This is a genomic window from Cobetia sp. PDI-12MA, assembly GCF_059507695.1.
Genome location: NZ_CM183351.1, coordinates 3,562,086 through 3,619,756 on the forward strand (window position 1 = coordinate 3,562,086; position 57,671 = coordinate 3,619,756).

Consider the following 57,671-nt stretch of genomic DNA (forward strand, 5'->3'; position numbering starts at 1 on the left):
ATGCCCAGATACGGCACCTTGTTCTCACGCGCGAAGCGCGCGGTGGCGATCTTGCCTTCCACACCACGCTCGCCGAAGCCGCCCGGCACCAGCACCGCGTCCTTGCCGATCAGGCGGTCGGTGCCGTTGCGCTCGATTTCCTCGGAGTCGATGAAGTCGACGTTGACCTTCACACGCCCCTGGATACCGGCGTGGGTCAGCGCCTCGTTCAGCGACTTGTAGGCGTCGAGCAGCTCCATGTACTTGCCGACCATCGCGATGTTGATGGTCTTGAGCGGGTTGAGCTTGGCGTCGAGCACCGCGACCCATTCGGACATGTCGGCCTCTTTGGCCTCCAGGCGGAACTTGTCGCAGACGATCTCATCGAGGCCGGCTTCGTGGAGCATCAACGGAATGCGATAGATGGTGTCAGCATCCTGCAGTGAGACGACGGCACGCTCTTCGACGTTGGTGAACAGCGAGATCTTGCGACGCTCGCTTTCCTCGATCTCGACTTCGCTGCGGCAGATCAGGATATCCGGCTGGATACCGATGGAGCGCAGCTCCTTGACGCTGTGCTGGGTCGGCTTGGTCTTGGTCTCGCCGGCCGTCTTGATGTACGGCACCAGCGTCAGGTGCATGAAGAGCGCACGCTCGCCACCCAGCTGCGCACGCAGCTGACGGATGGACTCCAGAAACGGCAGCGACTCGATGTCACCCACGGTACCACCGATCTCGACCAGTGCGACGTCATAGCCTTCACCACCGGCGATCACGCGGCGCTTGATCTCGTCGGTGATGTGCGGGATGACCTGCACCGTTCCACCGAGGTAGTCACCGCGGCGCTCCTTGCGCAGCACGTGCTCGTAGACTCGGCCGGTGGTGAAGTTGTTGCCCTGGGTCATGCGCGAGCGGATGAAACGCTCGTAGTGACCGAGGTCGAGGTCGGTTTCCGCGCCATCTTCGGTGACAAAGACTTCGCCGTGCTGGAACGGGCTCATGGTGCCCGGATCGACGTTGATGTACGGATCCAGCTTGAGGATGGTGACCTTGAGGCCACGGGCCTCGAGAATAGCCGCCAGCGAAGCGGATGCGATGCCCTTGCCAAGCGAGGACACAACGCCGCCCGTCACGAAGATAAATCGTGTCATGGAAACCTGCCGAAAACGTGAGCTGTAGGAGAGATCCGGGGGGAACGGATCAGGATGGGTCGCCAGTCTAGCGGAAAGGCTGCTCCGGCTCAATTTGAATGCCACCATCTGCCCTTCTCGCGCCACCATCCGATGCACCGTCATAACGCATCAGGCCCGCCATGGCGGGCCTGATACGTGACGTCAGTTCACCTTTACACTTCCAGGAAATCAAGAATCCCTTCAGCGGCACGGCGCCCTTCATCGATGGCGGTCACCACCAGGTCGGAGCCGCGCACCATGTCACCGCCAGCGAACACCTTGGCGTTGGTGGTCTGGAAGGCATGACGCTCGGCGCTGGTCGCGATGCGGCCACGCTCATCGACGGCGATGTCGAAGTCGGCGAACCACGGTGCAGGGCTTGCCTGGAAGCCGAAGGCCACGACCACGGCATCCGCCGGCAGAATCTCTTCAGATCCCGGCACCACTTCCGGACGCTGACGGCCATTGGCATCCGGCTCACCCAGACGGGTGCGCACGACCTTGACGCCTTCGACCTTGCCATCGCCGACCACTGCCACCGGCTGACGGTTGAAGAGGAAATCGACGCCCTCTTCGCGAGCATTGGTCACCTCACGGCGTGAGCCCGGCATGTTGGCCTCGTCACGACGGTAGGCACAGGTCACGCTTTCCGCGCCCTGACGGATGGAGGTGCGGTTGCAGTCCATCGCGGTATCACCACCGCCGAGCACCACGACCTTCTTGCCTTCCATGGAGACGTAATCCGCCGGGTCCTTCTCGAAGCCCAGGCAGTGATTGACGTTGGCGATCAGGAAGTCGAGCGCCTTGTGCACGCCCGGCAGATCCTCGCCCGGGAAGCCGCCACTCATGGCGTTGTAGGTACCCATGCCCAGGAAGACGGCATCGTATTCCTCGAGCAGCGCATCGAAGGTCACATCACGCCCGACCTCGACATTGAGACGGAACTCCATGCCCATCTCTTCGAAAATCTCGCGGCGACGCGTCATCACGCCCTTCTCGAGCTTGAACTCCGGGATGCCGAAGGTCAGCAGACCGCCGATTTCCGGATGGCGATCATAGATCACCGGACGCACGCCATTGCGCACCAGAATATCGGCGGCACCGAGACCCGCCGGGCCTGCACCGATGATGGCGACGCGCTTGTCGGTCCAGCTGACCTTGGACATGTCGGGACGCCAGCCCATCGCGAAGGCGGTGTCGGTGATGTACTTCTCCACCGAGCCGATGGTGACGGCACCGAAGCCGTCATTCAGGGTGCAGTCGCCCTCACAGAGACGGTCCTGCGGGCAGACGCGACCACAGACTTCCGGCAGCGAGTTGGTCTGGTGAGAGAGCTCGGCAGCTTCGAGGATGTTGCCCTCGGAGACCAGCTTCAGCCAGTTGGGAATGTAGTTGTGTACCGGGCACTTCCACTCACAGTAGGGGTTGCCACAGCCCAGGCAGCGATGTGCCTGGCTGGCGGCTTCTACCGGCTTGAACTCGGCATAGATCTCGTTGAACTCACGTGCGCGCACGCGAGCATCTTTCTTCTGCGGGTCCTGACGACCCACATCGATGAACTGGAAGTCGTTGGCGAGCTGATTGGCCATGATGAATCCTCTCTCAAAATCCGGGCACCGTCGCGGTGCGGGCCCTCACCCGAGGCATGCTTGGGTGAGGGATGCGATCACTCCGGTTGACGCCGTGACTGGTCCAGCAGGCCGTTGAGGCTTGCCGCCTTCGGCTTGACCAACCAGAAGTGACGCACGAAGTCAGGGAAATCGCGCAGGATGTCGCGCCCGCGCTCGGAGCCGGTCTCGGCCACATATTCCTCGATGACTTCGCGCAGATGGCGACGATAGGCCTCCATGGCTTCGGTATTGATGCGGTGGATTTCCACCAGCTCGTGGTTGTACTTGTCGACGAAGTCGCGATTCTCGTCCAGCACGTAGGCGAAGCCGCCCGTCATGCCCGCGCCGAAGTTGACGCCTGTCTCGCCCAATACGCACACCAGACCGCCGGTCATGTACTCACAGCAGTGGTCGCCCGCGCCTTCGATCACGGCGTGCGCACCGGAGTTGCGCACCCCGAAGCGCTCGCCGGCGGTGCCCGCGGCGTACAGCCGTCCGCCGGTCGCGCCGTACAGGCAGGTGTTGCCGATGATGGCGGTCTTGTGGCTCTCGAAGCGCGAACCACGCGGCGGCACGATGGTCAGCTTGCCGCCGTTCATGCCCTTGCCGACATAGTCATTGGCGTCGCCTTCCAGATGCATCTCGAGTCCGTGCGCGTTCCAGACACCGAAGCTCTGGCCTGCTACACCGGTCAGACTGACCTTGAGCGGCGATCCTGCCAGCCCGGCCTCGCCATAGCGCTTGGCGATTTCACCCGAGACACGCGCACCCACCGAGCGGTCACAGTTGGTGACATGGAAGCTGAACTCGCCACCGCTGCGGCTGTCGATCGCCGATTCCATCGCGGCCAGCATCTCAAGATTCTTGGCACCGGGATCATGCGGCTCGTTGCGGCTGACCTGGCAGAACTGCGGCGCATCCTTGGGCACGAAGTCATTGCCCAGCAACGGCGTGAGGTCGAGACGACGCTGCGCGTTGGTCTCGCCTTCCAGCACTTCGAGCAGATCGGTACGACCGATCAGGTCGGTGATCTGACGCACGCCCAGCAGCGCCATCAGCTCGCGCACTTCCTCGGCGATGAAGCGGAAGTAGTGCTTGACCATCTCGACGGTGCCGCGGAAATGCTCGTCACGCAGCGCCTGGTGCTGGGTCGCGACACCGGTGGCACAGTTGTTCAGGTGACAGATACGCAGGTACTTGCAGCCCAGCGCGACCATCGGCGCGGTGCCGAAGCCGAAGCTCTCGGCGCCCAGGATCGCGGCCTTGACCACGTCCAGACCGGTCTTGAGGCCGCCATCCGTCTGCAGACGGATCTTGTGGCGCAGCTGGTTGATGCGCAGCGCCTGATGCACCTCGGGCAGCCCCAGCTCCCACGGGGAACCGGCGTGCTTGATCGAGGTGATCGGGCTGGCCGCGGTGCCACCGTCATAGCCGGAGACGGTGATCAGGTCGGCGTACGCCTTGGCGACACCGGTGGCGATGGTGCCGATCCCCGGCTCGGAGACCAGCTTGACCGAGACCTGCGCCGACGGATTGACCTGCTTGAGATCGAAGATCAGCTGCGCCAGATCCTCGATGGAATAGATATCGTGATGCGGCGGCGGCGAGATCAGTGTCACCCCCGGCACGGCGTAGCGCAGACGTGCGATCAGGTCGTTGACCTTGCCCCCCGGCAGCTGACCGCCTTCACCGGGCTTGGCGCCCTGTGCGACCTTGATCTGCAGTACCTCGGCATTGACCAGGTACGCCGGTGTAACACCGAAGCGACCGGAGGCGATCTGCTTGATCTTGGAGGAGCGCACGGTGCCGTAACGCGCCGGGTCTTCGCCACCCTCACCGGAGTTGGAGCGCCCACCGGCCTCGTTCATGGCCTGAGCCAGCGCTTCATGTGCCTCGGGAGACAGCGCGCCAAGCGACATGCCGGCGCTGTCGAAGCGCGGCAGCAGGGACTCGACGAACTCGACTTCCTCGATCGGCAGCGGCTCGGCGACCGGCTTGAGAGTCAGCAGGTCACGAATGGTCGCCACCGGACGCTCGTTGACCAGGCGCGCGAATTCCTTCCAGTTGCCGTAGTCACCCTGCTGCACGGCCTGCTGCAGCTTCACCACCACATCCGGGTTGTAGGCGTGGTATTCACCGCCATGCACGTACTTGACCAGCCCGCCCTGCTTGATGCGCTTGCGCGGCAGCCAGGCTTCACGGGCCAGCAGCTCCTGCTGGAACTGCAGCTCTGCAAAGCCGGCGCCTTCGATGCGCGAGGCCATGCCGGTAAAGCACATGTCCATGACTTCACTGTTGAGGCCGACCGCCTCGAACAGCTGCGAGCCTCGGTAGGAGCCGATGTGCGAGATGCCCATCTTGGACAGGATCTTGTAGAGGCCCTTCTGCATGCCCTTGCGATAGTTCTCGCGGGCATCTGCCGGGTTGCCGGACAGCTCGCCAGTGCGATGCATGTCAGCCATCACCTGATAGGCAAGGTACGGGTAGACCGCCGTGGCGCCGACCCCGAACAGCACTGCCATCTGGTGCGCGTCACGCGCATAGCCGGTCTCGATCACCAGGTTGACGCGCGGGCGCAGGGCCAGCGCACCGAGGTGATGATGGATGGCGCCAGTCGCCAGTGCGGCATGGATCGGCAGCTGCCCCTTCTTCAAGCCACAGTCGCTGAGTACCAGGATCACCTTGCCATTGCGCGCCGCTTCCTCGGCCTGCTGACAGAGGCCCTTGAGCGCCTGCTTGAGGGAGTCCTGCGCCGGATCGTAGTGCAGCTTGAGCGTCTGCGAGGTGAAGGCCGGATCTTCGTGATTGACCAGCGCATTGAACTTGCGCGGTGACAACACCGGCGTGGTCAGGATCAGGCGATGCGCGTGTTCCGGCGTCGCGTCGAAGATGTTGAGCTCGGCACCACAGCAGGTCTCCAGCGACATCACGATCGCTTCGCGCAGCGGATCGATCGGCGGATTGGTGACCTGGGCGAACTTCTGACGGAAGTAGTCAGTCAGAACGCGATTCTGGCGCGACAGCACGGCCATCGGCGTGTCATCGCCCATCGAGCCGACCGCCTCCTGACCGCTCTCGGCCAGCGGGCGCAGCAACTGATCGCGCTCCTCGAAGCTGACCTGGAACATCTTCTGGTAGACGTCCAGCTGATCGGCATCCATCGGCTGGAAGCGCGCCAGCTCGGTCAGCGCTGACTCGAGATAGTTGGCGTTCTCACGCAGCCAGCGCTTGTAGGGATGTGCGCCCTTGAGGCGCTCACTGACCTGATCGGTGTGCAGCACTTCACCGGTCTCGGTATCGACGCCCAACACCTGACCCGGCCCGACGCGCCCCTTGGCGACGACATCTTCCGGCTTGTAATCGTAGGTGCCGATTTCGGAGGCCAGGGTGATGAAACCATTGCGCGTGATGACCCAACGCGCCGGACGCAGACCGTTGCGGTCCAGCATGCACACGGCATGGCGACCGTCGGTGAGCACGATGCCCGCCGGGCCGTCCCAGGCCTCCATGTGCATGGAGTTGTATTCGTAGAAGGCACGCAGATCGGAGTCCATCTGCTCGACGTTCTGCCATGCCGGCGGCACCATCATGCGAATGGCGCGATAGATATCCATGCCCCCGGTCAGCAGGACTTCCAGCATGTTGTCCATGCTGGAGGAGTCGGAGCCGACGGTGTTGACGATCTCGTCCAGCTCGGCGATCTCGGGCAGCTGCTCGGAGACGAAGTTCTCCTTGCGCGCATTGGCCCAGCCGCGGTTGGCCTCGATGGTGTTGATCTCGCCATTGTGGGCGAGGAAGCGGAACGGCTGGGCCAGCGGCCAGCGTGGCGCGGTGTTGGTCGAGAAGCGCTGGTGGAAGACACAGATCGCGGTCTCGAGACGCGGGTCGCCCAGATCCTTGTAGAAGCGCGGAAGATCTTCCGGCATCACCAGGCCCTTGAAGGAGATGACCTTGCTGGAGAGCGAGCAGACGTAGAAGTCCTCTTCGCTCTTCAGCGCCTGCTCGGCATAGCGACGCGCCATGAACAGATCGACATTGAAGGCGATGTCAGTACGCTCATCGGCGGCGCCGACGAAGACCTGACGGATGCGCGGCAGGCAGTCGCGGGCCATCGGGCCGCACACGCTGTCATCTACCGGCATTTCGCGCCAGCCCAGCACCTCGAGGTTGCGCGCGCTCAGCGCCGACTCGAAAGCATCACGCGCGGATTGTTCACGCGCGTCATCATCAGGCAGGAAAAGCGTGCCGACGGCATAGCGAGCGCCCAGTTCCAGCCCGAGGGATTCTCGAGCGATCTGGCGCATGAAGCCGTCCGGCATCTTGAGCAGCAGGCCACAGCCATCGCCGGTCTTGCCATCAGCGGCAATTCCGCCACGGTGAGTCATGCAGGTCAGGGATTCAATGGCGGTCTGCAGCAGTTCGTGGCTCGCCTGCCCTTCCATATGGGCGATCAGACCGAAGCCGCAGTTGTCGCGGAACTCTCCCGGATGGTGGAGACCTTTGTTCATGGGGCGTGCCTCACGGAGAAATCATGTGTCCAGATGCTTTTTTTCAAGCATTTTCCCGGTTATAGTTATCGGTTATCTTTATTTTTATACCTGCCGATAGTGGCGCCATCAGTGTCGCTACACGACGCCAGATTTCCCTCGAGCATATCCCCCAGCTTCCCGCCTGCGCAATTCTCCACAGGTCGCCCATCGACCAAAAAAACCTGACAAAACCGAAGGTTAGAAGAACCCCCAACCAAAAAACCCTGTAGGCTCAAGCGCTTAGCGGGTAGACATGCCTCATGAATTTCGCCTTGCAACTTTAGTATTGGTTGAATAAAAAACAGCGTTTTTATTCGATCTGCCCCATACCGATTACGCATACGGCATACCAATTCAGGAATCACGCTCCACCAATGACTCCGCCACGGCGCGCTGATACTTGCCAAAAGACAAGTCGCCAAAAGAAAAGCTGCCAAAAGAAAAGCTGCCAAAAGAAAAGCCGCCACCCAGAGGGTGACGGCTTGCGTGATCGTGCAGCGCCCATGAACCAGCCAATGGCTGGCCGAGATGTCAGCGAGAGCTGCGTGGCCAGTGCTCCAGCATGTCGGCCAGCACGCCGGCTGGCGCCTCTTCGGTGATCACCGCGCGGCCGATGCGCTCAAGAAGGATCAGGCGCAGGCGGCCATCGACATTCTTCTTGTCCAGCTGCATGTGCTTCAGGAAGTCCTCGACGCCCATGTCTTCCGGAGCCGCCAGCGGCAAGCCCGCCTTGGCGATGATGTGCGAGACACGCTCCACATCCGCACTCGACAGCCAGCCCATGCGCGCCGAAAGCTCAGCCGCCATCAGCATGCCGGTGCCGACGGCTTCGCCGTGAAGCCAGACGCCATAGCCCTGATCCGTCTCGATGGCATGCCCGAAGGTGTGACCCAGATTGAGCAGCGCACGCACGCCCTGCTCGGTCTCATCCTGCGCCACGACATCCGCCTTGATGGCACAGCTGCGGCGAATGGCGTCACCGAGCAGGGTCTCGTCCAGCGCCATCAAGGCCGTCATGTTGTCTTCCAGCCAGCTCAGGAAGCTTTCATCCCACAGCAGACCATACTTGATGACCTCGGCCATGCCCGCTGACAGCTCACGCTGCGGCAATGTCTTGAGGCTCGCGGTATCGATCAGCACCAGACGCGGCTGCCAGAAGGCGCCCAGCATGTTCTTGCCGCGCGGATGATTGACGCCGGTCTTGCCGCCCACCGAGGAATCCACCTGCGACAGCAGCGTGGTCGGCACCTGGATGAAGGCCGCACCCCGCTGATAGCAGGCCGCCGCGAAGCCGGTCATGTCACCGATCACACCGCCACCGAGGGCGATCAAGGTGCAGCGGCGATTGAAGCCGGCCTCGAGCAGGGCATCCCAGATCAGGCCGATGCTGGCCATGTGCTTGGTCTGCTCACCGTCGTCGAGGATGACCTCGCGGATATCGAGCCCCTCGCCCAACGAGGCCTTCAGTGCGTCCAGATACAGCGGTGCCACTACGGTGTTGGTGACGATCATCACCTGACGCCCCGCAAGGTGCTCACGAATCAGATCACCACGTGCGGTCAGGCCCGGCCCGATATGAATGGGATAACTGCGCTCGCCGAGCGCGACATCAAGACGATGAGCAGGTGCCAGGGACATCAGAATTCTCCTTGGGCGAAACAGGTGACAGCGACTGATGCCCGCCAGGGCCACCAGCCGCTGATGAGACTAGCCAGGGGCGTGCAACGGGTTCGCCAGCGCCTTGATACGGCGCCGAATCTCGTTGGTGACCGCCCGAGGACTACGACGATCGGTACGCACGATGATATCGGCCGTCTCGCGGTAGAGCGGGTCACGCAACTCGAACAGCCGCTTGAGCACCCTCCCGGGGTCATCCTGCTGCAACAGCGGACGATTGCGATCACGGCCGGCTCGCTTGAGCTGCTGCTCGACAGGCGCGTAGAGATACACGACAGTGCCGCGTTCGCGCAGTACGCGCCGATTGGCCTCCGCCATGATCGCGCCACCACCGGTGGCCATCACGACTTCCCTGAGCGAGGTCAGCTCATCGATGACAGCCTGCTCACGCTCACGAAAGCCGGACTCGCCCTCGACGTCGAAAATCCACGGAATGCTGGCTCCGCAGCGGTCTTCAATCACATGGTCGCTATCGCAAAATTCACGATGCAAGTCGGCCGCCAGCAGGCGGCCGATAGTGCTCTTGCCGGCCCCCATGGGGCCGACAAGGAATACGTTGGGAATCACATGCATCAGCGCACCGCCAGGCCGTCCTCGATGATCTTCGGGGTAATGAATACCAGCAATTCTACCTTCTCGTTGGACTCTTCGGTATAGCGGAACAGATTCCCGATCACCGGCAGGTCTCCTAGGAAGGGTGTCTTGAAGACGCTGCGAATCTGCTCGGAGGTCAGAATGCCACCCAGCACCACGGTTTCGCCATCATTGACCAGCACCTGCGTCTCGATTTCATTGGTATCGATGGCCGGTTCGCCATTGAAGCTGTCATCGGAGACATCATCATTGTTGATCAACAGGTCCATGATGATGCGGTTGTCAGGCGTGATCTGTGGCGTCACTTCCAATGCCAGCACCGCTTCCTTGAACTCGATGTTGGTCGCGCCGCTGGAGGTCGCCTCCTCGTAGGGAATCTCCTGACCCTGCTTGATGACGGCCTTCTTCTGGTTGGCGGTGATGATCTTGGGCTGGGAGATGGTCTGGCTCTTGCCTTCGCTTTCCAGCGCCGAGAGTTCCAGGTCCAGCAGAATATCGCCGGACAGGTAACCGAAGCTGAAGGTGCTTCCCGGACTGCTATCATCCCCCAGATCTACGCTTAGACCACCGTTGCTGGTCGTACCGGTAGACGCGCCTTCCAGGCCGAACTTGCCGTTGCTGCTGTTGGAAAGCCCCCAATTGACACCGATCTCGCTGGAGACGCTACTGCGCGCAATGACGATGCGCGCTTCGATCTGCACCTGACGCACCGGGATGTCGAGGTATTCCAGCGTGCCACGAATGGACTCGAGCGTATCGCGGGTGTCCTGGATCAGCATGGTATTGGTGCGCTCATCGACCATCACGCGGCCCCGCTCGGACAGCAGACCGATACCGCCTTCACCGCGCAGCAACGCCGCCAGGTCCGCCGCCTTGGCATAACGCACCTGGATGTATTCGGTGGTCATCGGCGCCAGTTCCTTGACCTGCTGATTCGCCTCGAGCTCCTTGCGCTCGAGTGCCGCCAGCTCTTCGGCCGGTGCGACCATCAGCACGTTGCCCATGCGACGACTGGCCAGACCGTTGGACTTGAGCACCAGATCCAGCGCCTGATCCCAGGGCACTTCCTTCAGGTTCAGGGTCACGTTGCCTGTGACATTGTCACTGGCGACCAGATTGAGCCCCGTGAAGTCAGCGATGATCTGCAGCACGGAGCGCACTTCGATGTTCTGGAAGTTGAGCGAGATCTTCTTGCCGGTGTAGGGGAACTTGTCCTTGATGCGCTCCGCCTGCTCTTCACGCGTCAGCGGCTTGACCTCAAGCACCAGCTCGTTGCCTGCCTGGGTGGCCAGCTGGGTGTAGTAGCCACTGGCATCCACCACCATACGCACACCATCACGGGTACGCTGCGGATCGATACGGGTCACCGGCGTGGCGAAATCGCCGACATCCAGCACCTGATTCATCTCCGGCGGCAGCTTCACGCCCTTGATGTCGACATAGATCTTGCGCCCGCGCTCGGTGACACGTGACTCGACATTGGAGCGATTGAAGTTGATCACGACGCGGCCTTCACCATCCGTGCCACGACGGAAATCGATACCACTGACGGCCGGCTCGCTTGCCACTTCCAGGGCACGGTTGTCCGGCGGTACGCTGGCGGCGTTCGCCTGGGAGGCAGCCACAGGCTGAGCGCCCGGCGCACCGCCCTGCTCGCCGACGATGACGTAGAGGCTGTTGCCCTCGGTGCGCGTGACGTACGGCTTGGACTGGTTGAGTTTCATGACCAGACGCGTGCGCGAGCCGGCTTCCAGCGCCACCAGCTCGTCCACGCCGCTGAGCCCCAGATCGAAGCGACGCTTGTCGAGCTGACTGCTGGTGTCCAGGAGGTCGATGGTGATGCGCGGCGGCGTCTCGATACGGTAGCCCTTGACCTCCGGCACTCCGCCGACGAAGTCGAGCTTGAGCTCCATACGGTCGCCCCCGAGGGCGGTGAAGTTGAGGTCCTGCAGCGATGACGCGGCCATCGCTACATTTGCCATCAGGCTTCCGACTGCCGCCAGCCCCAGCAGACTCATTCGTTGCAATCGCGTCATGTTCCCTAGTCCCCTGTCTCGCCGTGGCTCCGTTCAACCGTCGGGCTGATCGCGCCTTATTCTTATCGAAGCGTTATGGTGTCGGTCGCCATCTATTGATGGGGCGACCGTTCGTCTTCCGTGACAATATGGCTACTGCCAACGCCAGTGATCTCAACCACCTGTCGACACGGGCTCTTTCAGCGCCATGGCGCGAGACCGCTCTATCCAACCGCCCTGACCATTGGGCACGATTTCCACCATATCGATCTGCGTATCACCGATACGGGTGATCCTGCCGAAGTTGCTACCCATATGGTTGCCGACCCGCACACGCTGGACTTCCTGCTCCGGCGTCAGAATCAATGCCGAGCGCGCGCCATCGACATCCAGGGTCCCGACCATGCTGAGCTGTTCCAACGGCCAGGCTTCCAGTGGCTCACGAGGGCGATCGAGGTCCGGTCGCACACCATTGTCGACGGCTGTCAGCTCCTCTTCGGGCTCCGGCAGGCGTGACTGGAAAGGACTGCGCGCATCCGCCATGTCATAGGTGACGGGATGATACTCGGGTTGCGGCGGCAACTCCTGCACCTTGCCGGAAGGACGCCCCCTCAAGGACTCGAGTTCCCCTTCCAGCGCGCCCAGCTGCGGATCTCCACAGCCCGCAAGCAGAGTGGCCAGCAACACAGTACCCATCACGGCATTTCGACGTGTCATCAGGCTCATTGCTTGCCTCCTGATGTTGCCGGGGTCTGACGATAATTGTAGGTCTTGGCCAGCAGGGAGAGCTCAAGATCATCGCTGTTGGCGACCGGCGTCAGCACGAAATCATGCAGCGTCACGATGCGTGAAAGCCCCGCGACACCGGAAATGAAGGCGGCGATACGATGATAGTCGCCGCGCACCTTGATATCGAAAGGTTGTTCGACATAGAAGTTGCGATTCTCCGCCGGCTTCAGACGAATGTACTCGACCGCCAGCTGGTTGTTGATAGCCGTCTCGCTGATATCATCCAGCAGCGCCGGGACTTCCGCGTCGGTGGGCAGCATTTCCAGCAGCTGCCCCATGCGAGACTCCAGCTCCACCATCTGCTCGCGCATGGCCGGCAGGTTGGCGGCCTTGAACGCCTTGCTTTCGAACTGCTGGAGCAGCTGACTTTCCTGGGCACGCAGACGTTCGAGGTCTTCTGCCTTGGGCGCCGCAAGGAACCAGTGGGACGCCCAGAACAGGGCGCCCAGCACGATGAGCGCCAGCACGGCCTGCAGCGTGACCGGCCAGATGCCGGCTTCCTTCAGGTCAAGATCACGAAAATCCGTCGACTTGAGGCGGCGGATCTCAGCATCGATGAAACTCATCGCCGACCTCCTTTCTTGTCATTTACCGCATCGGCAGCGTTCAGCGCAGACCCCGCCGGGCGCTCCGGAATCGTGATATTGAAGCTGCGCTGATCGTCGTCATTGCTCTGCACATCGGAGAGCGTCGGAGTGCCGAAGGAATCCGACAGGGCAATGGCGCGCATCAGGCCGGAAACCTGACGCGTGCTTTCCGCCGTGCCATTCGCCTTGAGCTGGCGCCCGCTGCGACTGATGCTCTGATACCAGGCACCGTCCACCAGAGACGTCACCAGCTGATTGAAGACCCGCACCGTTTCCGGACGCGAGAACTGCAGACTGCGGATCAGCTCTATCTGGTCGAGCATCTGGGTGCGTCGTGCCTCGATGTCCTCGACTTCCTTGATATCACGATTGAGGCGGGCCATTTCCTTCTCGATGAAGGCATGGCGCTGCTGCTGCGCCTCGAGCTGACTCTGGTAATACTCACTCATGCCATAGCCGCCACCGATGCCGACGACAGCCGCCAGCGCCAGTATGCCCATGAAGCGCTTGCTGCGCTTCTCACGCCGGTCTTCACGCCAGGAAAGCAGGTTGATCTCGATGGTCATGAGCGCTTCCTCATCGCAAGACCGCAGGCCGTGAGCATCGCCGGGGCATCGCCCGCAAGCGCCTGGATATCGACGCGCGGATTGACGCTCATGTGCGTGAAGGGGTTGGCCATGATCACTTCAAGCCCGGTGTGCTCCGCCAGGCCCTCACGCAGCCCGGCGATGGCGGCCGTACCGCCCCCGAGCAGAATGCGCTGCACCTCACGACGCTTGCCGGCGGTGTAATAGAGCTGCAGAGAGCGCGCGATCTGCTGGATGAGCGTCTCGCGGAACGGACCCAGCACTTCGCTGTCATAGGTATCCGGCAGGCCGCCACGCTTCTTGGCCAGGCCCGCTTCATCATTGGAGAGATCGAAGCGATTCATTATCTCGTCCGTCAGCTGACGTCCCCCGAAGACAGCGTCGCGACTGTAGACGATGCGACCGTTCTGGATGACGTGGAAGGCGGTCATCGTCGCACCGATATCGACGACGGCAACGCACTCTTCATTGTCGTAGGTCGGCGGCAACTGATGACGCAGCTCGCCGAAGGCGCGCTCGAGGGAGAAGGTCTCGACATCGACGGCAGCCGGCTCGAGGCCGGCCTGGGAGAGTGCCGAAGTCAGCTGATCGACATCCAGGCTGCGACACGCCACCAGCAGAAGATCCTGCTGATCGGGATTGCGCGGATTGACGCCCAGATGCTGGAAGTCGAACGCGACATCGTTCAGCGGAAAGGGAAAGTGCTTTTCGGACTCGAGCGCGATGCGCTGCTCGATCTCGTCATCGGCGAGATTGGCCGGGAAGCTCAGTGTCTTGGTGATGGCAGCGCTCGCGGGAACCGCGACCACGGCGCGCTTCGAGCGCGGCTGCGCCTGCTCGACCGCGCGCTTGATGGCCAGCACGACTTCGTCCATGTCCCGTATCCGTCGCTCGACGACTGCGCCTTCCTTGAGTGGACGCACCGCATAGCTATCGATCTGGTATCGATTTCCTTGCCTGGACAGCTCCAGGAGCTTCACCGTGGCCGACGTGATATCGACCCCGATGAGTCCCTTGCCGGCGGATTTGAGTCCCAGCAATTGGCGTTCCCCTGCTCTGATGACGATCTTGCCAGACTGGCTGGCCGCCGGTTCCCTGACGACGTTGCCGCGACACCCTCTATCACTCCAGGATGTTACATTATGTTTCCCAGAATAACACAACAGACGCGCAAGTCAGGGTTCAACGCTGGCCGCATCTGAACCCGCTACTTATAATGCCCCAGCAATGGAATTGCCAATCCCCGCGCAGCCACTCGCTTTTCTTACCCACGGACCCTGTCTTGCCCATGAAGCTATTGAGACGACTATTCTCGCCAGTGTTCTGGCTGCTGCTATCACTATGTGCCGCGGGACTTCTGGCCATCGTTGGCGCTTCGCTGTACTTCTCGCCGGGCCTGCCCGACGTCCATCAGCTTCAGGATACCAAGCTGCAGACGCCGCTGCGCATCTATACCCGCGATGGCAAGCTGATCGGCGAATACGGTGACCAGCGTCGCATCCCGGTCACCTACGACGAGATCCCCGAGACCTTCATCGACGCCCTCCTCGCCGCCGAAGACAGCAACTTCTTCTCCCACCCGGGCATCGACCCCAAGGGGCTGGCGCGCGCGGCCGTGCAGCTGGCCTCCAGCGGCAGCATCCAGTCAGGTGGCAGCACCATCACCATGCAGGTGGCGCGCAACTATCTGCTGACGCTGGACCAGACCTTCACGCGCAAGATTCGCGAGATTCTGCTGTCGCTGCAGATGGAAGAGATTCTCTCCAAGCAGGAGATCATGGAGCTCTACGTCAACAAGATCTTCCTGGGCCATCGCGCCTACGGGATCGCCGCCGCTGCGCGCACCTATTACGACAAGTCCCTGGATGAACTGACCCTGGCCGAGCAAGCCATGCTGGCCGGTCTGCCCAAGGCGCCGTCGAGCTTCAACCCGCTGACCAATCCGCAGCGCGCACTGATCCGTCGCAACTGGATCCTGCTGCGCATGAAGGAGCTGGGCTACATCGAGTCGCAGGCCTATGACGAAGCCGTCAAGGCGCCGATCACCGCGGCACGCCATTACTCCCGACCGGAAGTGCAGGCACCCTACGTCGCGGAAATGGCGCGCAGCTTCGCCGTCGACCGCTTCGGCGACAAGGCCTACACCGACAACGTCCGCATCACTACGACGCTGGACAGCTCGCTGCAGCCAATGGCACGTGATGCGCTGATCAAGGGGCTGATCGCCTACGATACCCGCCACGGTTGGCGCGGAGTCGAGGAATCCGACATCGCCGCCTCCCTGGCGGAAGCCCAGGACCAGACCGATCAGGCCGGCCTCGAGGAAGAACTCTCCAAGTCGCCGGAAGTGCTGGAAACCGCCAGGCAGGCGGCCCAGAAGAGCGAGAAGCGCATCGCCGGCATCGACCGTGATGTCTCGAACTGGCTGAAAGTGCTCGACCGTACCCCGGATTACGGCCCGCTGAAGGCTGCCATCGTGGTGGAAAGCACCGGCAAGCAGATGAAGGTGCTGCTGGCCGACGCCACAGCCGTGACCCTCGACTGGAACGGCCTGAAGTGGGCGCGTGAGTACAAGAGCGCCAAATGGCGTGGCGGCGTGCCGGGCTCGGCCGCCGAGATCGCCAATGCCGGTGATCTGGTACGCGTGATCAAGCAGGACGACGGCTACCGCCTGGGCCAGCTGCCGGACGCGCAATCCGCCATCGTCTCACTGGATCCGGAAAGTGGCGCCATCCTCGCCCTGCAAGGTGGCTTCAGCTATTCCGCCAGCAAGTTCAACCGCGCCATCCAGGCACGCCGCCAGGCAGGCTCGATCTTCAAGCCGTTCGTCTATCTGTCCGGGCTCGAGCAGGCCGGCATGTCACCGGCGACCATCATCAACAACGCCCCTGTCGTGCTTCAGGATGGCGGCAAGGTGTGGCGCCCGGAAAATGCCGGCGGCAAGTTCACCGGCCCGACCCGCATCCGCGTTGGCCTGTATCGTTCGCTGAACCTGGTCTCCGTGCGTCTGCTGCAGACGGTCGGCCTCGACAAGACCCTCGACTTCCTGGTCAAGCTGGGCTTCCAGCGTGACGAGTTGCCCAATGGCCTGTCACTGGCCCTGGGCAGCGCCTCACTGACCCCGCTGGAGATGGCACGCGGCTACGCCGTGCTCTCCAATGGCGGCTTCCGTGTCGAGCCCTGGTACATCGATACCATCACGCGTGGCGATGACGAGACCGACTATGAAGCGCATCCAGCGGTTGCCTGTGCCAACTGTGCGCCGGGCATGGTCACCGTCAATCGTGACGGTCGCCAGTACCCGCTGGCCGAGCGTGTCGCCTCCCCCGAAGCCATGTATCTGATCCGTGACATGATGCAGGATGTCATCAAGCGCGGCACTGGCCGTGGCGCTCTGGCGCTGGGTCGTGATGACCTGGCCGGCAAGACCGGCACCACCAACGACCAGCGTGATGCCTGGTTCTCCGGCTTCAACAGCAAGCTGGTGGCCACGGTCTGGGTCGGCAAGGACTCCAACGACACCCTGGCCGAGTATGGCGCCCAGGCTGCCCTGCCCATCTGGGTCGACTACATGCGCGGTGCCCTCAAGGGCATGCCGTCCTCCACCATGGAGCGTCCGAACAACATCGTGACGGCGACCATCGACCCGGACACCGGAAAGCGCCTGCGCAGTGGTCAGTCCGGCGGCATCAGCGAACTGTTCCGCAAGGATAATCTGCCGCCCTATCAGGAACGCACCATTCGCAAGGAGCTGGAGCAGGAAAGCGGTTCGGAAGGTACCGGAACTTTCGAGGCCATCTTCTGATCTGATCTCCAGACCTCGCCTGCCAGCCTCATCGGCAGGGGGAGAGCCCAAGGAAGAGCGGCCGCTGGTCGCTCTTCTGCCATCTGAGCATTCGCAAGGCTCCCCCGTATCGCGATCCACTGGTAGCGTCCGGATGACGCGCCAGGCCGCCCCGCTCAGCCAGCGTCATCTCGCAAGTCACATACCCGATGATGATGTCATGCCTCAAACATGCCGGAGTTCGCATGCTTCACCCATTGCCCACACTGCGCAGGACCGCGTTTCTGTGCCTGGCCCTGCTTCCCCTCGACACGGCTGTCGCAGACGACCTCTTCTATGCACCGCCCCCCGCCAGCGAGGACTCTGAGCCCTTCAGCGGCCAGGCCGAGCTGGGGTTCACCAAGCTGTCGGGCAACTCGAACAGCGAGACCCTGCTGGGCAAGACCAGCCTGTCCTGGCACCTCAAGCCCTGGACCCACACCTTCCGGGTGGAGGCCAAGCATGTCTCCAGCAGTGGCGAGACCACGACCGACAAGTACCTGGTCGGCCAGCGCGAGCGCTATGACCTCAGCGATGACCACTACGCCTTCGGGCTGCTGCGCTGGGAGAAGGAACGCTTCTCCGGCTACAACCACCAGGTCACCTCCATCGTCGGTGAAGGCGTCACGGTACTGGATGGCCCCGAGCACAACCTATCCCTCGAGGCCGGGCCGGGGTATCGGTTCGATGACATCACGGCGGGGGATCACGAGAACTACCTGCTGGGCTATGGCGCGATGGACTACCGCTGGCAGCTGTCCGATACCTCCAAGTTCGAGCAGCAGTTCTCGGCAGAGGCCACGCGCGAGAACGTGATCAGTCGCAGCTATACCGCGCTGACGGTCGCCATCAATGCAAGCCTTGCCCTGAAGCTCTCGCATGAGATCGAGAACAACACCAATCCGCCCGACGAGTCGGATGCCAAGACCGACACCACCACGGCGGCCTCCATCCTCTACAGCTTCTGAGCAAAGGCCTGGCGCCTGCCCGCACGGGTGCCAGTCGCGGGTGGTTCGTGGCTGAAAGCATCCACCAACAAAAAGCCCTCGCCGGAATCTCCGACGAGGGCTTTTTCATTTCCTGCGTCGCTCAAGCGACGCCGCCAACCGGCCATTCGACCGCTGACGCTTAACCGTAGACCTGATCCGTGCTGGTCAGCGGGTAGTGCGCCGGGTACGGCTTGCGCGCGACACCGGAATCGATGGCCGCCTGGGCCACGGCTGCAGGCAGACGCTCGAGCAGACGCGAGTCCATCGGCGTCGGGATGATGTAACCCGGGCCGAATTCAAGGCTGTCGATCTCGTAGGCATCCAGCACATCCTGGCTGACCGGCTCACGCGCCAGATCTTTCAGAGCGTGAACGGCGGCAAGCTTCATCTCTTCATTGATGCGCGTCGCACGCACATCCAGCGCGCCACGGAAGATGAACGGGAAGCCCAGCACGTTGTTGACCTGGTTCGGGTAGTCAGAGCGACCTGTCGCCATGATGACATCCGGGCGTGCTTCGCGAGCGGTATCCGGGTGAATCTCCGGGTCCGGGTTGGAGCAGGCGAAGACGATCGGATTGGCGGACATCTTCTTGAGCTGCTCTGCCTTGAGCAGGTTCGGGCCGGACAGACCGACGAAGACATCGGCGCCATCGATGGCGTCGTCCAGCGTGCGCAGCTCGGTCTCGGTGGCGAACATCGCCTTGTACTGGTTCAGGTCGTCACGGCCACTGTGGATCACGCCCTTGCGGTCGAGCATGAAGATGTTCTCGACCTTGGCACCACTGGCGACCAGCAGCTTCATGCAGGCGATGGCGGCAGCGCCGGCACCCAGGCAGACGATGCGCGCGTCTTCCAGCTTCTTGCCGGCGATATCCAGGGCGTTGAGCATGCCGGCCGCGGTGACGATGGCGGTACCGTGCTGGTCGTCATGGAAGACCGGGATGTTGCACTGCTCGATCAGCGCCTGCTCGACCTCGAAGCACTCCGGTGCCTTGATGTCTTCCAGGTTGATGCCACCGTAGGTGGTGTGGATGCGACGCACGGTGTCGATGAAGGCCTGCGGGCTTTCCGCATCCACTTCGACATCGACGGAGTTGATGCCAGCGAAGCGCTTGAACAGCACGCCCTTGCCTTCCATGACCGGCTTGGAAGCCAGCGGGCCCAGGTTGCCCAGGCCAAGGATGGCAGTCCCGTCAGAGATGACCGCGACCAGGTTGCCCTTGCCGGTGTACAGGTAGGCGTTTTCCGGGTCGGCGGCGATTTCGCGGCACGGCTCGGCAACGCCCGGGCTGTAGGCCAGCGCCAGGTGCTTGGCGGTCTCGGTCGGCTTGGTCAGCTCGATGGAGAGCTTCCCGGGAATCGGTTCGGCGTGATATTGCAGTGCTGCTTTCTTCATGGCATCAGACATGCGTGTCATCCGGTATTTTGGCGGGGGGTTGGCTGCTCCAGAATATAGAAAAAGACACCTCTGAACAACCGACGCAACTTGCTGTTATGCATGACTTTAAAACGACTGTTTAAAAAATGTTTTAGCCATTCGTCTAACGTTATGGATGCCCTGTCCAGCCATAAACCTTTCCTTATCACTGACAGGATTTCGTGTCGATTTCGACCCTTGTTGACGCCACGATTCGCGCAAGATCCTCGATTTTCGACCGCTCACCGACGCAACCCACCATTCCGGCGCGCTTGATGCAGAGGCAGAGCAGAAAAAGTGCCAGATCGGAAACAATCTTTCCCTTCAGCAAGCGCAGCGCAGGGGTGACATCTTCGCAAGGGCATCTCGAATCAGCTGTCGTGGTCGCGGCCCTCTTCAGAGCGGCCTGAACGACAGGCACAAAAAAACCCGCTCGTGAGCGGGTTTTTCGTCCATGACGCTGCAAGATGCGCAGCGCCATGAAAGCGACAAGCAGCTGAAGGTATCAGCGCTTGATGGCAGCACCGAAACGCTTGTTGAAGCGCTCGACACGACCACCGGTGGTAGCCTGCTTCTGCTTGCCGGTGTAGAACGGGTGGCACTCGGAGCACACGTCAAGCGCGAAAGTCTGCTTGGAAGTGGTACCGATTTCGTGCTGCGCGCCGCAGGAGCAAGTTGCGGTCTGGCGCTGGTAGTCCGGATGGATACCCTGTTTCATGATGTGTAACCTCAGGTCGCTGTGCACCGCCACCTGATCACTTGCCAGGCACCGTACACGGGTTTTGGATTGAACCGGTCATTCCGCCGTTTCCGACGGAAGGCCGCGCATTTTACCAGTCATCTGCCGCAAGACCAAACTTTGTGCCGTTTATCGCGGGCAACACCTTGTAGACTGCGTGCCACGGCATATCCCCGTTTTACTGAACGCCTCATATCACCTCATATCCGGATACCTTGCGTGCCTGACACTACCGACAAGACTGCGACTCACCTGCCGGGACGTGTGCTGGGCATCGCGATTCCCGGCCCGCTGCGCGATCTGTTCGACTACCTGCCATCCCGCCAGCCGCCCCGCCACGGCTGGCAGGTGGGCCTGCGCGTGCGCGTCGAATTCGGGCGTCGCCAGCTGGTCGGGGTGATCGCCGAGCTGCGCAGCGACTCAAGTTTCCCCATCGACAAGCTCAAGCCTGTCAGCGAAGTCATCGATGACGAACCGCTGCCGGCCGACTGGTTGTGGATATGTCAGTTTACCGCGCGCTATTACCAGCACTCGCTCGGCGACACCTTCGCCCAGGCGATGCCCTCGCTGCTGCGTCAGGGGCGCGCCCTGGAGGCGCGTACCCGTGAGCGCTGGACGCTGACCGACAAGGGCCGCGCCACCGAGCCGGCAAGCCTGGGGCGAGCCACCCGCCAGATCGCGTTGCTGGAGCTGCTCGCTCAGCATCGTCATGGCCTGGTGCACAGCGCCATCACCGCCCAGGGATTCACCCGCCAGCAGCTGGAAACCCTGCGCGGTCGCGGCTACATCGAATCCCGCGAGGAGCCGGTGACCGGCGCCACGCCGGAGCAGGCCAGCAAGGGCGTGCTCGCCGAACCCAACCTTGTCCTCAATGATGAACAGGGCCGCGCCCTCTCGCGTCTGCACGACGGTCTGAGTCAATTCTCACCCACACTGCTGGAGGGCGTGACCGGCTCCGGCAAGACCGAGGTCTACCTGCAGCTGATCGAGGCGGTGCTGGACCGCGGCGGCCAGGCGCTGGTGCTGGTGCCCGAGATCGGCCTGACACCCCAGACGCTGGAGCGCTTCCGCAGACGCTTCCGTGTGCCGCAGGTGATGCTGCACTCCGGCGTCAGCGATGGCGAACGCCTCGATGGCTTCGAAGCCGCCCGCAGCGGCCGGGCGCGAATCGTGATCGGTACCCGCTCCGCCATCTTCACGCCGATGGCCAGACTCGGCGTGATCATCGTCGATGAGGAGCACGACGGCTCCTTCAAGCAACAGGACGGCCTGCGCTATCACGCCCGCGATCTGGCGCTGGTGCGCGGCAAGCAGGAAGGCATACCAGTGGTGCTCGGCAGCGCCACGCCGTCTCTTGAGAGCCTGCGCCATGCACGCGAGGGGCGCTTCACGCATCTGCATCTGCTCAAGCGCGCCGGACGCAGTCAGCCGGCCCGCCTGCACCCCGTCGACCTGCGCGGCCGCATGACGCTGGGCGGTCTCTCGACCCAGAGTCTGGAAGCGATCGAGAAGCGCCTCGCCCAAGGCGATCAGGTGCTGGTATTCATCAATCGACGCGGCTTCGCGCCGACCCTGACCTGCCATGCCTGCGGCTGGATTGCCGAATGCGACAACTGCGATGCCTGCATGACTCTGCATCGTCATCCGCCCCAGCTGACCTGCCACCACTGCGAGCGCACCCGCCCGCTGCCGGACGCCTGCCCGGCCTGTGGCAGTGGCGACGTTCGCCCGCAGGGGACGGGCACCGAGCGTACCGAAGAGCTGCTCGGCGAGAAATTCCCCGACGTGCCGGTGCTGCGCATCGACCGCGACAGCACCCAGCGCAAGGACGCCATGAGCGAGGCGCTGGCGGTGATCCGGCGTGGTGAACCCTGCCTGCTGGTCGGCACCCAGATGCTGGCCAAGGGCCACCACTTCCCCCACGTCACCCTGGTGGTGGTGGTCAACGCCGACAGCGGCCTCTATGCCGCCGACTTCCGCGCACTTGAGCAGTCCGCACAGCTGCTGGTGCAGGTCGCGGGGCGTGCCGGACGCGCCGAGCGCCCCGGTGAGGTATTGATCCAGACGCGCCACCCGGAAGACCCCAACCTGCTGACGCTGATTCAGGCAGGCTACCCGCAGCTGGCGGGGGAGTTGCTCGAGGAGCGCCGCATCGCCCAGCTACCGCCGTTCAGCCATCTGGCGCTGCTGCGCGCCGAGGCCAGCGACCAGCAGCAGGTCGAGCAGTGGCTGTTGAAGGTGGGTGGCGCCCTGCGCCAGCACCTCGAGGCTGCCAACCTCAAGGTGGATTGCCTCGGTCCGGTGCCCGCGCCGATGGAGCGTCGCCAGAATCGCTATCACGCCCAATTGCTGTTGCGTTGTGCGAAACGCGGCCCATTGCATGAAGCGGCGGCCTGGCTGGTGACACTCTGCGAGCAGGACCGCGACGCGCGCCGCCTGCGCTGGTCGCTGGATGTCGATCCCATCGGCATGGCGTGAGTTCATCGTCAGCGGCGTGACAGCCCCGCACGCCGCTTGCGATGAACTGACCACTATCCCTGCAGGGCGCGGAATACGGCGCGATTGATCACGACGGTTTATGCAAGCCCCAGGATCGGTGATAATGCCCGCCATCGTGCAGCGACATCCGCACTCCCCCATTGCCCGCAGGCCTGATGCCTGCAACCGCCTGCTGTATGGCACGCGGTGCGACCCGAGCCGTGAAGAGACCGATATTCCATGAAAGAGACGATCATCGAACTGCTGGGCCAGGCCCTGGAAACCCTCAAGGCCGACGGCACCCTGCCCGCCGACGCCAGCCCGCAGATCAAGGTCGACCCGACCAAGGACAAGAGCCACGGCGACTACGCCAGCAATCTGGCGATGATGACGTCCAAGGCCGCCGGCATGAAGCCGCGCGATCTGGCCGAGAAGCTGATCGCGGCGCTGCCGGCCTCCGATGCCGTCTCCAAGGTCGAGATCGCCGGCCCCGGCTTCCTGAACTTCTTCGCTGACACTGGTGCGGTAGCCGACATCGTGCGTCGCATCTTCAGCGAAAGCGACAGCTTCGGTCACAGCGACGTGGGTGCCGGCGAGAAGGTGCAGGTCGAGTTCGTCTCCGCCAACCCGACCGGTCCGCTGCACGTCGGTCACGGCCGCGGTGCCGCAGTCGGCGACGTACTGTGCCGCCTGCTGGCCGCCACCGGCCACGATGTCACCCGCGAGTTCTACTACAACGACGCCGGCGCCCAGATCAACAATCTGGCACTCTCCGTCCAGGCACGCGCCAAGGGCCTGGGCCCGGATGACGCCAGCTGGCCGGCCGATGGCTATCGCGGTGACTACATCAGCGAACTGGCCGCCTCCTACATGGCCGGCGACACCGTCGAAGCCGATGGCAAGCAGGTGACCGGCGCCGCGGACCCCGATGACCTGGAGGCCATCCGCGTCTTCGCCGTCGCCTATCTGCGCCATGAACAGGATCTCGATCTCAAGGCCTTCGGCGTCGAATTCGATGTCTACTTCCTCGAGTCCTCGCTATACCGTGACGGCAAGGTCGAAGAGACCGTCAAGCGCCTGGTCGACAACGGCTACACCTATGAAGACGATGGTGCCCTGTGGCTGCGCACCACCGACTTCGGTGATGACAAGGACCGCGTGATGCGCAAGCGTGACGGCGATTACACCTACTTCCTGCCCGACGTCGCCTACCACCTCGACAAGTGGCAGCGTGGCTTCACCCAGGTCATCAACGAGCAGGGTGCCGATCACCACTCCACCGTGACCCGCGTGCGTGCCGGACTGCAGGCCCTGCAGGCGGACATCCCCAAGGGCTGGCCGGACTACGTGCTTCACCAGATGGTCACCGTGATGCGCTCCGGCGAGGAAGTGAAGCTGTCCAAGCGTGCCGGCAGCTACGTGACCCTGCGCGACCTGATCGAGGAAGTCGGCCGCGACGCGACCCGCTACTTCCTGGCAGCACGTCGCGCCGACTCCCAGCTGACCTTCGACATCGACCTGGCGCGCTCCCAGTCCAACGACAACCCGGTCTACTACATCCAGTACGCTCACGCCCGCGTGCACAGCGTGCTGCGCAAGGCCAGCCGCGAAGAGAAGCCCTTCGACGAAGCCCTGGCCATGGCGCAGCTCACCCTGCTGACCAGCGACCAGGAAAAGGCCGTGATGAATCGCATGGCGCAGTTCCCGGACGTCGTCGCCCACGCCGCCAAGGTGCGCGAGCCGCAGCAGGTCGCCCAGTACCTGCAGGACCTCTCCTCCGACTTCCACACCTGCTACAACGCGGTGAAGGTGATGGTCGAGGACGACGCGACCCGCAATGCGCGCATGGCGCTGGGTCTGGCGACCGCACAGGTCATCCGCAACGGCCTGGCCCTGCTGGGTGTCAGCGCTCCCGAGGAGATGTAAGCCATGGCTGCTCGCCGCCCCGCCAACAAGAAGCCCGCCTCCCGTCAGGGGGCGAGCCCCCGTCGGCAACCCGCTGCCAGCCAGAGCCGTGGACTGCCCGGCTGGCTGTGGGGCATCATCGGTCTGATCGCCGGCTTCGCTCTCGCGCAGTACTTCGAGAAACAGGCTCCGCGTCTGCCGGTCGCGGCCATCGTTCCCAAGGCCAACACTCAGCAGAGCGGGCAGCAGAACGGACAACAGAGCGGGCAGCAGACCGCCAGACAGGGCAACCAGCAGCAGAAGGAAGCCCCCGAAGAGTCCGCCGGCAACATGCCGACCTTCGAGTTCTACACCCTGCTGCCGGAAACCGAGGTGATCGCGCCCAAGGTGGATGAGTACAAGTCCACGCCGCGTCCGGGCAGCGCCGAGAGCACCAAGAAGTCCGAGGCCTCGCTGACCAACTACATGTTGCAGGCGGCGTCCTTCCGCGAGATGAGCGATGCCAGGAAGCTGGCCGGCAAGCTCAAGGACCTTGGCCTGCTGGCCAAGGTCAGTGACGTCAATGCCTCCGGCGGCACTGTCTGGCACCGGGTGCAGGTCGGCCCCTACAAGGACACCCGCGAGCTCAATCGCGCCCAGGACCTGATGAACACCCAGGGCATCGAGCCCTTGTTGATCAAGCTGCAGTAAGCCAGGCGTGAGCCTTGCGACAGACGGGCCCGCTCATTTTTGAGCGGGCCCGTTGCATGAGGGCGCAGACCAGGGCCGGTCGCAGTCAACGCTGAGTCGCCGATGACTTGAAACCCGTATCGGCGCCCCCATCTACAGCATTCCGGTGAGATATCAGGCCCGCGTGCCGCCCGTCAGGCGGCGCAGGATCGCGGCAAGCAGTGGCAAGCGCCAGGCTGACGATCACCACCCGTTTTACGCGACGAGGCCACGGCCTCGTCTGCCCAGAAATGCCATGCCCGGCCCCGTTCACCTTATTCCAATCGCCGGCATGCTCTCTCAGGAGTTATCCATGACCACGATCGTCTCCGTGCGTCGCAACGGCCAGGTCGCCCTGGCTGGTGACGGCCAGGTATCCCTTGGCAACACTGTCATGAAAGGCAACGCCGCCAAGGTGCGTCGTCTGTATCGCAATCAGGTACTGGCCGGTTTCGCCGGTGGTACCGCCGATGCCTTCACGCTGTTCGAACGCTTCGAAGCGCAGCTCGAGAAGTATCAGGGCCAGCTGGTGAAGTCCGCCGTGGAGCTTGCCAAGGAGTGGCGCTCAGACCGCGCCCTGCGCAAGCTTGAGGCCATGCTGGTGGTCGCCGACAAGCATGCCTCCCTGATCATCACCGGCAATGGTGACGTGGTCGAGCCCGAGCACGGCGTGCTGGCCATCGGCTCCGGCGGCAACTACGCCGAGGCCGCTGCCCGCGCCCTGATCGAGAATACCGAGCTTTCCGCCCGCGAGATCACCGAGAAGTCCATCTCCATCGCGGCCGATATCTGCGTCTTCACCAACCACAATGCCATCATCGAGGAGCTGTCCTGAGATGTCCCAGATGACCCCGAAGGAAATCGTCAACGCCCTCGACCAGCACATCGTCGGCCAGCCTGAAGCCAAGCGCGCCGTGGCAGTTGCCATGCGCAACCGCTGGCGCCGCATGCAGCTCGATGACGATCTGCGTCCGGAAGTCACGCCGAAGAACATCCTGATGATCGGCCCGACCGGTGTCGGCAAGACCGAGATCGCCCGTCGTCTGGCCAAGCTGGCCGGCGCGCCCTTCCTCAAGATCGAGGCGACCAAGTTCACCGAGGTCGGCTACGTCGGCCGTGACGTGGAATCCATCATCCGCGACCTGGTCGAGGTCGCGATGAAGCTGGTGCGCGAAGACGCCATGAAGGAAGTGCGCGACAAGGCCGAAGATGCCGCCGAAGAGCGCATCCTCGACGCCCTGCTGCCGCGTGTGCGTGGCGAAGAGTACGACGCTGCCGCCAACAACAGCAGCACGCGCCAGATGTTCCGCAAGAAGCTGCGCGAAGGTCAGCTGGATGACAAGGAAATCGATATCGAGCTGAGCCCGGCCAGCCAGACTCTCGATTTCGCCACCCCGCCGGGGATGGAAGAGATGACCAGCCAGCTGCAGTCCATGTTCTCCAACATGGGCAAGCAGCAGAAAGAGAGCCGTCGCATCACCGTCAAGGAAGCGCTCAAGCTGGTTCACGAGGAAGAAGCGGCCAGAATGGTCAGCGATGAAGACCTCAAGAGCCGTGCCATCGAGGCCGTCGAACAGAACGGCATCGTCTTCCTCGACGAGATCGACAAGGTCGCCAAGCGTGGCGAATCCGGCAGTGGTGGCGATGTGTCCCGTGAAGGCGTGCAGCGCGATCTGCTGCCGCTGATCGAAGGCTCCACCGTCTCCACCAAGCACGGCATGGTCAAGACCGACCACATCCTGTTCATCGCCTCCGGTGCCTTCCACCTGTCCAAGCCGTCGGACATGATTCCGGAGCTGCAGGGCCGTCTGCCGATCCGTGTCGAGCTCAACGCCCTGACGCCGGAAGACTTCAAGCGCATCCTGACCGAGCCGTCCGCCGCCCTGATCCGTCAATACAAGGCCTTGCTGGCGACCGAAGGCGTCGAGCTGAGCTTCGCGGACGATGCCATCGAGCGCATCGCCCAGATCGCCTACCAGGTCAACGAAGGCACCGAGAACATCGGCGCCCGCCGTCTGCACACCGTGATGGAGCGTCTGCTGGAAGAGATCTCCTACGAGGGTGGCGATCAGCCCGGTGAACTCAAGGTCGATGCCGCCTACGTCGATGCCCGTCTGGGTGATCTGGCGCGTGATGAAGACCTGTCGCGCTACATCCTCTGACGACACGCTCACGCGCCTGACAGCCCCTCATGGAAGCCAGCTCCGCTCCTGAGGGGACTTCTGACGCCCGATCCGGCTTGGCCCGGATCGGGCGTCAGTGCATCATGCGCACAAGACACATCGACCGGCCAAGCGCCGCGCTCGACGCCTATCTGCCTTCGCCATGCCGCCCTGCGCCACCGCGCGGCATGCAAGCCCGAGGATCCCCCGATGAGCCACGACACCCCCAGGGACGCCGCCGCGTCCCACGACGCTGATAGCAGCGGCCAGCAGCGCGACTACCGCCTCAACGAGCGCCATGCCCGTGATGGCGAAGAGGCCCCGGTACCGACGCGCGTGCACTACCACAAGTCAGAGCGCGAACTGGAACTGGGCTACGCCGATGGCCAGAGCTTCCGCCTGAGCACCGAATTCCTGCGCGTGATGTCGCCGTCGGCGGAAGTGCGTGGCCACGGCGTCGGCCAGGAAACCCTGCAGGTCGGCATGCGCTACGTCGGGCTGACCAACATCACCCAGAGCGGCCGCTACGCGCTGAAGCTGCACTTCGATGATGGCCATGACAGCGGCCTGTATACCTGGGAATACCTGTGGGAACTGGCCAATCGCCGCGACGCCATGTGGGCCTACTACCTGCGCCAGCTGGAAGAGGCCGGCGCCTCGCGCGAGCCACTGGGCATTCCGCTCAACCAGCTGTAAGCCACTGTTGCCACTGGGCGCGGCAAGATGTCCGAGTCGACGTCTTGCCAAAAGACAGCCCGCTGGCCAGCGGTTACAATCGAGCCACTGCGAAAGCTCACCATATTGTGCTGACGTCGCCACGGCGGCGTCACAACAGGGGAAGTCATGGACAAGCGTACGACTCACTTCGGTTATCAGGAAGTTGCCGTGGACGAGAAGGCAGGCCGCGTCGCGGATGTCTTCCACAGTGTCGCCGCCAAGTACGACGTGATGAATGACCTGATGTCGTTCGGCATCCACCGTCTGTGGAAGCGCATCACCCTGGAGCGTGCCGGCGCCCGCCCCGGCCAGTCGGTGCTGGACATCGCCGGCGGCACCGGTGACCTGACGCTGAAGTTCTCGCGTCTGGTCGGCCCGAAAGGCCGCGTGGTGCTCGCCGACATCAATGCCTCGATGCTCAACGTCGGCCGCGACAAGCTGCTCGACCGTGGCGTCGGCGGCAACGTCGAATACGTGCAGGCCAACGCCGAAGCCCTGCCCTTCCCGGACAACACCTTCGACATCATCACCATCGCCTTCGGGCTGCGCAACGTCACCGACCAGGCCAAGGCCCTGCGCTCCATGCAACGCATCCTCAAGCCGGGCGGACGTCTGCTGGTGCTGGAATTCTCCAAGCCGGTCAATCCGCTGCTCTCTACCGCCTATGACCAGTACAGCTTCCGGCTGCTGCCTAAGATGGGCGAGATGGTCGCCGGCGATGCCGACTCCTACCGCTACCTGGCCGAGTCCATCCGCATGCACCCCGACCAGAAGACGCTGGCCGGCATGATGGAAGAGGCCGGTCTCGAGCGCGTCGAGTACACCAACCTGACGGGCGGCATCGTCGCGTTGCACCGCGGTATCAAGCTCTGAGGCTGTCATGGCATTGCTGACCCCCCTGCTGTTGGCGACCGCTGAGCGGACGCTGAATCAGCTGCTTGCTCGCGACCCGGCCTCGACGTCGCGCCTGAATGCACTGGCAGGCCGACGCCTGCTGGTGCGTGTCGAACGCCCCGCCTTTGACCTGCTGGTGCATTTCGACCTGCAGGGCCTGCACCTGTTGCGCCTGCCCCAGGCCAACGAGAGCGATGGCGATGTGGTGGTGGAGCTCGACATGGAGACCGCCGCCGCCCTGCTGTCCGGTGAATCCATCGAGCGTCTGATGTTCGAGGGCCGCCTCGCCGTGCGTGGCCGCATCCATCTGCTGGAAAGCGCCCGTGACCTGGTGATGGACCTCGACCTGGACTGGGAAGGCGCGCTCAGTGAGTGGTTCGGCGAAGCCCCCGGCCATAGCCTGGCCAACGGCCTGCGCAGCCTCGGGCGCTTCGGCCTGATCAGCCGCCGCGAGCTGGAGCTGGACCTGCGCGAGTACCTCACCGAGGAAGCGCGCTGGCTGCCCGGCCAGGCGCAGATGCGGGTCGCACGCGACGAGCTGACCGAGCTGACCCAGTGTCTGGATCGCACCGAAGCGCGTCTGGCGCGGCTGCGCCGTCATCTCGAGGCCGCCACCTCTCATCAACCTGCCGAGCGGGAGTGCCAGCCGTCGTGAGACTCTATCGCCTGCTGAGCATCCTGTGGGTCATCGCCCGCTACCGCCTCGACGACCTGGTGCCACCGGGGCGCGTACCGGCCCTGCTGCGCCCGCTGCTCAAGCTGTCTCCGCTGCGTCTGTTCCCCATCGGCAGACGCACGCGTGGCGAGCGTCTGCGCCTGGCGCTCGAGGCCCTCGGCCCGATCTTCATCAAGTTCGGCCAGATGCTCTCGACACGCCGCGACCTGCTGCCGCCGGACATCGCCGACGAACTCAAGCGCCTGCAGGATCAGGTGCCGCCGTTCGAGAACCAGGTCGCACGGGAGCTGGTCGAGCAGGAACTCGAGATGTCGGTCGACGAAGCCTTCGCCGAATTCGAGGCCCAGCCCCTGGCGTCGGCCTCCATCGCTCAGGTACATGCCGCACGCCTGCACGATGGCTCGGATGTGGTGGTCAAGGTCATCCGGCCGCGCATCGAGGAAGTGATGCGCAAGGATATCGGCCTGCTCTACCTGTTCGCGCGACTGTTGATGAAGGTCTCGCCGGAAGCCCGTCGCCTGCGCCCGGTCGAAGTCGTCGCCGACTACGAAGCGACGCTGTTCGACGAGCTCGACATGCACAAGGAGGCCGCCAACACCTCCCAGCTCAAGCGCAACTTCCTCGACTCGCCGTTGCTCTACGTCCCGGCCATCCACTGGCCACTGACGCGCCGCCGCGTGATGGTGCAGGAACGTATCCGCGGCATCCCGGTCGCCGATATCGAGGAGCTGACCGCGCAGGGCACCGACCTCAGGAAGCTGGCCGAGCGCGGCGTGGAGATCTTCTTCACCCAGGTATTCCGCGACAACTTCTTCCACGCCGACATGCACCCCGGCAACATCTTCGTCTCGCGCGAGAACCCGCACGACCCGCAGTTCATCGCCATCGACTGCGGCATCGTCGGCAGCCTGACCCGCGAGGACCAGGACTATCTGGCCCGCAACCTGCTGGCCTTCTTCCGCCAGGATTACTACGAGGTCGCGGCGCTGCACATCGAGTCCGGCTGGGTCGGCGAAGGCACGCGCGCCAACGAATTCGCCGCCGCCATCCGCGCCGTCTGCGAGCCGATTCTCGAGAAGCCGCTCAAGGACATCAGCTTCGGCCAGGTCCTGCTGGGGCTGTTCCAGACCGCGCGCCGCTTCAACATGGAAGTCCAGCCACAGCTGGTGTTGTTGCAGAAGACCCTGCTCAACATCGAGGGCCTCGGCCGCCAGCTGTATCCGGACCTCGACCTGTGGGCCACCGCCCGCCCCTACCTGGAACGCTGGATGAAAGAGCGCGCCGGCCCCAAGGCGTTCTGGGCCGAGATGGTCAAGCAGGCACCGGAGCTGTCGCATCAGCTGCCACAGCTGCCGGCGATGGCCTTCCAGGCCATGGAACGCATCGAGGACGAGCATCGCGCCCGTCAGCGTCAGACAGAGGCCATCACCACGCTGCGCGACCGGGTCAACCACGCTTCGAGCACCAGCTGGCGACTGCGTGCGGGCCTGCTGCTGGTGGCCGGTGCCTTCGGCTGGCAGCCCCTGATGGCCTGGGCGGAGACCCAGCCCGTGGCAGTACTGGTGGGCGCGGGACTGGGAATCGTGTTATTGCTGTGGCGCTAGCCCGCAGGCAGTCATGATGGCCGGTCTGGCCCGGCGCGCAACGAAACTTGCCGCCCCATGGGACGCAGTGCAATATGAATGACACATAACACTTGCATCCTTAGTCGCCTGCCCACGCCGTGCCGTTTGCCGTGCAAGGCGTGCCGTCAGCGCAGAACTCGATGATTTAACGCAAGACCCAAGCTTTCAGGAATGATGATTCATGAGTGATATTCTCAACCGTCTGTCAGGGGTACTGGCAGAACGGCGCGACGCTGACCCGACCTCCTCCTATGTCGCGAGCCTGCACCACAAGGGCCTCAACAAGGTACTGGAGAAGATTGGCGAAGAGGCGACCGAAACCGTACTGGCCGCCAAGGATTTCGCTCACGACGACGTGGACTCGCAGCGTGCCGTGATCGGTGAGACCGCTGACCTGTGGTTCCATTCATTGGTCATGCTGTCACATCTGGGGCTGGATCATCAGGAAGTGCTGGATGAGCTGGCGCGCCGCTTCGGTGTTTCCGGCCATGATGAAAAGGCCGCTCGCGGCCAGTGAAGGACCCGTATTCTTCCGGCGCAAGCCGGCTTTCCGGCAGAGGTGCCAGCACCCTGCAAGTCTCAAGGCCCAATGACCCGGTGTCAGCGGCCCAAATGGAGAATTCCCCATGTTAGGTGGCATCAGTATCTGGCAGCTTCTCATCGTGCTCGGCATCATCATCCTGATCTTCGGAACCAAGAAGCTGCGCAACGTCGGCTCTGATCTCGGCGGTGCCGTGAAGGGCTTCAAGGGCGCGATGAAGGAAGAAGAGAAGAAGAGCGACGAGCCGACTGCCCAGCAGAAGGTCGCGCATGAGGAAAAGCGTGGCGACACCATCGATGTCGAGGCCGAGAGCCGCGATACCGCTGACAAGCGCTCGTAACCCGCATGTTCGATATCGGCTTTTTTGAACTGGCATTGATCGCGCTGCTGGCGCTGATCGTGCTCGGCCCGGAGCGTCTGCCCCGGGCCGCCCGCACTGCGGGTCTGTGGCTGGGACGCATCAAGCGCAGTGTCTCGGACATTCAGCAGGAAATCAGTGCCCAGCTGGAAGCCGAGGAACTGCGTCAGACGCTCAACGAGCAGAAGAAGCAGCTCGATGAGACGCTCGCTCATGCGCGCAACGAGGCACGCGATGTCGAGCTCGGCATCACCGAGTCCAGCTCGCCCCGCGATGCAGGTGCTTCCGGCGCTGAACCCAGCCCCCGCCCTGCCGAGAATGGTGCGCCGGCCACTGAGCCGAGCACTGCTTCCGACACCCGTGAATCACGAGAGCCACGTTCCTGATGAGTGATCCACATGCCTCACCATCAGGTGGTCAGGGCGGCGCTGCTCACGCGCCGCTCATCGAACACCTGATCGAGCTACGCTCGCGCTTGCTGCGCGCCACCCTGGTGGTGCTGGTGGTCTTCGCCGCGTTGTACGGCTTCTCCAACCAGATCTACCTGTATGTCGCCGAACCGCTGATGGCCTTGCTGCCACCGGGGTCGCAGATGATCGCCACCGAAGTGGCCTCGCCCTTCCTGGCGCCCTTCAAGCTGACATTGGTGGTGGCGCTGTTCCTGGCGATTCCCGCCGTGCTCTATCAGGCCTGGGCGTTCATCGCGCCGGGCCTCTATGAAAACGAGAAGGCGTTGGCGCTGCCGCTGCTGGCTTCCAGCATCCTGCTGTTCTATGCCGGTGCGGCCTTCGCCTACTATGTCGTCTTCCCGCTGCTGTTCCAGTTCTTCACCACCACGGGCCCCGAGAACGTGGCGATCATGACGGACATCAATCAGTACCTGAATTTTGTCCTCAAGCTGTTCTTCGCCTTCGGGGTCGCCTTCGAGATTCCCATCGCCACCTTCCTGCTGATCTGGACCGGCGCGACCACGGTGGAGGCGCTGAGCAAGAAGCGCCCCTATATCGTGATCGCCTGCTTCGTGGTGGGCATGCTGCTGACACCGCCGGATGTGATCTCGCAGTCCCTGCTGGCGATTCCGATGTGGCTGCTGTTCGAGGTCGGCATTCTGGCCTCGCGCCTCTTCAAGCGCCGTCGTGCGGCCTCGGACGATGAGGCATCGCAGGAAACGCCCTGAACGCAGCTGCCTGCAATCGTGTTTCCAATAATGCGGGTTCTGGAACTGGGCACCAGAATAGAGCACCAAAACAGAAAGCCCCGCCGAGTCTCCGGCGGGGCTTTCTGTTTCTGAAGGCCTTGTGTATTCAAGGGTCTTGCTCGCAGCAGGCGCGCGCTATCACGACACATGCACCGGCGTGTCGAAATCAGTCCTAGTCGGCGGCACGCGCCTTGTCGTCCTCGATCCAGCTATCGATGCGCTCGACCAGCTTGAAAATGCCCTGGGCCGCTTCGCTGATACGCTCCGCCAGCAAATAGGCCGGGGTGGTGACAACACGGTTGGCGGCATCGACGACGATGCCCGTCACCTCGCAGCTCTTGTGCAGGCCACCCTGGGCACTGATCGCCCCTGAGATACTGGCATCGTTGCCGATGGTGACCGAGATGCCCTCACCCAGCAGCTTGGGCACCATCACCGGCGCGATGCACATCACGCCGATCGGCTTGCCGGCCGCATGGAAGGGCTGCACGGCCTCCTGCAGGCCAGCGACGAGTTCGAGGTCCTCTCCCTTGACGGCAAAGTCACACAGATTCTTGGCGGCGCCGAAGCCACCGGGCAGGATCAGCGCATCGAAGTCGTCCGCAGACAACTCTTCCAGCGGGCGCACCTTGCCACGTGCCAGACGTGCGGACTCGACCAGCACGTTGCGGGCCTCCTTCATCTCGTCGCCAGTGCCATGATTGATCACGTGATGCTGCGCGACATCCGGTGCAAAGCACTCATAGGCTATGCCCAGCTGATCGAGACGCAGCAGCGTCAGGGTAGTTTCATAGATCTCGGAGCCATCGAAGACACCGCAACCGGAAAGGATCAGGGCTACCTGCTTGGTCATGTGTTACTCCATTGACGGTGAACTGCCCGGCGACTGCCGGCAGGTCAGAAGTGACAGAGTCGTACAGGAATCAGCATCAGGCAAGCCTCATATGAGAGGGAGCCTGCGGGCAAGAGCATGCCGTCCCTGCAGCCCGCACAGGGTGGGAAGTCGTCACTCCGATGCCCCAAGACTATGGGCGACATAGCCACACCTCAAGGGCGTGGCTGGGGGCGAGCGGGCAAGATGGCCATGCACGGGACGCGACACCCTGTCCCATGCCATGCCCTGCCGTGGCGTGTCTGCACTGATATACTCGAATGATCCGTGCCGCTACTTGCCCGGCCAACCCCATCGCCTTCGGTGCTGGGGGTGCTGCCTGATCTGTCATATCATTGAAACATGATAGACTTAGACTTCCAGCGTCCCTCACGGAACCGGAGCCTCTGATCCGGAGAGCATTTCTTGAGCCAACATACCCCGCGCCAGTTTCCTGCGACTCGTATGCGCCGTATGCGCAAGGACGACTTCTCTCGCCGGCTGATGCGTGAAAATCAGCTGACGGCTGATGATCTGATCCTGCCGGTCTTCGTTCTCGAAGGCTCCCAGCGTCGTGAAACCGTGCCCAGCATGCCGGGCGTCGAGCGCCTGTCCATCGACCTCATGGTCGAAGAATGCCGCGCCGTCCACGCGCTGGGCGTGCCGGCCATCGCACTCTTCCCGGTGGTCGATGCCGAGGCCAAGACGCTGTATGCCGAAGAATCCTACAACGCCAACGGCCTGGTGCAGCGTTGCGTGCGCGCCTTGAAGGAAGCATTGCCGGAGCTGGGCGTCATCACGGATGTCGCGCTCGATCCCTACACCGTTCACGGTCAGGACGGTATCCTCGACGAAGACGGCTACGTGCTCAACGACCGCACCGTCGAGACCTTGATCAAGCAGGCGCTGTCACACGCGGAAGCCGGTGCCGATGTCATCGCGCCCTCCGACATGATGGACGGCCGCATCGGCTCCATCCGCGCCATGCTGGAACAGGAAGGTCTGATCAACACGCGCATCATGGCCTACTCGGCCAAGTACGCCTCCAACTACTACGGCCCGTTCCGTGACGCAGTCGGTTCGAGCGGCAATCTGGGCAAGGCCGACAAGCAGACCTACCAGATGGACCCGGCCAACAGCGACGAGGCCCTGCATGAGGTGGCGATGGACATCGCCGAGGGCGCTGACATGGTGATGGTCAAGCCGGGCATGCCCTATCTTGATGTGGTAACGCGTGTGAAGCGCGAACTGGAAGTGCCGACCTTCGCCTACCAGGTCAGCGGCGAGTACGCCATGCACATGGCCGCCTTCCAGAACGGCTGGCTGGACGCCGACAAGGTCATTCTCGAATCACTGATGTGCTTCAAGCGTGCGGGTGCCGACGGCATTCTCACCTATTTTGCCCGCCGGGCCGCGGAACTGCTGGCGGAGAAAAACCGCCTTTGACAACCCCGGCCATTGCGGAAGCGGCTGACCGGGATCATGGAGTTGATGATGGAACAGACGCCCAAGCAAGATACCGACAACACCACGGCGACCCTGCCGGGAGTCGCTGACAGCCGCGACAGGGATGCTGCCCCCAAGGCAGCATCCATTCCACGGGAAGGCGAGATCGAGCTGGTGGCGGATGAGCCGCCGGCTCAGGAACCACTGCCCCTGCGCGTCAACCGGACGCGTACCGGTATCCATGCCAAGGCCACTCCCTCCCCCGAGGCCGACCTCGCCGATCCGGCGCTGTACTTCAATCGCGAGCTGTCCAACCTGCAGTTCAACATCCGCGTACTCGAACAGGCCAAGGATACCTCGCATCCGCTGCTCAACCGCTTGATGTTCCTGCTGATCTTCACGTCCAACATGGACGAGTTCTTCGAGATTCGCGTGGCGGGCCTCAAGCATCAGATCGCCTTCGATCGTACCGACCCCGGCTGTGACGGGATGCTGCCGAGCAAGGTGCTCGATGAGGTGTCCCGCATCACGCATGAGCAGGTCGAACGCCAGTACCGCATGCTCAACGAGGACCTGATCCCCGCGCTGGAAGAGCAGCACATCCGCTTCCGTCGCCGCAATCAATGGAACGACGCGCAGAAGGCCTGGGTACGCGATTACTTCGAGGAAGAGATCCAGCCGGTCATCAGCCCGATCGGTCTCGACCCGTCGCACCCGTTCCCGCGCCTGGTCAACAAGAGCCTCAACTTCATCGTCGAACTGGAAGGCAAGGATGCCTTCGGTCGTGAAGGTGGCCTGGCCATCCTGCCGGCCCCGCGCTCGCTGCCGCGCCTGATCCGCATCCCGGATGGCCTCGTCGAACCGGGTTACACCGAATACGTCTTCCTGTCCTCGATGATCCACGCTCATGCCCAGGAGCTATTCCCGGGCATGAAGATCAAGGGCTGCTATCAGTTTCGCCTGACTCGCAACGCCGATCTCTCGGTGGATGCCGAGGATGTCTCCGACCTGGCCTCCGCGCTGCGTGGCGAGCTGCTGGCGCGCCGCTACGGCGATGGGGTGCGTCTCGAGGTGGCCGACAACTGCCCGGAAGCGCTCTATACCTTCCTGCTCAAGCAGTTCGATCTGGAGACGCGTGACCTCTATCAGGTCAAGGGCCCGGTCAACCTCAACCGCCTGATGGAAGTCATCGGCGACGTGGGCCGCGAGGACCTGCTCTATGCCCCGTTCACCCCGGGCATCCCCAAGGCGCTCAAGGGCGACAACAGCCTGTTCGATGCGATCCGTCGCGAGGACATCCTGCTGCATCACCCCTTCCAGTCCTTTTCCCCGGTCGAGAACCTGCTCGCCGAGGCGGCGCGCGACCCGAACGTGCTGGCCATAAAGCAGACCCTCTATCGCACCGGCGCCGACTCCAACATCGTCTCCTCGCTGGTGGAAGCCGCACGTCAGGGCAAGGAAATCACCGTGGTGATCGAGCTGCGGGCGCGCTTCGATGAGGCCGACAATCTGCAGCTGGCCTCACGCCTGCAGGAAGCCGGCGCCATCGTCATCTACGGCGTGATGGCCTACAAGACCCACGCCAAGATGCTGCATATCGTGCGACGTGAACACGGCGAGCTGCGTCACTACGCGCACCTGGGCACCGGTAACTACCATGCCAAGACGGCGCGTCTCTATACCGATTACAGCCTGCTGACCGCCAACGAGACACTGTGCGAGGACGTCCACAAGGTCTTCCAGCAGCTGACCGGCATGGGCAAGCAGCGCGATATCGAGAAGCTGCTGCACGCCCCCTTCACGCTACATGAGCGCATGGTGGAGATGATCGACCGTGAAGCGCGCAACGCCGAGAAAGGCAAGCGAGCCCACATCATCGTCAAATGCAATTCACTGACCGAGCCCAAGCTGATTCGCGCCCTCTACCGTGCCTCGCGTGCTGGCGTGCAGTGTGACCTGATCATTCGCGGCGTCTGCTGTCTGCGTCCGGGTGTGCCGGGGATTTCCGACAACATCCGCGTACGCTCGGTGATCGGTCGCTTCCTCGAGCACACGCGCACCTTCCACTTCCACAATGCCGGTCAGCCGGAAACCTGGTGCTCCAGTGCGGATTACATGGAACGCAACATGTTCCATCGTGTCGAGACCTGCTTCCCGCTGCTCGACAAGAAGCTGGCCCAGCGTATCCGCAAGGACCTGGACACCTACCTGGTCGACAACTGCCAGAGCTGGCGCCTGGAAAGCGATGGTCACTACACCCAGCTGGATGCCGGCGACGCGGAGCCGATCAGCGTGCAGGAAACCCTGCTGTTCGCCTACGCTGCCAAGGCCTGATCACGACTTGCTCACGCCAGCCCCCCCTCAGGTAGCAGCACACACGGCCAACTGAACTCTCGGCCCTCACGCTTGCGTGGAGGGCCGTTGTCGTTGCTCCTCCTTCTGATCCCCCCAAGGCTGTGCAAGGCGGGACCGACGATCAGACGCATGCAAGAAGCCCCCATATCATCGATACGGGGGCTTCGCTTTCACATCGGATCAGTCACGGGTATCAGACGCCGATCTTGCCACCATCTTCCCGCTGGATGACGACGGTCGCGGCGCGCGGGCGCACACTGCCGTCAGTTTCGGCAGTCGCATCCATACTCTGCGGCCAGTTGCCGGGATGTTGGATATTGACGAACAACGCCGTCCTGTCAGGGGTCGCGAAGATGCCGGTCACTTCACAGCCGTTCGGGCCAACCGCGAAGCGCTTGAGGTGTGCCTGGTTATCGGCACCGATCACGGCAGCATCCCCTTCAGCCTGCTGAAGCGTGGCCGGCACGACGGCCAACACCTGGTCATTGGTGGCATCCGCCACACCGGCGTAGCCGTTGTCCGTCTGGATCCACAGGATGCCCTGCTCGTCCTCACGTTCGTCGAAGTAGAGGCCATCCGGACTGGCGAATTCATTCATCTCGGTCAGGCCGGACAGATTGTCGGCATCACTGGCCGCTGCACCGAACACGAAGATCTCCCAATCGAAGGCGGTGTGATCCCCTGCCTCGCGCCAGCGGATGATCTGTCCCGCCTCGTTGTCACCGCGCGGATTGGCGGCATTGGTCGGCGCCGTCCTGTAACCGACTCCCGGCTCCTCGATGGTCTTGCCGTCATTGGTGAAGGCAGCCGCGGTCCCCTCTTCGGTGCGCTTGGAATTGTTGGTCAGTGTCATGTAGACCTCACCGGAAGCCGGGTCGACGGCGCCCCACTCCGGGCGGTCCATCGGCGTGGCGCCCATCAGATCCGCCGCGTCCACGGTATGGATGATGATACCGGCCAGGTCATCGGCCGCCAGCCCCAGAGCCTCGGCCAGGGTGCGGCCATCCCTGGTCACGGCCTCCGGCGTCAGCTTGAGCCACTTGCCGGTGCCATCGGCGGAGAACTGGGCGACATACAGCGTGCCCTTGTCCAGGTACTTGTCGCCGATCGCCAGGCGGTCCTTGAAGTCACCGGCGCCACGCGCATCAGCGGCGTCCCACTTGGCGTCTGACACGAACTTGTAGATGTACTCGTTGCGCGAATCGTGACCGGAGTAGAAGACCACCGGCTCCCCCTCGACCAGCTTGCCCGGCCAGCAGCCCTCGTGACGGAAGCGGCCCAGCGCGGTGCGCTTGATGGCCTGCTCGCCGGTGTAGGGGTCGATCTCGACGATATAACCGAAGGTCCGCGGTTCGTTACGGTAATCCTTGTCGGCGCTGTCTGCCGTCGGCGTGTTGTCGAAACGCGCGAATTCGCCTTCGACTTCACTGGCATCTCCAGCGGCAGTTTCCCAGCCATAGCGGCCACGCTCGGTCTCGATGCCGATACGGTTGTCATCGAGCTGACGATCGCTGCGCTTGACGAAGTAACCCGGCCAGTTCTCTTCGCAGGTCAGGTAGGTGCCCCACGGGGTGTAGCCGTTGGCGCAGTTGTTGTTGGTACCACGGGTGCGCATGCCATCCGGCGAGAAGGCTGTCTTGACGTAATCGCTTCCCGCCACCGGGCCGCTCAGCTTCATTTCACTGGCGCTGGTGTAGCGACGGTTGTAGCGCGAATCACCCACCACTTCCCACTTGCCGTTGCTGTCCTTCCTGACCTCGACGATTGTCACGCCGTGGGCGTTGATCTCGGTGCGCACTTCATCGACCGGGCGCTTGCCGGAATCCGCATTGGTCGCGCCGCCCTTGGGCGCCCACAGAGCATCCTGATCGATGTATTCGTTGTTCATGACCAGCAGGAAGTTGCTGGAGGCCGTGTCGTCGCTCAAGGCGAAGTTGTGCATGCCATCGTGATGCATGCCGACGGTGTTGAGCTGGATATCCGGCGTCATCGCCAAATCCTTGCTCCACTCGGGTGCCTTGGCATTGAGCGGTGTGCCCCACGGCGCCAGCACCTGTGCGGTATATCCCTTGGGAACCACGACGGCATCCGTGCGTGACCCCTTGATGGACTCGAATGCCAGCGCCAGCGGCGTCTTCTTGCCCGCTTCGTTGCTGGCGGCGTTGGCCGTGGTGCTCAGCCCCGCAAGACCGAAACCACCGAGCATGCTGGCAGCCGCCATGCCAAGGCCACCCTGCAAGACACGACGACGCGAGATGTGTCGCTCGATGACAGATGAGAATGTCTCGTTGCTGCTGGGATTAAGCAGGCGATGGTCTTCGATTTCCTTGCTCATGTCGCTTCACCGTAGTCAGGTTTCGGGTTGTTCTGTTCAGGCATGCCCCGCAAGTGCATGCCGAAGGCAACAAGAGTGATACGCGAGCCCGATGACAATTCCGTGACGAAGGGACAACAGCGACGATAGACGACAGCGCCCAACGGCCTTTCGACCGTTGGGCGCAGGGGCTTCAGGAGACAAGCCGACAAATTCAGCAATTATCAGACAAGCGCGTCGTCATCCTCCCGACGAGGCGCGGGCCTGGCGTCCGAGACCTGATGTATAGAGCCTTGCATCAGGCCTCGCGCAGGCGCTCGGCGGCCAGGTTCAGCAAATGCTCGGTAGTTTCCCAGCCCAGGCAGGCATCGGTGACGGACACGCCATGACGCAGCTGGGAGAGCTTCTCCGCTGCCGGCAAGGCCTGCTTGCCTTCATTGAGGTGACTCTCGAGCATCACGCCGATCAAGGCATCATCCCTCGCCAGACGCTGAGAGAGCACATCCAGCATCACCTCACTCTGGCGGCGGTGGTCCTTGCGGGAGTTGGCGTGACTGCAATCGACCATCAGGCGCGGCGTCAGGCCAGCGCCTTCCAGCTCACGCCGGCAGGCGGCCACCGAGGCGGCGTCATAGTTGGGCTGGCCATGACCGCCGCGCAGCACCACATGGGTATGCGGATTGCCCGCGGTCTCGATCAGCGCCGGACGCCCACTGTCATCCATGCCGAAGTGGCGATGCCCATGCGCCGCCGCTCCGATGGCCTGCACGGCGACCTCGACGCCTCCGTCAGTGCCGTTCTTGAACCCCACGGCACAGCCGAGGCCGGAGGCCATCTCGCGATGGATCTGCGACTCAGTGGTGCGGGCACCGATGGCTGCCCAGCCGAGCAGGTCTTCCAGGTAAGCGGCGGTCAGCGGCTGCAGCAGCTCCGTCGCCACCGGCAGGCCCAGCTGGTTGATCTCGCGCATCAGCTCGCGCGCCTGACGCAGGCCGGTGGCCATGTCATCGCTGCCATCCAGATGCGGATCATAGGCCAGCCCCTTCCAGCCCACCGTGGTGCGCGGCTTCTCGACATAGACACGCATCACCAGCTTGAGGCGATCACGCACCTGCGGCTCGATCAGCGCCAGGCGCTGGGCGTACTCACGCGCGGCCTTGAGATCATGGATGGAGCACGGCCCGACCACCACCAGCAGACGATCATCGTCGCCGGCGAGAATGGCATTGATCTCATCGCGATGCTGGCGAATCTGGCCGGCCAAGTCGGCGTCCACCGGCAGCTGCTCGCGCAATTCGCTGGCGCTGGGCAGGGCTTCACGACTGATGCGTCCGGGTGTGGTCGGAGTCTGGGCGGCATCAGAGCGGGTCACGGTGGCGTTCTCGGCAGTCAAGGGATCAACAGTGGCGTCGGCAGTGTGCGGGCTTGCGGTCAACACGCGTTCAAGGCTGGCGTTCATGGTCTTCTCTCCTGTAATGAAGCCTCGGCTTCATCACGCAATATTCATTCTGACAGACAGGGACTTCGCGAATCGTCACCCCGGTATTGCTCGCCCTGCCCCGCGGTGACAGCGGAAAGAGGCAGGACGCCGCTAAATCGCCAGCGCCAATAACCATGCACGACCCGAGCGGAGGCAAGTGAAAAGCGGGTAGTCAGGATAGTGGTGCGCATGGTCATTCCTCTCGTCATTCATGCTGCAATCATTGTCGGCACGTTAGGGTGACATGCCTCGTCATGGATTTCGCAAGGTCCGAAACGCAAGAACCCCCGGCCATGGCTGCGACCGGGGGTTCTTCAAGGTGGTGGCAGCCCGTACGAGACAGGCGCGCCGTGACCTCAGGCGCGCCCCTGTGTAAACCAATACCAATAGCCGTCCGCACACGCAGCCGCCACGACCAGGCCCGAAGGGCAGGCAGCGACGGTGAACGAGCGGTGGCTGGTGGTCTGATTCATGGGTCGGGCCGATATCCAGTGGTGACGATGAAAAAGGTGATAGACCTATCCTTGCACTCCAGATCGTCCTGCGCAAGCGTGAACCGGCAACAAACCGTTGTCCGCACGCATAAAGAAGGGCTATCAGCCTGAAGTGGCATCAGTATAATCTTTGGTTGTCGATCAACATGATCGGCAACACGCATTCGTCCAGCGGTGCCTGACACCGCGCCCACAGCTTGGAATGCATGCATGCAGGATTCCCGAAATGATGCACTGATAGAGTATCTGTCGGGATGCGCCCGGCAGGATGCCAAGGCACTGGATCGGCTCTATCGAGCAACCAGTGCGCATCTGTACGCTCAGTTGCTGCGTATCTTGAGACATGAGGCATCCGCGCAGGATTGTCTTCAGCAGGTCTACATCCGGGTATGGGCCGCCGCCGGTCAATATGACGCCGGCCGCGCCCGCCCGATGACTTGGCTCGGCACCATGACCCGCAACATCGCCATCGACTGGATACGTCGACAGCGACCCAGCGAGCATGACAGCGATGAATTGATCGCCGCCATGCCGGGGCGGAGTGATATCGAGGCAGATGTCGACCTGGCCCAGCACAGTGGTGAACTCCATCAGTGCCTGGCCGAGCTGAATGACGATCAACGCCGTGCCCTGGAACTGGCCTATTTCGAAGGTCTTACCCACCAGGATCTGGCCAATCAACTGGACCAGCCCTTGGGCACCGTCAAGAGCTGGGTCCGTCGTGGACTCGAGAGGTTGAAGACATGCATGAGTCATTTGATCTGAGCGACCCGGAACTGCGCGAAGCCGCAGCGGGCGAGTATGCGCTCGGCACATTGACACGCGACGAGCGCGCGGCATTCGAGTCACTGCTGGCCGTCAGCCACGACCTGCAACGTGATGTGGAGCGCTGGCGCGAGCATCTCAACGTGTTCAATGAACAGCTTCCCCCCGTCACGCCACCGGCCCATGTCTGGCAAGGCATCGCCGAGGCGACCGGCACTGCCCGTCAGCCCTGGTGGCGTCGTCTGGGCCTATGGCAGGGCATGACCGCCACGGCCTTCAGCCTGGCACTGGCAGTCACCCTGACCTTCAGCCTGGGGCACAACGCGGGCATGGAGAGCGACTACGTGTTCGTGGTCAACAATTCTGACAGCAGCCCCGGCTGGATCGTCAACGCCTCCCACTCGGGCGAGATGATGGTGCAGGCCGTCAGGCCCGAAGCACCGGCCCCAGGCAAGGTCTGCGAGCTGTGGCTGATGGCCAAGGATGGCAAGGAGCCGATGTCACTGGGCATCCTGCCGCATTCCGGCACCATGAAGGTCGAGGTGCCCAAGGAGTATCTGGCTGCCTTCCCTGACAGCGACCTGGTGATCACTCTGGAAAACCCGCAGGGTGCCCCCTCCGGCAACCAGATGGGCCCGACCCTCAAGAAGGGTCAACTGACGCCGGTCGAAGGCCGCCACATCCTGTAAGCGCTTCGCCAGTGCAGAATGTCGTGACAACGATCGCAACAACGGTCGCAGCAACGAAAAAAAAGCCCCCGCTTTTCAGCGGGGGCTTTTTTCGTGCTGTGCTCAGATCTCGAATGTCATGCCTCGGAAGTCAAAAGCGATAACCGAAAGACCCGCTGACAGAAGCTATCAGCGCAGGTGGCGGCCACCATCCACCGGCAGGGTCGTGCCCGTGACATAGGGACTATCCAGCAGATAGCGCAGTGCCTGCCAGATGACGCCAGGCCCCGGTACCTGCTGCATCAACGACTTGGCTCGCGCACGCTCGGCATAGTCGTCATCATCGTCAGGGCGCAGCATGATCAGCGCCGGCGCGATGGTGTTGACCTGGATGCGTGGCGCGAACATCGACGCAAACGACAAGGTCAGGTTCTCGAGCCCCGCCTTGCTGGCCGCGTAGGCCGCATGCTTGCGCGAGCCCTTCTGGACCACGAAATCACTCATGTGGACGACGTCCGCCTGCGGCTCGATTCCAGCTTCCAGCAGATCGCGCAGCGCCAGATTGATCAGGTACGGCGCCTGCATATGGACACGGAACAGGTGCTCGAACAGCTCGCCCTGCCCCTCGCCGTCGCCATCCGGTGCCCAATCGCCGGCATTGTGCACGATGGCCCGCAGGGTCGGCGTCAGCTCACGAATCGCCGCGATGAAGGCCTGGATGCCTGTCTCGCTGGAGAAATCCGCCTGCACGGTGCGAATGCCCAGTGCGCGCAGGGCGTCGAGCTCTTCCCGCTCGCGTCGATAACTGATGATGACCGGATGACCATCATCGACCAATCGCTCGGCACAGTAACGCCCCAGGCGCTGAGCGCCACCCGTGATCAGTATCGGAGACTGACTCATTCACTCGACTCCTTCAGGCAAGGTCAGGCTACTTCAGGCAGAGACCAGCGCCGGGTCCAGCAGCGGCTCGCGTGGCGCATAGCTGAACACATCGGAGCTCAGCGCGCTGGCCTCGACACCCAATGGCGTCAGCGCATCGACACAGGCATAGACCATGCCCGGCGAGCCGGACAGATAGACGCGCTTGCCCGCCATGCTGCCCGCGTGCTCGCGCAGCACCTCGTCGATACGTCCCAGATGACCATTGAAAGCGGCCTCGACACCGGCCGCTTCCAGCGCGCGATGATGGGCATCGCCGACTTCCGGCGCTTCTTCCAGCACCGGAAAATAGCGGAAATTGGGCTGACTGGCGGCCCAGTTGAGCGCCGCGCTCTCCAGATACAGATCACGCCGCTCGCGCGCTGCCCACCACAGTTCGATGGGCTGGGACAGGCCACGTGCAAACGCCGCCTGCAGCATGGCGTGCATCTGCGAGAATCCAGTGCCGGCACAGATCAGCACGATGGGGCTGGGGTCGTCGAGGTCCAGCACGCATTCGCCGCTGGGCAGGCGTAGCTCAAGTTGATTGGCCGCGACCAGCAGGCTGCGCAGGCGCGCGGAATTGCTGCGCTCCGGCCAATGCTGGATATGCAGCTCCAGCACGCCATCACCACTGGCGGCATTGGCGATGGAGAACGGTACCCAGGTGGTGTCATCGAGCTTCATCTCGAGATACTGGCCCGGCGCGTGCGCCAGGGCCTCGGGACGTGCGGCGAAGCGCACACGAAACACGTCCGGGGTCAGATCTTCCACACTCTCGACATGACAGGTCAGGGTCCGCGCCGTCATCGTATCCTCTTGTTATCTGATGCCTGCCGCCAGCGCGCTGCGCGACGACAGGGTAAATGCATGGGTGTTGATGGTCAGTCGCAAAATCAGTCCAGAATGCCCAGACTGTCCCAGCGTTCATCGACACGGGATGTGATCTCTTCGCTCATCACGATGGGCTCGCCCCACTCGCGGTCTGTCTCGCCGGGCCACTTGTTGGTCGCGTCCATGCCCATCTTGGAGCCAAGACCCGCCGTTGGCGAGGCGAAGTCCAGATAATCGATCGGCGTATTGTCGACCAGAACGGTATCACGGCTCGGGTCCATGCGCGTGGTGATGGCCCAGATGACATCTTCCCACTTGCGGGCATCGACATCATCATCCAGCACGATCACGAACTTGGTGTACATGAACTGACGCAGGAAGCTCCAGACCCCCATCATCACGCGCTTGGCGTGGCCGGGGTACTGCTTCTTCATCGTCACCACCGCCATGCGGTAGGAGCAGCCTTCCGGGGGCAGATAGAAGTCGACGATCTCCGGGAACTGCTTGCGCAGGATCGGCACGAAGACTTCATTGAGCGCCAGGCCGAGGATCGCCGGCTCATCCGGCGGACGCCCGGTATAGGTGGAGTGATAGATCGGGTCGCGCCGATGGGTGATGCGCTCGATGGTGAAGACCGGGAAGGTCTCCACCTCGTTGTAATAGCCGGTGTGATCGCCGTAGGGGCCTTCCGGTGCCACGTCATCCGGGTACAGGTAGCCTTCCAGGATGATCTCGGCGCTGGCCGGGACCTCGAGATCCGACAGGCCACATTTGACCAGCTCGGTGCGCGAGCCGCGCAGCAGACCGGCAAAGGCATACTCGGAGAGTGAATCCGGTACCGGCGTGACAGCGCCGAGAATGGTGGCCGGATCGGCACCCAGCGCCACCGCGACGGGGAAGGGTTCGCCCGGATGGGCCTTCTGCCACTCGCGGAAGTCCAGCGCACCGCCACGGTGTGCCAGCCAGCGCATGATGAGGCGATTCTTGCCGAGCTTCTGCTGACGATAGATGCCGAGGTTCTGGCGCTCCTTGTGCGGACCGCGGGTGATCACCAGCGGCCAGGTCACCAGCGGCGCGGCATCCCCGGGCCAGCAGTGCTGGATCGGAATCATGTCGAGATCGACATCCTCCCCTTCCAGCACGATCTCCTGACAGGGCGCACGCTTGACCTTCTTCGGCCCCATGCTCATCACCTGCTTGAAGATCGGCAACTTGTCCCAGGCATCCCGGAAGCCCTTGGGCGGCTCCGGCTCCTTGAGGAAGGCCAGCAGCTCGCCGACTTCGCGCAGCGCCTCGACGGATTCCTGCCCCATGCCCAGCGCCACGCGCCGCGGCGTGCCGAACAGATTGCCCAGCACCGGCATGCTGTGGCCCTTGACGTTCTCGAACAGCAACGCCGGACCACCCGCCTTCAGGGTGCGATCACAGATCTCGGTCATCTCCAGATAGGGGTCCACCTCGGCACGAATGCGCTTGAGTTCGCCCTTCTCTTCCAGCGCCGCGATGAAATCGCGTAAGTCTCGATACTGCATGGGAGTTTCCGCTCGGCTTGATCAAGCCCCGAGCATAACATTGCCAGCCGGCACTCGGCAGGTCAGCAACGCAGGACGCCCACTTCCCGAGCGGGAAGTGGGCGTCCTGGCAAGCACCTGTCGAGAACATGGCCAGCCAACCGGCTCGGCCAAGTGTCGATCAGCGGCGCTTCATGGCCTCGAAGAACTCGAGATTGGTCTTGGTATCTTTCAGGCGATCGATCAGGAACTCGGTGGCCGCCACATCTTCCATCGGGTTGAGCAGCTTGCGCAGGATCCACATGCGCTGCATTTCATCCTCGGACGCGATCAGGTCTTCACGACGCGTGCCGGATCGACGGATGTTGAGGGCCGGGAAGACACGACGCTCGGCCAGCTTGCGGTCGAGGTGAGCTTCCATGTTACCGGTGCCCTTGAATTCCTCGAAGATGACCTCGTCCATCTTGGAGCCGGTATCGACCAGTGCCGTGGCGAGGATGGTCAGGCTGCCGCCTTCTTCGATGTTACGCGCGGCACCGAAGAAGCGCTTCGGCTTCTCGAGCGCGTGAGCGTCGACACCACCGGTCAGCACCTTGCCGGAAGACGGCACCACGGTGTTGTAGGCACGCGCCAGACGGGTCACGGAATCAAGCAGGATCACGACATCCTTCTTGTGCTCGACCAGACGCTTGGCCTTCTCGATCACCATCTCGGCGACCTGGACGTGACGGGCCGGCGGCTCATCGAAGGTGGAGGCCACGACTTCGCCACGCACGGTGCGCGACATCTCGGTGACTTCCTCGGGACGCTCATCGATCAGCAGCACGATGAGGTGACATTCGGGGTTGTTGCGCGTGATGGAGGCGGCAATGTTCTGCAGCATCATCGTCTTGCCCGCCTTGGGCGGCGAGACGATCAGACCACGCTGGCCCTTGCCGATCGGTGCGGTCAGATCAAGGATGCGCGAGGTGATGTCTTCGGTGGAACCATTGCCGATTTCCATCAGCAGGCGCGACTGCGGAAACAGCGGCGTCAGATTCTCGAACAGGATCTTGTGCTTGGCGTTCTCAGGGCGGTCAAAGTTGATCTGGTTGACTTTGAGTAGCGCGAAGTAACGCTCCCCTTCCTTCGGCGGACGAATCTTGCCGGAGATGGTGTCGCCCTTGCGCAGATTGAAGCGACGGATCTGGGAAGGTGAAACGTAGATGTCATCAGGACCCGCGAGGTAGGAAGAGTCTGCACTGCGAAGGAAGCCGAAGCCGTCCTGCAGGATTTCCAGAACGCCGTCGCCGTAGATGTCCTCACCGCTTTTCGCGTGCTTCTTGAGGATGGCGAAGATGATGTCCTGCTTGCGCGAACGTGCCAGATTGTCGATGCCCATCGTCTGGGCAAGTTCCAGCAGTTCGGGGACAGTATTTTGCTTGAGTTGGGTAAGATTCATCGGCTTTGTTTGAACGTGGCTCAGGTCAGCAGGGCTGATAGATAAGAAGGGAATCGAGAAGACGGGCAGAAGACAAGGACCGGCACTGCAAGGGTGCAGACAGAACTCGACAGCATTCCCGGAGGCAAGCGCCTGAGCTGGATGAAGACAGGTGCCAAAAGTTCAGGAAAGATCACTCACCACGGCCGAACAACGAATTCAGCAACGGAGTGTCGAGCTACGGATGTCCAGCGACGACGGACCGGTCGAAGGGACACGGAGCGTCATGCTTCCTGACAGAAAAGTCTTCTCGATATGGAATCTAGCGGTATGAATCGCCTGGGGGCTGGCCGGCGTGTCGCGGGCAGCATTACCAGAGGGCTGGCTGACAACTGGGGGACCGTGGGACGGTCGACATGACGCAATCAGAGAGCGTGTAATCAGGCGAACGCCTCGATGGTAGTCAAGCCGGCCCCTGAACGCAAGCCCCGACGGCCTGGTGGCGCACCCGGTACTGCCTGAAGTGCTCGCCACCGGCCAGCCAACACTGCGATAGCTGCCGCTGACACGGCGCTTTCACTGATGCCCCAAGGCCCCCGAGGGCAGCAAGGCCCGATTCACAGATTGGCATCCAGAAAGGCTGCCAGCTGCGCGCGCGGCATGGCGCCCACCTTGCTGGCTTCGACATTGCCGCCCAGAAACAGCATCAATGTCGGCACACCGCGCACGCCGAAGCGGGCGGCGAGTTCAGGGGCTTCATCGACATCGACCTTGACGATCTTGAGCTGCCCTTCGTATTCCTCGGCCAGGGATTCCAGCGTCGGTGCCACGCTCTTGCACGGCCCGCACCAGGAAGCCCAGAAATCCACCAGCACCGGATGCTCGCTTTCCAGCACCACGGATTCGAAGTCCTTTTCTGCAATCGGTACCACACGTTCGCTCATCGCGACGTTATCTCCCAGACCCGGTCGGTCTTGCTGAATGTGCTGCGTGATGGCTTATGACTCATAGTACGTGATGATGACCCGCGACTTCGCCGTTCTGTCATATCACGCCGCTACAATAGCATGCCCCATGCGCTGAATGTGCCGCCAGCCCCTCGAGGTGGTGGCGCCGTGGGTGCCACCGGTTTGACACCTCTGGCCAGTCGCCGCAATCTTGCGTGAGTCGCCGCCGCGCCCTGCAGCCAGCTTCATCTTTCCGCAGCAGGCCCGCGTCCGGTGGCCGCCCACGCTCACGACAGCTTCATTGCGCCATGGTCGCTACGCAGGGAAGCCGTCGCAGGAGTTGGCGTGAAGGAGGCAGCGCATGATGCCTGCCATGAATGACCCGCCGTAAAGGACTCCGCCCTTGAGTGAATCAGCACCCTCCCAGCCTCCACAACCCACCGCCACTGATGAAGGCATCACCGGCAACGAGGCCCCGCTGCTGAAGCTGGCCGCCATCGATCTGGGTTCCAACAGCTTCCACCTGCTGCTGGCCAACCACCAGGCGGGGCAATTGCAGGTCGTGGCCAAGCAGGGTGAGAAGGTCCAGCTGGCGGCAGGGCTGGACGAAGACGGCATGCTCAGCGAGGAAGCCATGGAGCGCGCCCTCAACTGCCTCGCCCAGTTCGCACCCTTCATCGACGGCATCGAGGCCGACCATCTACGGGTCGTGGGCACCAACGCCCTGCGCGCCGCGCATAACAGTGAAGAACTGATCGAACGTGCCGAGGCTCTGCTGGGGCATCCCATCGAGATCATCGCCGGGCGCGAAGAAGCCCGCCTGATCTATCTGGGCGCGGCGCATGCACTGGCCGATGTGCACGGCAAGCGTCTGATCGTCGATATCGGCGGCGGCTCCACCGAGTTCATCATCGGCGAGCAATTCGAGCCCCAGCTGCTGGAAAGCCTGCACATGGGCTGCGTTGCCTATACCAAGGCCTTTTTCCAAGATGGCGAGATCAGCGAGAAGCGCATGCGCCGCGCCGAGCTGGCCGCACGCTCGGAACTGGCCAGCATCCAGCGCACCTATCGCGAGATGGGCTGGGATGACCCGGTCGGCTCCTCCGGCACCATCAAGGCCGCCGCCAACGTGCTGGAAGCGCACGGCTGGGCCCCGCATGGCGTGGTCACACGCGAAGGGCTACTCAAGCTGCGCGCGGCGCTGCTGGAATTCAAACGTCTCGACAAGGTCAGCCTGCCCGGCCTGAAGAACGATCGTGCCACCGTCTTCCCGGCGGGCATCGCCATTCTGTGCGGTGTCTTCGAGGCATTGGGGCTGGAGCAGATGCGCTACTCCGACGGCGCGCTGCGCGAAGGCGTGCTGTTCGATCTGATCGGGCGCAACACGCCGGAGGATTCACGCCTGTCAGCCATCGAGTCGCTGCAGCGTCGTTATGGCATCGATACCCGCCACGCCAGCAATGTGCGCGACACCGCCCTGCAGCTGTTCGATCAGGTCGCCGGTGACTGGGCGCTGGGGGCGACGTCACGCCAACTGCTGAGCTGGGCCGCCGAACTCCACGAAGTCGGCCAGGCGATTTCCCACAGCCAGTTCCATCGCCATGGCGCCTACCTGCTCGAGCATTCCGACCTGCTCGGCTTCTCGCGTCCCGAACAGCGCGCGCTGGCCTTCCTGGTCCGTGCCCACCGTCGCAAGTTCCCCAGGAACGAACTGGCGACGCTGCCGGAGCCGCAGCAACCGCGTCTGGCGCGCCTGGCACGCCTGCTGCGCATGGCGGTGATGCTCAACCATTCACGCTCGGAAGCGCCGGTGCTCGGCATGCATCTCAGCGCCGAAGGCGACGATCTGACGCTCAATCTGACCGAGGAATATCGCGATCACAGCCTGATCAACGATGACCTCAGCCAGGAAAGCGAGCTGCAGAAAGCCGCCGGCATGACGCTGACACTGGCCGATGCCTGAGCGAGCCCCAAGCAAGATATCGGCGAGATCGCCCGCTGGCCTCACTGCGATGTGAGTGAGGCCAGTAGCCACCAGCCCCGCGAGGGGTGCCACAGCCCCGCGACTGTCCCGTCGTTCATGCGCGCCACACGCAACTGCTCACGCTGCCAGGGCGGGATGTCGGCTTCCTGCAGCAAGCGCTTGATATCGCGCCGCCCCCGCCCTGCCACTCGCAGTACATCTCCCGGCTGACGCGACGTGAAGGCAACATGCTGCTCGCCCCTTCCCAGCGCCCGCCATGCCTTGCGTGCCTCAGAATCCCACTCGCAGGAAGGTCTCTCGCCGGGTTGGCGACCACTTCTCGCGTAGCCGTTATCACCTTGTCGGTGGCAAACGCTCTGCTCAATAACGGTATCTGAGACCTGCCACCACAGCTGTCCGCGCCACGCGCGCACGCTGACGGCATATTCGGCATTGGCCCACTGCACCTCGGCCACCGAGTCGGGCGGCGTGGCGATCAATCGCTGCAGGCTCATCAAGCGTCCGCGCGGTGGCACCGGCCAGCCACGCGACTGGCATAGATGGCGCAGGACCAGCCGTTGGCGTGACTCACTCAAGCCTGCCAGCTCCGCCAATGACAACTGCGTCTCTTGCTCCCGCCCTTGATCCAGGCCCTGGTTCAGTCCCGGATCAAGACCCTGCCCCTGTCCTTGTCTCTGAACCAGGCGCTCAGCGCCCGTCACCTGAACCTTCGTCAACAGCTCGGCCGCCAGCTCATCAAGCAAGGACTGCTCTTCCTGCAATTGCTGCGCCGAGCGCGCCAGGCTGGCCACGGCCTGCGGCCAGCGCGCCTGCAACAGCGGCACGACACTGTGGCGCAGGTAGTTGCGATCAAACTGCTGATCGACATTGCTGGGGTCTTCGCACCAGTCTCGCCCGGCCTGCAAGCCCTGCTGGCTCGCCAGTGTCTGGATTTCATCGCGCGAGATACCCAGCAGCGGCCGTAGCAGTCGTGCCCGCCCAGGGGATGCCTCACCCATGGCCAGCGCCCGCTCAGACGGCATGGCCGCCAGCCCGCGCCCGCCACTGCCACGCAGTGCGTTGAGCAACAGCGTCTCGGCCTGATCATCTTGATGCTGCGCCAGCCACAGGCTATCCCCCGCCACCAGACAGGCGCTCAGCGCCGCCAGCCGTCCTTCGCGCGCTGCCGCCTCCAGTCCTCGCGACTTGAGTGCTGTCTCCGCCAGCGCCAGATGACGCACGCTAAGCGGCAGCCCGAGACGCGAGGCCAGCCTGCGCGCCAGCTGCTCGAAATCATCGTTGGCTGCCTGCAGGCCGTGATGCACATGCACCAGCCGCAGTCGACGCGGGCAGTCCTTGACCGCACGTGCCGCCAGCCGCGCCAGCATCACCGAATCCAGCCCACCCGAGAGCGCGACCCATACCGTGCGCCTGGCATCGCTGGCCTCGAGCGCCTCGCGCACGGCGACGAGTGCGCGCGACTCCGCCATCTCGCTCAATGGTTGAGCGAACAGGTACAGCGAATCCAGTGAGGGGGACAGAGACATGTCGGGCTCCTGTCGCGAAGCGGAGGAAAGAAGTCGAGGAGAAAACGCCGGCCCTGAACGCAAGAACGCCCCCGGAAGAATCCGGAGGCGTCCTGGTCACGCGGGCATGAGCCGATCGCGCATCATGCGAGAGGCACCGGGATCAGACCGGGGCGCCGTAGCTCATCAGGCGCTGGTAACGACGCTCCAGCAGGGCATCGGTATCCATGGCGCCAAGACGCTCCAGACCTTCGCCCAGCGCGGCCTTGATGCTGTCAGCGGCGGACTGCGGGTTGCGGTGCGCGCCACCCAGCGGCTCCTTGATCAGGTTGTCGACGAAGCCCAGCTCCTTGAGGCGCGAGGCAGTGATGCCCATCGCATCAGCGGCGTCGGCGGCACGTTCGGCACTCTTCCACAGGATGGAAGCACAACCTTCCGGCGAGATCACCGAGTAGGTGGAGTACTGCAGCATGTTCAGCTCGTCACACACGCCGATCGCCAGTGCACCGCCGGAACCACCCTCACCGATGACAGTGGAGATGATCGGCGTCTTCAGGCGAGACATCACCGCCAGGTTGTAGGCGATGGCCTCGGACTGACCACGCTCCTCGGCACCGATGCCCGGATAGGCACCCGGAGTGTCGATGAAGGTCAGGATCGGCATCTTGAAACGCTCGGCCATCTCCATCAGACGGCAGGCCTTGCGGTAACCTTCCGGACGCGGCATGCCGAAATTGCGACGCACCTTTTCCTTCACGTCGCGACCTTTCTGGTGACCGATCACCATCACCGGCTTGTCGTCGAGACGCGCGATACCGCCGACCAGTGCTTCGTCGTCCGCGTAGTGACGGTCGCCGTGCAGCTCATCGAAGTCCGTGAACAGGTTCTCGAGATAATCGAGGGTATACGGGCGCTGCGGGTGACGTGCCAGCTGAGATACCTGCCAGGCGCCGAGGTCCTTGAAGATGGACTCGGTGAGCTTGGTGCTCTTTTCCTGCAGGCGAGCGATCTCGTCAGACAGGTTGACCTGGGAGTCGTTACCGACCAGACGGAGTTCCTCGATCTTGGCCTGCAGCTCGGCGATCGGCTGTTCAAAGTCCAGATAATTGGGATTCATAAGGCGTTTCGTTCGTCGTCTCGGGCAGCCAGGAAAGCGAGTCGGCCGGGTCACTCCCCCTGAGCACACGCTCAGGCGATCTGTGGCACACGGCGGTCACAGTCGGCATGGAATTGGGTACGGAAAAGATGGACAGGCATTATCGCACCCTGTTCGACAGGTGCAAACCTTGCCCGCCTGTTAGGCGTGGATTAACTCTGCGCCCACGCCGCTCATCTCGGTGCTGTGCCTGCCCCGCCGCTTGGCGAGGCAGGCATCATCCTGTCGGCCAGCAAGTCAGTCACGGTACTTGAGGCGCACGCCGCGCTGGCCTTCCACCTCACCCAGCTGGATCAACAACTCATCACTGGGCGCAACGCGCCATTGCTCGCCCAGCTCCAGCCAGGCCTCCGCCGCGGCGTTGCGATAACGCAGGCGCATAGGCAGGCCTTCACTGGCCAGGTGTGGCGTCAGCAAGGTGGTCAGCTGCTGGGTGAAGCGACCGCCGATGTCCTCGGCGGCAATGCTCATCTCGACCGCCTCACCGAAGCGCGCCCGCGCATCGATGATCGGCGTGACATCCTTGCCGCGCAGACGCAGGCCGCCGGAATAGTCATCCTGACTGACCTCGCCTTCGACGATCACCACGCTGTCAGGCACCAGCTTGTTGCGCACCTGATCGTAGAGCTCACCGAACATCGAGGCCTCGATGCGTCCGGTGCGGTCATCCAGGGTCACGAAGGCCATGGTGTCGCCCCGCTTGGACTTCATGGTGCGCATGGCGATCACCAGCCCGGCGATGCGCTGCGGCTCGCGCGACGGTTTGAGATCACTGATGCGCGCATTGATGAAGCGCTTGAGCTCACCCTCATACTCATCGATGGGATGGCCGGTCAGATAGAGGCCCAGCGTGTCCTTCTCGCCGGTGAGACGTTCCTTGTCGGTCCACTCGCGCGCTTTGCGATAGCCGGCGTAGACATCGGTTTCCGGCTCGCTGAAGGCATCGCCGAACATGTCAGTGATGCCGACATCATTGTTGGCGTGATTCTGGGAGGCGGCCTTGAGCGCATCCTCCACCGCCAGCATCAGCACCGCGCGCGACGGGCCGATGTTGTCCAGCGCACCGGAGCGGATCAGCGCCTCCAGAGTGCGCTTGTTGATCTTCTTGGCATCGATGCGCTTGCAGAAGTCGAAGATGTCACTGAACGGGCCACCCTCGGCTCTCGCGCTGACGATGGCATCAATCGGGCCTTCACCCACGCCACGGATCGCGCCCAGACCATAGACGACGCGCCCTTCCAGATCGACGGTGAACTTGTAGCCGCCGAGGTTCACATCCGGCGGCGTGACCGTGAGGCCGATATGGCGGCACTCCTCGATCAGCGGCACCACCTTCTCGATGGTCTGCATCTCGGTCGAGATCACCGCGGCCATGAACGGCCCCGGATAGTGCGCCTTCAGCCATCCCGTCTGGTAGGAGACGAGACCATAGGCCGCCGAGTGCGACTTGTTGAAGCCGTAACCGGCGAATTTCTCCACCAGATCGAAGATGTTGCCGGCCAGGTCCTTGTCGATGCCCTTGCCCGCACACCCTTCCATGAAGCCGGCACGCTGCTTGGCCATCTCTTCCGGCTTCTTCTTGCCCATCGCGCGGCGCAGCATGTCGGCCTGCCCCAGCGTATAGCCGGCCAGCACCTGCGCGATCTGCATGACCTGCTCCTGATACAGGATGATGCCGTAGGTCGGCTCCAGTACCGGCTTGAGCAGCTCATGCTGGTAATCCGGGTGTGGATAAGACACTTCGGAACGACCGTGCTTGCGGTTGATGAAGTCATCCACCATGCCGGACTGCAACGGCCCGGGACGGAACAGGGCCACCAGGGCGATCATGTCTTCCAGGCAGTCGGGCTTGAGCTTCTTGATCAGCTCCTTCATGCCGCGGGATTCGAGCTGGAAGACGGCCGTCGTCTCCGCCTTCTGCAGCATGTCGAAGGTCTTGGCGTCATCCAGCGGGATGTCATCGATATCCAGTGGCGGCAGCCCTTCGCGCTCACGGACCTTGTCGACCATCTCGGTCGCCCAGTCGATGATGGTCAGGGTGCGCAGCCCCAGGAAGTCGAACTTGACCAGCCCGGCCTCCTCGACATCGTTCTTGTCGAACTGGACCACCAGACCGCTGCCGTCTTCATCACAGAGCAGCGGCGCGAAGTCGGTCAGCTTGGTCGGCGCGATCACCACGCCCCCGGCGTGCTTGCCGGTGCCGCGCGTGGTGCCCTCGAGCTTGAGCGCCATCTCCCAGATTTCCTGGGCTTCCTCGTCGTTGTCGATGAATTCCTTGAGCTGCGGCTCCTGCTCGATGGCCTTCTCCAGCGTGATGCCGACCTCGAAGGGAATCAGCTTGGAGAGCTTGTCGCCCAGCGAGTAGGGCTTGCCCTGGGCACGCGCCACGTCACGCACCACAGCCTTGGCAGCCATGGTGCCGAAGGTGACGATCTGCGAGACCGCGTTGCGCCCGTAGCGCTCGGCCACGTACTCGATCACGCGGTCACGCTTTTCCATGCAGAAATCGACGTCAAAGTCAGGCATGGAGACACGTTCCGGGTTCAGGAAGCGCTCGAACAGCAGGTCATATTCCAGCGGGTCCAGATCGGTGATCTTCTGGGCATAGGCCACCAGTGAGCCGGCACCGGAACCGCGCCCCGGACCGACCGGCACGCCGTTGTCCTTGCCCCACTGGATGAAGTCCATGACGATCAGGAAGTAACCGGGGAAGCCCATCTGCAGGATGATGTCGAGCTCGAAATCCAGCCGCGTGCGGTAGCGTTGCTCGATCTCGGCCCAGGCCTCGCTGTCGCGCGGATGCCTGGCGTGGGGATACAGCTTGTCGAGACGCTCCGTCAGGCCATCATGCGAGACCTTGCGGAAGAACTGGTCCATCGTCATGCCTTCCGGCACCGGGAATTCGGGCAGGAAGTAGGTGCCCAGCTGCACGGTCACCGAGCAACGCGCCGCGATCAGCACACTGTTCTCGAGCGCTTCGGGAATGTCGGAGAACAGCTCGCTCATCTCCTCGGCGCTCTTCAGGTACTGCTCATCGCTGTAGCGGGTCTCGCGCCGCGGGTCATCCAGCGCCTTGCCTTCGCCGATGGAGACGCGCGTCTCATGGGCCCAGTAGTCTTCACGCTTGAGGAAGCGCACATCATTGGTGGCCACCACGGGCGTATCGGTGGCCTCGGCGAGCGCTACCGACAGATGAAGGCACTCTTCCTCGTACTGACGCTGGGTGCGGGT

The 57,671-nt window shown here is 63.0% G+C and carries 44 protein-coding genes (2 of these 44 cut by a window edge); 20 read left to right on the top strand and 24 right to left on the bottom strand.

Annotated features, from left to right (window positions below; genetic code table 11):
* The 10 genes from pyrG to pilM form a co-directional block, all read right to left on the bottom strand.
* Positions 1–1,130 carry the 5' portion of a CTP synthase gene (gene pyrG, locus AC5WNI_RS15045; RefSeq protein WP_175089633.1) on the bottom strand. 511 nt of this gene lie to the left of the window's left edge, so only the first 1,130 of its 1,641 coding nucleotides appear in the window; its start codon is at positions 1,128–1,130; its stop codon lies beyond the left edge, outside the window.
* A gap of 194 nt (positions 1,131–1,324) precedes the next feature.
* Positions 1,325–2,740: an FAD-dependent oxidoreductase gene (locus AC5WNI_RS15050; RefSeq protein ID WP_043332950.1), complete on the bottom strand. Its 1,416-nt coding sequence runs from the start codon at positions 2,738–2,740 to the stop codon at positions 1,325–1,327.
* Between the two features lie 77 nt (positions 2,741–2,817).
* Positions 2,818–7,269, bottom strand: a complete 4,452-nt coding sequence (gene gltB, locus AC5WNI_RS15055) for a glutamate synthase large subunit (protein WP_175089634.1) — start codon at positions 7,267–7,269, stop codon at positions 2,818–2,820.
* Between the two features lie 552 nt (positions 7,270–7,821).
* On the bottom strand, positions 7,822–8,928 hold the full coding sequence (gene aroB, locus AC5WNI_RS15060) for a 3-dehydroquinate synthase (protein ID WP_175089635.1): 1,107 nt from the start codon (positions 8,926–8,928) through the stop codon (positions 7,822–7,824).
* Between the two features lie 69 nt (positions 8,929–8,997).
* The gene (aroK, locus tag AC5WNI_RS15065) at positions 8,998–9,540 is read right to left on the bottom strand and encodes a shikimate kinase AroK (protein ID WP_175089636.1); all 543 of its coding nucleotides are present in this window, start codon (positions 9,538–9,540) and stop codon (positions 8,998–9,000) included.
* Positions 9,540–11,597: a type IV pilus secretin PilQ gene (locus AC5WNI_RS15070; protein ID WP_175089637.1), complete on the bottom strand. Its 2,058-nt coding sequence runs from the start codon at positions 11,595–11,597 to the stop codon at positions 9,540–9,542. Before AC5WNI_RS15070 ends, aroK begins: the two co-directional genes overlap by 1 nt.
* Positions 11,598–11,750: 153 nt before the next feature.
* Positions 11,751–12,302, bottom strand: coding sequence for a pilus assembly protein PilP (locus AC5WNI_RS15075; RefSeq protein WP_175089638.1), 552 nt, complete (start codon positions 12,300–12,302; stop codon positions 11,751–11,753).
* Positions 12,299–12,931, bottom strand: a complete 633-nt coding sequence (locus tag AC5WNI_RS15080) for a type IV pilus inner membrane component PilO (protein ID WP_043332958.1) — start codon at positions 12,929–12,931, stop codon at positions 12,299–12,301. The genes AC5WNI_RS15075 and AC5WNI_RS15080 overlap by 4 nt, the downstream gene beginning before the upstream one ends.
* Positions 12,928–13,518 carry a PilN domain-containing protein gene (locus tag AC5WNI_RS15085; RefSeq protein WP_175089639.1) on the bottom strand — a complete coding sequence of 197 codons (591 nt, stop codon included), beginning with the start codon at positions 13,516–13,518 and terminating at the stop codon, positions 12,928–12,930. Before AC5WNI_RS15085 ends, AC5WNI_RS15080 begins: the two co-directional genes overlap by 4 nt.
* Positions 13,515–14,579 carry a type IV pilus assembly protein PilM gene (gene pilM / locus AC5WNI_RS15090; RefSeq protein WP_175089640.1) on the bottom strand — a complete coding sequence of 355 codons (1,065 nt, stop codon included), beginning with the start codon at positions 14,577–14,579 and terminating at the stop codon, positions 13,515–13,517. Before pilM ends, AC5WNI_RS15085 begins: the two co-directional genes overlap by 4 nt.
* A gap of 248 nt (positions 14,580–14,827) precedes the next feature.
* Between pilM and AC5WNI_RS15095 the strand changes: the two genes are divergently transcribed.
* Together AC5WNI_RS15095 and AC5WNI_RS15100 are read left to right on the top strand one after the other, a co-directional pair.
* A complete protein-coding gene (locus tag AC5WNI_RS15095) occupies positions 14,828–17,344 on the top strand; it encodes a penicillin-binding protein 1A (RefSeq protein ID WP_175089641.1) in 2,517 nt (838 codons plus the stop codon).
* A 224-nt stretch (positions 17,345–17,568) separates the two neighbouring features.
* Entirely contained in the window at positions 17,569–18,330 is a 762-nt protein-coding gene (locus AC5WNI_RS15100; protein WP_254627086.1) for a DUF481 domain-containing protein, read from the top strand.
* Positions 18,331–18,490: 160 nt separating this feature from the next.
* Here AC5WNI_RS15100 and AC5WNI_RS15105 read toward each other — a convergent pair whose 3' ends face one another.
* The 3 genes from AC5WNI_RS15105 to rpmE form a co-directional block, all read right to left on the bottom strand.
* Positions 18,491–19,759, bottom strand: a complete 1,269-nt coding sequence (locus AC5WNI_RS15105) for a malic enzyme-like NAD(P)-binding protein (RefSeq protein WP_043333076.1) — start codon at positions 19,757–19,759, stop codon at positions 18,491–18,493.
* Positions 19,760–19,934: 175 nt separating this feature from the next.
* Positions 19,935–20,249: a hypothetical protein gene (locus AC5WNI_RS15110; RefSeq protein ID WP_175089642.1), complete on the bottom strand. Its 315-nt coding sequence runs from the start codon at positions 20,247–20,249 to the stop codon at positions 19,935–19,937.
* Positions 20,250–20,273: 24 nt separating this feature from the next.
* Positions 20,274–20,486, bottom strand: coding sequence for a 50S ribosomal protein L31 (gene rpmE / locus AC5WNI_RS15115; RefSeq protein ID WP_054556509.1), 213 nt, complete (start codon positions 20,484–20,486; stop codon positions 20,274–20,276).
* 240 nt (positions 20,487–20,726) lie between these two features.
* On the opposite strand from rpmE, the gene AC5WNI_RS15120 reads away from it, so the two are divergent.
* The 13 genes from AC5WNI_RS15120 to tatC all read left to right on the top strand — a co-directional run bounded on the left by AC5WNI_RS15120 (position 20,727) and on the right by tatC (position 33,748).
* The gene (locus AC5WNI_RS15120) at positions 20,727–22,985 is read left to right on the top strand and encodes a primosomal protein N' (protein ID WP_282627912.1); all 2,259 of its coding nucleotides are present in this window, start codon (positions 20,727–20,729) and stop codon (positions 22,983–22,985) included.
* A gap of 240 nt (positions 22,986–23,225) precedes the next feature.
* The gene (argS, locus tag AC5WNI_RS15125) at positions 23,226–24,911 is read left to right on the top strand and encodes an arginine--tRNA ligase (RefSeq protein ID WP_175089643.1); all 1,686 of its coding nucleotides are present in this window, start codon (positions 23,226–23,228) and stop codon (positions 24,909–24,911) included.
* A 3-nt stretch (positions 24,912–24,914) separates the two neighbouring features.
* Positions 24,915–25,580, top strand: coding sequence for an SPOR domain-containing protein (locus tag AC5WNI_RS15130; protein WP_175089644.1), 666 nt, complete (start codon positions 24,915–24,917; stop codon positions 25,578–25,580).
* Positions 25,581–25,911: 331 nt separating this feature from the next.
* Positions 25,912–26,433: an ATP-dependent protease subunit HslV gene (gene hslV / locus AC5WNI_RS15135; protein WP_043332970.1), complete on the top strand. Its 522-nt coding sequence runs from the start codon at positions 25,912–25,914 to the stop codon at positions 26,431–26,433.
* 1 nt (position 26,434) lies between these two features.
* A complete protein-coding gene (hslU, locus tag AC5WNI_RS15140; protein WP_175089645.1) occupies positions 26,435–27,760 on the top strand; it encodes an ATP-dependent protease ATPase subunit HslU in 1,326 nt (441 codons plus the stop codon).
* A 336-nt stretch (positions 27,761–28,096) separates the two neighbouring features.
* Positions 28,097–28,456 (top strand): gamma-butyrobetaine hydroxylase family protein, encoded by a 360-nt coding sequence (locus tag AC5WNI_RS15145; protein ID WP_043333080.1) that lies wholly within the window; start codon positions 28,097–28,099, stop codon positions 28,454–28,456.
* Between the two features lie 147 nt (positions 28,457–28,603).
* Complete coding sequence (ubiE, locus tag AC5WNI_RS15150) at positions 28,604–29,350, top strand: bifunctional demethylmenaquinone methyltransferase/2-methoxy-6-polyprenyl-1,4-benzoquinol methylase UbiE (RefSeq protein ID WP_043332974.1); 747 nt, start codon at positions 28,604–28,606, stop codon at positions 29,348–29,350.
* A gap of 7 nt (positions 29,351–29,357) precedes the next feature.
* Positions 29,358–30,026, top strand: coding sequence for a ubiquinone biosynthesis accessory factor UbiJ (locus tag AC5WNI_RS15155; RefSeq protein ID WP_175089647.1), 669 nt, complete (start codon positions 29,358–29,360; stop codon positions 30,024–30,026).
* Positions 30,023–31,651 carry a ubiquinone biosynthesis regulatory protein kinase UbiB gene (ubiB, locus tag AC5WNI_RS15160; protein WP_175089648.1) on the top strand — a complete coding sequence of 543 codons (1,629 nt, stop codon included), beginning with the start codon at positions 30,023–30,025 and terminating at the stop codon, positions 31,649–31,651. The genes AC5WNI_RS15155 and ubiB overlap by 4 nt, the downstream gene beginning before the upstream one ends.
* A 202-nt stretch (positions 31,652–31,853) precedes the next feature.
* Positions 31,854–32,189: a phosphoribosyl-ATP diphosphatase gene (locus AC5WNI_RS15165; RefSeq protein ID WP_175089649.1), complete on the top strand. Its 336-nt coding sequence runs from the start codon at positions 31,854–31,856 to the stop codon at positions 32,187–32,189.
* Between the two features lie 109 nt (positions 32,190–32,298).
* Positions 32,299–32,553: a Sec-independent protein translocase subunit TatA gene (gene tatA / locus AC5WNI_RS15170; protein ID WP_043332981.1), complete on the top strand. Its 255-nt coding sequence runs from the start codon at positions 32,299–32,301 to the stop codon at positions 32,551–32,553.
* Between the two features lie 5 nt (positions 32,554–32,558).
* Complete coding sequence (gene tatB, locus AC5WNI_RS15175; RefSeq protein ID WP_175089650.1) at positions 32,559–32,957, top strand: Sec-independent protein translocase protein TatB; 399 nt, start codon at positions 32,559–32,561, stop codon at positions 32,955–32,957.
* The gene (tatC, locus tag AC5WNI_RS15180; RefSeq protein ID WP_175089651.1) at positions 32,957–33,748 is read left to right on the top strand and encodes a twin-arginine translocase subunit TatC; all 792 of its coding nucleotides are present in this window, start codon (positions 32,957–32,959) and stop codon (positions 33,746–33,748) included. Before tatB ends, tatC begins: the two co-directional genes overlap by 1 nt.
* Positions 33,749–33,941: 193 nt before the next feature.
* On the opposite strand, the gene elbB is transcribed toward tatC, so the two are convergent.
* Entirely contained in the window at positions 33,942–34,622 is a 681-nt protein-coding gene (gene elbB, locus AC5WNI_RS15185) for an isoprenoid biosynthesis glyoxalase ElbB (protein ID WP_175089652.1), read from the bottom strand.
* Between the two features lie 444 nt (positions 34,623–35,066).
* On the opposite strand from elbB, the gene hemB reads away from it, so the two are divergent.
* Both hemB and ppk1 read left to right on the top strand, forming a co-directional pair.
* Positions 35,067–36,086: a porphobilinogen synthase gene (hemB, locus tag AC5WNI_RS15190; protein ID WP_175089653.1), complete on the top strand. Its 1,020-nt coding sequence runs from the start codon at positions 35,067–35,069 to the stop codon at positions 36,084–36,086.
* A gap of 48 nt (positions 36,087–36,134) precedes the next feature.
* Positions 36,135–38,420 carry a polyphosphate kinase 1 gene (ppk1, locus tag AC5WNI_RS15195; protein WP_175089654.1) on the top strand — a complete coding sequence of 762 codons (2,286 nt, stop codon included), beginning with the start codon at positions 36,135–36,137 and terminating at the stop codon, positions 38,418–38,420.
* A 214-nt stretch (positions 38,421–38,634) separates the two neighbouring features.
* Here ppk1 and AC5WNI_RS15200 read toward each other — a convergent pair whose 3' ends face one another.
* Positions 38,635–40,776, bottom strand: a complete 2,142-nt coding sequence (locus AC5WNI_RS15200; protein ID WP_175089655.1) for a PhoX family protein — start codon at positions 40,774–40,776, stop codon at positions 38,635–38,637.
* Positions 40,777–41,053: 277 nt separating this feature from the next.
* A complete protein-coding gene (locus tag AC5WNI_RS15205; RefSeq protein WP_495928555.1) occupies positions 41,054–42,214 on the bottom strand; it encodes a 3-deoxy-7-phosphoheptulonate synthase in 1,161 nt (386 codons plus the stop codon).
* 725 nt (positions 42,215–42,939) lie between these two features.
* Between AC5WNI_RS15205 and AC5WNI_RS15210 the strand changes: the two genes are divergently transcribed.
* Both AC5WNI_RS15210 and AC5WNI_RS15215 read left to right on the top strand, forming a co-directional pair.
* The gene (locus AC5WNI_RS15210) at positions 42,940–43,494 is read left to right on the top strand and encodes a sigma-70 family RNA polymerase sigma factor (RefSeq protein ID WP_084207827.1); all 555 of its coding nucleotides are present in this window, start codon (positions 42,940–42,942) and stop codon (positions 43,492–43,494) included.
* Complete coding sequence (locus AC5WNI_RS15215; protein WP_175089657.1) at positions 43,473–44,183, top strand: anti-sigma factor; 711 nt, start codon at positions 43,473–43,475, stop codon at positions 44,181–44,183. Before AC5WNI_RS15210 ends, AC5WNI_RS15215 begins: the two co-directional genes overlap by 22 nt.
* A 168-nt stretch (positions 44,184–44,351) precedes the next feature.
* Here the strand turns inward: AC5WNI_RS15215 and folM are convergent, their stop codons facing one another.
* The 5 genes from folM to trxA all read right to left on the bottom strand — a co-directional run bounded on the left by folM (position 44,352) and on the right by trxA (position 49,792).
* Entirely contained in the window at positions 44,352–45,065 is a 714-nt protein-coding gene (gene folM, locus AC5WNI_RS15220; protein ID WP_175089658.1) for a dihydromonapterin reductase, read from the bottom strand.
* A 33-nt stretch (positions 45,066–45,098) separates the two neighbouring features.
* Positions 45,099–45,893, bottom strand: coding sequence for an FAD-binding oxidoreductase (locus AC5WNI_RS15225; protein WP_175089659.1), 795 nt, complete (start codon positions 45,891–45,893; stop codon positions 45,099–45,101).
* An 86-nt stretch (positions 45,894–45,979) separates the two neighbouring features.
* Entirely contained in the window at positions 45,980–47,449 is a 1,470-nt protein-coding gene (gene ubiD / locus AC5WNI_RS15230) for a 4-hydroxy-3-polyprenylbenzoate decarboxylase (protein ID WP_175089660.1), read from the bottom strand.
* A 160-nt stretch (positions 47,450–47,609) separates the two neighbouring features.
* On the bottom strand, positions 47,610–48,869 hold the full coding sequence (gene rho, locus AC5WNI_RS15235) for a transcription termination factor Rho (RefSeq protein ID WP_043332997.1): 1,260 nt from the start codon (positions 48,867–48,869) through the stop codon (positions 47,610–47,612).
* 596 nt (positions 48,870–49,465) lie between these two features.
* Positions 49,466–49,792: a thioredoxin gene (gene trxA / locus AC5WNI_RS15240; RefSeq protein WP_175089661.1), complete on the bottom strand. Its 327-nt coding sequence runs from the start codon at positions 49,790–49,792 to the stop codon at positions 49,466–49,468.
* A 460-nt stretch (positions 49,793–50,252) separates the two neighbouring features.
* Here trxA and ppx point away from each other — a divergent pair, with 460 nt between their 5' ends.
* The gene (gene ppx / locus AC5WNI_RS15245) at positions 50,253–51,758 is read left to right on the top strand and encodes an exopolyphosphatase (protein ID WP_175089723.1); all 1,506 of its coding nucleotides are present in this window, start codon (positions 50,253–50,255) and stop codon (positions 51,756–51,758) included.
* Between the two features lie 41 nt (positions 51,759–51,799).
* On the opposite strand, the gene tilS is transcribed toward ppx, so the two are convergent.
* From tilS to dnaE, 3 genes are all read right to left on the bottom strand, one after another.
* Positions 51,800–53,305 (bottom strand): tRNA lysidine(34) synthetase TilS, encoded by a 1,506-nt coding sequence (gene tilS / locus AC5WNI_RS15250; protein WP_175089662.1) that lies wholly within the window; start codon positions 53,303–53,305, stop codon positions 51,800–51,802.
* Between the two features lie 142 nt (positions 53,306–53,447).
* Entirely contained in the window at positions 53,448–54,401 is a 954-nt protein-coding gene (gene accA / locus AC5WNI_RS15255; RefSeq protein WP_175089663.1) for an acetyl-CoA carboxylase carboxyl transferase subunit alpha, read from the bottom strand.
* A gap of 276 nt (positions 54,402–54,677) precedes the next feature.
* Positions 54,678–57,671: the 3' portion of a DNA polymerase III subunit alpha gene (dnaE, locus tag AC5WNI_RS15260; RefSeq protein WP_175089664.1), read on the bottom strand. It continues 507 nt past the right edge of the window; only the last 2,994 of its 3,501 coding nucleotides appear in the window; its start codon lies off the right edge, out of view; its stop codon occupies positions 54,678–54,680.

Coding starts and splice junctions, on each gene's coding strand:
- AC5WNI_RS15205 (WP_495928555.1), bottom strand. CDS start 42,214: ATGAACGCCAGCCTTGAACGCGTGTTGACCGCAAGCCCGCACACTGCC.
- hslU (WP_175089645.1), top strand. CDS start 26,435: ATGTCCCAGATGACCCCGAAGGAAATCGTCAACGCCCTCGACCAGCAC.
- aroB (WP_175089635.1), bottom strand. CDS start 8,928: ATGTCCCTGGCACCTGCTCATCGTCTTGATGTCGCGCTCGGCGAGCGC.
- ubiE (WP_043332974.1), top strand. CDS start 28,604: ATGGACAAGCGTACGACTCACTTCGGTTATCAGGAAGTTGCCGTGGAC.
- AC5WNI_RS15100 (WP_254627086.1), top strand. CDS start 17,569: ATGCTTCACCCATTGCCCACACTGCGCAGGACCGCGTTTCTGTGCCTG.
- rho (WP_043332997.1), bottom strand. CDS start 48,869: ATGAATCTTACCCAACTCAAGCAAAATACTGTCCCCGAACTGCTGGAA.
- AC5WNI_RS15225 (WP_175089659.1), bottom strand. CDS start 45,893: ATGACGGCGCGGACCCTGACCTGTCATGTCGAGAGTGTGGAAGATCTG.
- tatA (WP_043332981.1), top strand. CDS start 32,299: ATGTTAGGTGGCATCAGTATCTGGCAGCTTCTCATCGTGCTCGGCATC.
- tatC (WP_175089651.1), top strand. CDS start 32,957: ATGAGTGATCCACATGCCTCACCATCAGGTGGTCAGGGCGGCGCTGCT.
- gltB (WP_175089634.1), bottom strand. CDS start 7,269: ATGAACAAAGGTCTCCACCATCCGGGAGAGTTCCGCGACAACTGCGGC.
- AC5WNI_RS15070 (WP_175089637.1), bottom strand. CDS start 11,597: ATGACGCGATTGCAACGAATGAGTCTGCTGGGGCTGGCGGCAGTCGGA.
- ubiD (WP_175089660.1), bottom strand. CDS start 47,449: ATGCAGTATCGAGACTTACGCGATTTCATCGCGGCGCTGGAAGAGAAG.
- AC5WNI_RS15095 (WP_175089641.1), top strand. CDS start 14,828: ATGAAGCTATTGAGACGACTATTCTCGCCAGTGTTCTGGCTGCTGCTA.
- AC5WNI_RS15050 (WP_043332950.1), bottom strand. CDS start 2,740: ATGGCCAATCAGCTCGCCAACGACTTCCAGTTCATCGATGTGGGTCGT.
- AC5WNI_RS15130 (WP_175089644.1), top strand. CDS start 24,915: ATGGCTGCTCGCCGCCCCGCCAACAAGAAGCCCGCCTCCCGTCAGGGG.
- AC5WNI_RS15105 (WP_043333076.1), bottom strand. CDS start 19,759: ATGTCTGATGCCATGAAGAAAGCAGCACTGCAATATCACGCCGAACCG.
- rpmE (WP_054556509.1), bottom strand. CDS start 20,486: ATGAAACAGGGTATCCATCCGGACTACCAGCGCCAGACCGCAACTTGC.
- tatB (WP_175089650.1), top strand. CDS start 32,559: ATGTTCGATATCGGCTTTTTTGAACTGGCATTGATCGCGCTGCTGGCG.
- ppk1 (WP_175089654.1), top strand. CDS start 36,135: ATGGAACAGACGCCCAAGCAAGATACCGACAACACCACGGCGACCCTG.
- folM (WP_175089658.1), bottom strand. CDS start 45,065: ATGAGTCAGTCTCCGATACTGATCACGGGTGGCGCTCAGCGCCTGGGG.
- AC5WNI_RS15215 (WP_175089657.1), top strand. CDS start 43,473: ATGCATGAGTCATTTGATCTGAGCGACCCGGAACTGCGCGAAGCCGCA.
- AC5WNI_RS15085 (WP_175089639.1), bottom strand. CDS start 13,518: ATGACCATCGAGATCAACCTGCTTTCCTGGCGTGAAGACCGGCGTGAG.
- AC5WNI_RS15155 (WP_175089647.1), top strand. CDS start 29,358: ATGGCATTGCTGACCCCCCTGCTGTTGGCGACCGCTGAGCGGACGCTG.
- AC5WNI_RS15165 (WP_175089649.1), top strand. CDS start 31,854: ATGAGTGATATTCTCAACCGTCTGTCAGGGGTACTGGCAGAACGGCGC.
- elbB (WP_175089652.1), bottom strand. CDS start 34,622: ATGACCAAGCAGGTAGCCCTGATCCTTTCCGGTTGCGGTGTCTTCGAT.
- AC5WNI_RS15210 (WP_084207827.1), top strand. CDS start 42,940: ATGCAGGATTCCCGAAATGATGCACTGATAGAGTATCTGTCGGGATGC.
- AC5WNI_RS15080 (WP_043332958.1), bottom strand. CDS start 12,931: ATGAGTTTCATCGATGCTGAGATCCGCCGCCTCAAGTCGACGGATTTT.
- argS (WP_175089643.1), top strand. CDS start 23,226: ATGAAAGAGACGATCATCGAACTGCTGGGCCAGGCCCTGGAAACCCTC.
- hslV (WP_043332970.1), top strand. CDS start 25,912: ATGACCACGATCGTCTCCGTGCGTCGCAACGGCCAGGTCGCCCTGGCT.
- trxA (WP_175089661.1), bottom strand. CDS start 49,792: ATGAGCGAACGTGTGGTACCGATTGCAGAAAAGGACTTCGAATCCGTG.
- AC5WNI_RS15110 (WP_175089642.1), bottom strand. CDS start 20,249: ATGGCGCTGCGCATCTTGCAGCGTCATGGACGAAAAACCCGCTCACGA.
- aroK (WP_175089636.1), bottom strand. CDS start 9,540: ATGCATGTGATTCCCAACGTATTCCTTGTCGGCCCCATGGGGGCCGGC.
- AC5WNI_RS15200 (WP_175089655.1), bottom strand. CDS start 40,776: ATGAGCAAGGAAATCGAAGACCATCGCCTGCTTAATCCCAGCAGCAAC.
- AC5WNI_RS15075 (WP_175089638.1), bottom strand. CDS start 12,302: ATGAGCCTGATGACACGTCGAAATGCCGTGATGGGTACTGTGTTGCTG.
- accA (WP_175089663.1), bottom strand. CDS start 54,401: ATGAATCCCAATTATCTGGACTTTGAACAGCCGATCGCCGAGCTGCAG.
- tilS (WP_175089662.1), bottom strand. CDS start 53,305: ATGTCTCTGTCCCCCTCACTGGATTCGCTGTACCTGTTCGCTCAACCA.